At 64.9% G+C, this 56,741-nt stretch carries 54 protein-coding genes, 1 tRNA gene and 1 riboswitch (1 of these 56 cut by a window edge); of the genes, 29 read left to right on the forward strand and 26 right to left on the reverse strand.

Annotation, left to right across the window (positions count from 1 at the left end; all coding sequences use genetic code 11):
• Positions 1-84: 84 nt before the first annotated feature.
• From bamB to NMQ16_RS00330, 9 genes are all read left to right on the forward strand, one after another.
• The gene (gene bamB / locus NMQ16_RS00290; protein WP_257078464.1) at positions 85-1,236 is read left to right on the forward strand and encodes an outer membrane protein assembly factor BamB; all 1,152 of its coding nucleotides are present in this window, start codon (positions 85-87) and stop codon (positions 1,234-1,236) included.
• Between the two features lie 9 nt (positions 1,237-1,245).
• Entirely contained in the window at positions 1,246-2,574 is a 1,329-nt protein-coding gene (der, locus tag NMQ16_RS00295; RefSeq protein ID WP_257078465.1) for a ribosome biogenesis GTPase Der, read from the forward strand.
• A gap of 100 nt (positions 2,575-2,674) precedes the next feature.
• Complete coding sequence (gene hfq / locus NMQ16_RS00300) at positions 2,675-2,914, forward strand: RNA chaperone Hfq (RefSeq protein ID WP_257078466.1); 240 nt, start codon at positions 2,675-2,677, stop codon at positions 2,912-2,914.
• 36 nt (positions 2,915-2,950) lie between these two features.
• Positions 2,951-4,249, forward strand: coding sequence for a GTPase HflX (gene hflX / locus NMQ16_RS00305; RefSeq protein ID WP_257078467.1), 1,299 nt, complete (start codon positions 2,951-2,953; stop codon positions 4,247-4,249).
• Positions 4,236-5,453 (forward strand): FtsH protease activity modulator HflK, encoded by a 1,218-nt coding sequence (hflK, locus tag NMQ16_RS00310; protein ID WP_257078468.1) that lies wholly within the window; start codon positions 4,236-4,238, stop codon positions 5,451-5,453. The genes hflX and hflK overlap by 14 nt, the downstream gene beginning before the upstream one ends.
• A complete protein-coding gene (hflC, locus tag NMQ16_RS00315) occupies positions 5,453-6,334 on the forward strand; it encodes a protease modulator HflC (protein WP_257078469.1) in 882 nt (293 codons plus the stop codon). Before hflK ends, hflC begins: the two co-directional genes overlap by 1 nt.
• A gap of 107 nt (positions 6,335-6,441) precedes the next feature.
• Positions 6,442-6,627, forward strand: coding sequence for a DUF2065 domain-containing protein (locus NMQ16_RS00320; RefSeq protein WP_069037363.1), 186 nt, complete (start codon positions 6,442-6,444; stop codon positions 6,625-6,627).
• On the forward strand, positions 6,627-7,799 hold the full coding sequence (locus NMQ16_RS00325) for an ATP phosphoribosyltransferase regulatory subunit (protein WP_257078470.1): 1,173 nt from the start codon (positions 6,627-6,629) through the stop codon (positions 7,797-7,799). The genes NMQ16_RS00320 and NMQ16_RS00325 overlap by 1 nt, the downstream gene beginning before the upstream one ends.
• A gap of 2 nt (positions 7,800-7,801) precedes the next feature.
• Entirely contained in the window at positions 7,802-9,094 is a 1,293-nt protein-coding gene (locus NMQ16_RS00330; protein WP_257078471.1) for an adenylosuccinate synthase, read from the forward strand.
• Positions 9,095-9,243: 149 nt separating this feature from the next.
• On the opposite strand, the gene NMQ16_RS00335 is transcribed toward NMQ16_RS00330, so the two are convergent.
• A tRNA-Leu gene (locus NMQ16_RS00335) sits at positions 9,244-9,328 on the reverse strand.
• 33 nt (positions 9,329-9,361) lie between these two features.
• Between NMQ16_RS00335 and rnr the strand changes: the two genes are divergently transcribed.
• The 8 genes from rnr to NMQ16_RS00375 all read left to right on the forward strand — a co-directional run bounded on the left by rnr (position 9,362) and on the right by NMQ16_RS00375 (position 17,220).
• Positions 9,362-12,085, forward strand: coding sequence for a ribonuclease R (gene rnr, locus NMQ16_RS00340; RefSeq protein ID WP_257078472.1), 2,724 nt, complete (start codon positions 9,362-9,364; stop codon positions 12,083-12,085).
• Positions 12,082-12,837, forward strand: coding sequence for a 23S rRNA (guanosine(2251)-2'-O)-methyltransferase RlmB (gene rlmB / locus NMQ16_RS00345; RefSeq protein ID WP_257078473.1), 756 nt, complete (start codon positions 12,082-12,084; stop codon positions 12,835-12,837). The genes rnr and rlmB overlap by 4 nt, the downstream gene beginning before the upstream one ends.
• Positions 12,838-12,956: 119 nt before the next feature.
• Positions 12,957-13,358, forward strand: a complete 402-nt coding sequence (gene rpsF / locus NMQ16_RS00350) for a 30S ribosomal protein S6 (protein ID WP_069037358.1) — start codon at positions 12,957-12,959, stop codon at positions 13,356-13,358.
• Positions 13,355-13,708, forward strand: coding sequence for a primosomal replication protein N (gene priB / locus NMQ16_RS00355; protein WP_257078474.1), 354 nt, complete (start codon positions 13,355-13,357; stop codon positions 13,706-13,708). The genes rpsF and priB overlap by 4 nt, the downstream gene beginning before the upstream one ends.
• Positions 13,709-13,742: 34 nt before the next feature.
• Positions 13,743-14,015: a 30S ribosomal protein S18 gene (gene rpsR / locus NMQ16_RS00360; protein ID WP_069040341.1), complete on the forward strand. Its 273-nt coding sequence runs from the start codon at positions 13,743-13,745 to the stop codon at positions 14,013-14,015.
• A 14-nt stretch (positions 14,016-14,029) separates the two neighbouring features.
• On the forward strand, positions 14,030-14,479 hold the full coding sequence (rplI, locus tag NMQ16_RS00365) for a 50S ribosomal protein L9 (RefSeq protein ID WP_257078475.1): 450 nt from the start codon (positions 14,030-14,032) through the stop codon (positions 14,477-14,479).
• A gap of 208 nt (positions 14,480-14,687) precedes the next feature.
• The gene (gene dnaB / locus NMQ16_RS00370) at positions 14,688-16,103 is read left to right on the forward strand and encodes a replicative DNA helicase (RefSeq protein WP_257078476.1); all 1,416 of its coding nucleotides are present in this window, start codon (positions 14,688-14,690) and stop codon (positions 16,101-16,103) included.
• Positions 16,104-16,110: 7 nt separating this feature from the next.
• Positions 16,111-17,220: a DUF748 domain-containing protein gene (locus NMQ16_RS00375; RefSeq protein ID WP_257078477.1), complete on the forward strand. Its 1,110-nt coding sequence runs from the start codon at positions 16,111-16,113 to the stop codon at positions 17,218-17,220.
• A 26-nt stretch (positions 17,221-17,246) separates the two neighbouring features.
• Here NMQ16_RS00375 and NMQ16_RS00380 read toward each other — a convergent pair whose 3' ends face one another.
• Genes NMQ16_RS00380 through NMQ16_RS00395 form a run of 4 tightly spaced genes read right to left on the reverse strand, consistent with a single transcriptional unit; the run spans position 17,247 to position 20,097 of the window.
• Positions 17,247-17,702: a MarR family winged helix-turn-helix transcriptional regulator gene (locus NMQ16_RS00380; RefSeq protein WP_257078478.1), complete on the reverse strand. Its 456-nt coding sequence runs from the start codon at positions 17,700-17,702 to the stop codon at positions 17,247-17,249.
• A 34-nt stretch (positions 17,703-17,736) separates the two neighbouring features.
• Entirely contained in the window at positions 17,737-19,191 is a 1,455-nt protein-coding gene (locus tag NMQ16_RS00385; protein ID WP_257078479.1) for a PhoH family protein, read from the reverse strand.
• A gap of 32 nt (positions 19,192-19,223) precedes the next feature.
• Entirely contained in the window at positions 19,224-19,676 is a 453-nt protein-coding gene (locus NMQ16_RS00390; RefSeq protein ID WP_257078480.1) for a peroxiredoxin, read from the reverse strand.
• Between the two features lie 31 nt (positions 19,677-19,707).
• Positions 19,708-20,097, reverse strand: coding sequence for an Mth938-like domain-containing protein (locus NMQ16_RS00395; protein WP_257078481.1), 390 nt, complete (start codon positions 20,095-20,097; stop codon positions 19,708-19,710).
• A 159-nt stretch (positions 20,098-20,256) separates the two neighbouring features.
• Here NMQ16_RS00395 and NMQ16_RS00400 point away from each other — a divergent pair, with 159 nt between their 5' ends.
• From NMQ16_RS00400 to NMQ16_RS00410, 3 genes are read left to right on the forward strand one after another with little or no spacing between them, the layout of a single operon-like run.
• On the forward strand, positions 20,257-21,528 hold the full coding sequence (locus tag NMQ16_RS00400) for a pyridoxal phosphate-dependent aminotransferase (protein ID WP_257078482.1): 1,272 nt from the start codon (positions 20,257-20,259) through the stop codon (positions 21,526-21,528).
• Positions 21,518-22,003 carry a GNAT family N-acetyltransferase gene (locus tag NMQ16_RS00405; protein WP_257078483.1) on the forward strand — a complete coding sequence of 162 codons (486 nt, stop codon included), beginning with the start codon at positions 21,518-21,520 and terminating at the stop codon, positions 22,001-22,003. Before NMQ16_RS00400 ends, NMQ16_RS00405 begins: the two co-directional genes overlap by 11 nt.
• The gene (locus NMQ16_RS00410; protein WP_257078484.1) at positions 22,000-23,313 is read left to right on the forward strand and encodes a homoserine dehydrogenase; all 1,314 of its coding nucleotides are present in this window, start codon (positions 22,000-22,002) and stop codon (positions 23,311-23,313) included. Before NMQ16_RS00405 ends, NMQ16_RS00410 begins: the two co-directional genes overlap by 4 nt.
• Before the next feature lie 17 nt (positions 23,314-23,330).
• Here the strand turns inward: NMQ16_RS00410 and NMQ16_RS00415 are convergent, their stop codons facing one another.
• Entirely contained in the window at positions 23,331-24,533 is a 1,203-nt protein-coding gene (locus NMQ16_RS00415) for an HPP family protein (protein WP_257078485.1), read from the reverse strand.
• A gap of 192 nt (positions 24,534-24,725) precedes the next feature.
• Between NMQ16_RS00415 and thrC the strand changes: the two genes are divergently transcribed.
• From thrC to NMQ16_RS00430, 3 genes are all read left to right on the forward strand, one after another.
• Positions 24,726-26,159: a threonine synthase gene (gene thrC, locus NMQ16_RS00420; RefSeq protein WP_257078907.1), complete on the forward strand. Its 1,434-nt coding sequence runs from the start codon at positions 24,726-24,728 to the stop codon at positions 26,157-26,159.
• Between the two features lie 117 nt (positions 26,160-26,276).
• Complete coding sequence (locus NMQ16_RS00425; protein WP_257078486.1) at positions 26,277-27,134, forward strand: HDOD domain-containing protein; 858 nt, start codon at positions 26,277-26,279, stop codon at positions 27,132-27,134.
• Between the two features lie 121 nt (positions 27,135-27,255).
• A riboswitch (cyclic di-GMP riboswitch) is annotated at positions 27,256-27,345 on the forward strand.
• 87 nt (positions 27,346-27,432) lie between these two features.
• Positions 27,433-29,808 carry a DUF1631 domain-containing protein gene (locus tag NMQ16_RS00430; protein WP_257078487.1) on the forward strand — a complete coding sequence of 792 codons (2,376 nt, stop codon included), beginning with the start codon at positions 27,433-27,435 and terminating at the stop codon, positions 29,806-29,808.
• 18 nt (positions 29,809-29,826) lie between these two features.
• Here NMQ16_RS00430 and NMQ16_RS00435 read toward each other — a convergent pair whose 3' ends face one another.
• Positions 29,827-30,315: a hypothetical protein gene (locus tag NMQ16_RS00435; RefSeq protein ID WP_257078488.1), complete on the reverse strand. Its 489-nt coding sequence runs from the start codon at positions 30,313-30,315 to the stop codon at positions 29,827-29,829.
• Positions 30,316-30,344: 29 nt separating this feature from the next.
• Here NMQ16_RS00435 and NMQ16_RS00440 point away from each other — a divergent pair, with 29 nt between their 5' ends.
• The 4 genes from NMQ16_RS00440 to NMQ16_RS00455 all read left to right on the forward strand — a co-directional run bounded on the left by NMQ16_RS00440 (position 30,345) and on the right by NMQ16_RS00455 (position 32,350).
• Positions 30,345-30,830, forward strand: coding sequence for a DUF3106 domain-containing protein (locus NMQ16_RS00440; RefSeq protein WP_257078489.1), 486 nt, complete (start codon positions 30,345-30,347; stop codon positions 30,828-30,830).
• Between the two features lie 20 nt (positions 30,831-30,850).
• The gene (locus NMQ16_RS00445; RefSeq protein WP_257078490.1) at positions 30,851-31,444 is read left to right on the forward strand and encodes a sigma-70 family RNA polymerase sigma factor; all 594 of its coding nucleotides are present in this window, start codon (positions 30,851-30,853) and stop codon (positions 31,442-31,444) included.
• The gene (locus NMQ16_RS00450) at positions 31,437-31,739 is read left to right on the forward strand and encodes a hypothetical protein (RefSeq protein ID WP_257078491.1); all 303 of its coding nucleotides are present in this window, start codon (positions 31,437-31,439) and stop codon (positions 31,737-31,739) included. Before NMQ16_RS00445 ends, NMQ16_RS00450 begins: the two co-directional genes overlap by 8 nt.
• 68 nt (positions 31,740-31,807) lie before the next feature.
• A complete protein-coding gene (locus tag NMQ16_RS00455) occupies positions 31,808-32,350 on the forward strand; it encodes a hydrolase (RefSeq protein WP_257078492.1) in 543 nt (180 codons plus the stop codon).
• On the opposite strand, the gene NMQ16_RS00460 is transcribed toward NMQ16_RS00455, so the two are convergent.
• The 12 genes from NMQ16_RS00460 to NMQ16_RS00515 all read right to left on the reverse strand — a co-directional run bounded on the left by NMQ16_RS00460 (position 32,347) and on the right by NMQ16_RS00515 (position 48,806).
• Positions 32,347-33,387, reverse strand: a complete 1,041-nt coding sequence (locus NMQ16_RS00460) for an alpha-hydroxy acid oxidase (protein WP_257078493.1) — start codon at positions 33,385-33,387, stop codon at positions 32,347-32,349. The genes NMQ16_RS00455 and NMQ16_RS00460 overlap by 4 nt on opposite strands.
• A gap of 2 nt (positions 33,388-33,389) precedes the next feature.
• Positions 33,390-34,073, reverse strand: a complete 684-nt coding sequence (locus NMQ16_RS00465) for a Fe2+-dependent dioxygenase (protein ID WP_257078494.1) — start codon at positions 34,071-34,073, stop codon at positions 33,390-33,392.
• Between the two features lie 28 nt (positions 34,074-34,101).
• Positions 34,102-36,372 carry a TonB-dependent siderophore receptor gene (locus NMQ16_RS00470; protein WP_257078495.1) on the reverse strand — a complete coding sequence of 757 codons (2,271 nt, stop codon included), beginning with the start codon at positions 36,370-36,372 and terminating at the stop codon, positions 34,102-34,104.
• Positions 36,373-36,612: 240 nt separating this feature from the next.
• A complete protein-coding gene (locus NMQ16_RS00475; protein WP_190295037.1) occupies positions 36,613-36,750 on the reverse strand; it encodes a hypothetical protein in 138 nt (45 codons plus the stop codon).
• Between the two features lie 42 nt (positions 36,751-36,792).
• Entirely contained in the window at positions 36,793-37,641 is an 849-nt protein-coding gene (nadC, locus tag NMQ16_RS00480; protein WP_257078496.1) for a carboxylating nicotinate-nucleotide diphosphorylase, read from the reverse strand.
• A gap of 81 nt (positions 37,642-37,722) precedes the next feature.
• Positions 37,723-38,556 (reverse strand): DMT family transporter, encoded by an 834-nt coding sequence (locus NMQ16_RS00485; RefSeq protein WP_257078497.1) that lies wholly within the window; start codon positions 38,554-38,556, stop codon positions 37,723-37,725.
• A 25-nt stretch (positions 38,557-38,581) separates the two neighbouring features.
• Positions 38,582-40,126, reverse strand: coding sequence for an NAD(P)H-hydrate dehydratase (locus NMQ16_RS00490; protein WP_257078498.1), 1,545 nt, complete (start codon positions 40,124-40,126; stop codon positions 38,582-38,584).
• A 54-nt stretch (positions 40,127-40,180) separates the two neighbouring features.
• Positions 40,181-40,846 carry a ligase-associated DNA damage response endonuclease PdeM gene (gene pdeM / locus NMQ16_RS00495; protein ID WP_257078499.1) on the reverse strand — a complete coding sequence of 222 codons (666 nt, stop codon included), beginning with the start codon at positions 40,844-40,846 and terminating at the stop codon, positions 40,181-40,183.
• A gap of 4 nt (positions 40,847-40,850) precedes the next feature.
• Positions 40,851-43,541: a ligase-associated DNA damage response DEXH box helicase gene (locus tag NMQ16_RS00500; protein WP_257078500.1), complete on the reverse strand. Its 2,691-nt coding sequence runs from the start codon at positions 43,539-43,541 to the stop codon at positions 40,851-40,853.
• Positions 43,542-43,602: 61 nt separating this feature from the next.
• The gene (locus NMQ16_RS00505; RefSeq protein WP_257078501.1) at positions 43,603-44,187 is read right to left on the reverse strand and encodes a DNA-3-methyladenine glycosylase I; all 585 of its coding nucleotides are present in this window, start codon (positions 44,185-44,187) and stop codon (positions 43,603-43,605) included.
• The gene (locus tag NMQ16_RS00510) at positions 44,187-46,877 is read right to left on the reverse strand and encodes a bifunctional acetate--CoA ligase family protein/GNAT family N-acetyltransferase (protein ID WP_257078502.1); all 2,691 of its coding nucleotides are present in this window, start codon (positions 46,875-46,877) and stop codon (positions 44,187-44,189) included. The genes NMQ16_RS00505 and NMQ16_RS00510 overlap by 1 nt, the downstream gene beginning before the upstream one ends.
• Before the next feature lie 255 nt (positions 46,878-47,132).
• Positions 47,133-48,806 carry an ATP-binding protein gene (locus tag NMQ16_RS00515; protein ID WP_257078503.1) on the reverse strand — a complete coding sequence of 558 codons (1,674 nt, stop codon included), beginning with the start codon at positions 48,804-48,806 and terminating at the stop codon, positions 47,133-47,135.
• A 103-nt stretch (positions 48,807-48,909) separates the two neighbouring features.
• Between NMQ16_RS00515 and NMQ16_RS00520 the strand changes: the two genes are divergently transcribed.
• Entirely contained in the window at positions 48,910-49,461 is a 552-nt protein-coding gene (locus tag NMQ16_RS00520) for a bifunctional 2-polyprenyl-6-hydroxyphenol methylase/3-demethylubiquinol 3-O-methyltransferase UbiG (RefSeq protein ID WP_257078504.1), read from the forward strand.
• Here the strand turns inward: NMQ16_RS00520 and mnmH are convergent.
• Positions 49,413-50,531 (reverse strand): tRNA 2-selenouridine(34) synthase MnmH, encoded by a 1,119-nt coding sequence (mnmH, locus tag NMQ16_RS00525; protein WP_257078505.1) that lies wholly within the window; start codon positions 50,529-50,531, stop codon positions 49,413-49,415. The two genes, NMQ16_RS00520 and mnmH, sit on opposite strands and share 49 nt — an antisense overlap.
• A gap of 145 nt (positions 50,532-50,676) precedes the next feature.
• On the reverse strand, positions 50,677-51,318 hold the full coding sequence (locus tag NMQ16_RS00530; protein ID WP_257078506.1) for an arylesterase: 642 nt from the start codon (positions 51,316-51,318) through the stop codon (positions 50,677-50,679).
• Here NMQ16_RS00530 and NMQ16_RS00535 point away from each other — a divergent pair.
• Entirely contained in the window at positions 51,317-52,006 is a 690-nt protein-coding gene (locus NMQ16_RS00535; protein WP_257078507.1) for an ABC transporter ATP-binding protein, read from the forward strand. The genes NMQ16_RS00530 and NMQ16_RS00535 overlap by 2 nt on opposite strands.
• A gap of 73 nt (positions 52,007-52,079) precedes the next feature.
• On the opposite strand, the gene NMQ16_RS00540 is transcribed toward NMQ16_RS00535, so the two are convergent.
• The 5 genes in view from NMQ16_RS00540 to NMQ16_RS00560 are tightly spaced (each overlapping or abutting the next) and all read right to left on the reverse strand, a layout consistent with a single transcriptional unit that may run on beyond the window.
• The gene (locus NMQ16_RS00540) at positions 52,080-53,153 is read right to left on the reverse strand and encodes an FAD-dependent oxidoreductase (RefSeq protein WP_257078508.1); all 1,074 of its coding nucleotides are present in this window, start codon (positions 53,151-53,153) and stop codon (positions 52,080-52,082) included.
• The gene (locus tag NMQ16_RS00545) at positions 53,150-53,905 is read right to left on the reverse strand and encodes a DUF3047 domain-containing protein (protein ID WP_257078509.1); all 756 of its coding nucleotides are present in this window, start codon (positions 53,903-53,905) and stop codon (positions 53,150-53,152) included. The genes NMQ16_RS00540 and NMQ16_RS00545 overlap by 4 nt, the downstream gene beginning before the upstream one ends.
• A complete protein-coding gene (locus NMQ16_RS00550; RefSeq protein WP_257078510.1) occupies positions 53,899-54,531 on the reverse strand; it encodes a TIGR04282 family arsenosugar biosynthesis glycosyltransferase in 633 nt (210 codons plus the stop codon). Before NMQ16_RS00550 ends, NMQ16_RS00545 begins: the two co-directional genes overlap by 7 nt.
• The gene (locus NMQ16_RS00555) at positions 54,524-55,210 is read right to left on the reverse strand and encodes a TIGR04283 family arsenosugar biosynthesis glycosyltransferase (RefSeq protein ID WP_257078511.1); all 687 of its coding nucleotides are present in this window, start codon (positions 55,208-55,210) and stop codon (positions 54,524-54,526) included. The genes NMQ16_RS00550 and NMQ16_RS00555 overlap by 8 nt, the downstream gene beginning before the upstream one ends.
• Positions 55,207-56,741, reverse strand: the 3' portion of a protein-coding gene (locus NMQ16_RS00560) for an FAD-dependent oxidoreductase (protein ID WP_257078512.1). It continues 616 nt past the right edge of the window; only the last 1,535 of its 2,151 coding nucleotides appear in the window; its start codon lies beyond the right edge, outside the window; its stop codon occupies positions 55,207-55,209. Before NMQ16_RS00560 ends, NMQ16_RS00555 begins: the two co-directional genes overlap by 4 nt.

Here is a 56,741-nt window from a genome sequence, read left to right on the forward strand (position 1 = left end):
GGCGGGTGGCGCGCTGGCCAGCGCGGCACCGCAGGGCTATCGCAATGTGGTCGAGATCAAGCTCGATGCGGTCGGTGGCGCCCGGTGACGAGACTGATCGTTCTGCTGGTGGCCAGCGCACTGCTGGCGGGGTGTGGCTCGACGCTCGACAGCCTGGACAGCCTCAATCCGTTCAGCGGCCCGCCCAAGCCCAAGATGCCGCTACTCGAGCCGCTTGAAGCCAGTGTTCCGATGACCGAACTATGGCGCTACGAAGTCGGTCAGTCCGGCAATTCGGTTTTCGAACCGGCGGTGATCGGCAGCAGCATCTTTGTCGCCGCGCGCGATGGCACGATCGCTCGTCTGGACGACGGCAGGCAGGTCTGGAAGATCAACGCCGGCAAGCCCTTGTCGGGTGGCATCGGCGCCAATGAGCGGCAACTTGTCGTCGGCACTGAAAAGGGCGATGTACTGGCGTTCGACCTCGACGGCAAGCCGATGTGGGTAGGCCTTGTAAGTTCGGAAGTACTGAGCGCGCCGCTGGTGACCGATGACATGGTGTTCGTGCGAAGCGCCGACAGCCGTATCCAGGCTTTCACGGCGATCGACGGCGCGCGCAAGTGGAATTACCAGCGACCGAATCCGTCGCTCACGCTGCGCACTCACGCCGGCGTGATCAGCACACCGTCCTTGCTGATTGCAGGATTCCCCGGCGGCAAGCTCGTTGCGATCAATCGCAGCACCGGTGTCGCGGTGTGGGAATCGAACGTGGCGCTGTCGCGCGGTGCGACGGAGCTCGAACGCATCGCCGACGTATCCAGCCTGCCGGTCATCGTCGGTCGGGACGTGTGCGCCTCGGCCTTTCAGGGGCGTGTGGCGTGCTTCGAACTGAGTACCGGAAAGTCGATCTGGACGCGCGACATATCGAGTGCCGCCGGCATCGATATCGATGCCCAGAACCTCTACGTCAGCGACGACAATGGTTCCATTCACGCCCTGGATCGCGCGACCGGCGCCAGCGTCTGGAAGCAGGACAAGCTCAAGCGCCGCTATCCAGGGCGGCCACTTGCGCTCGAGGGCGCCGTGGCCGTCGCCGATGGCGAGGGACTGCTGCATCTGCTGAGCACCGAGAACGGCGCCTTCCTCGCCCGGGTCAAGGGTGACGGCAGCACGGTCAATGCGTCGCTGCGCCCTTATGGCACCGCTTTCGTGGCGCAGAGCCGCGCCGGCATCGTGCGGGCCCTGGCGGCCCGCTGAGGATATAGCTTGAAACCCGTCCTGGTACTTGTAGGTCGCCCCAACGTCGGCAAGTCGACACTGTTCAACCGGCTGACCAAAACCCGAGACGCGCTCGTCGCCGATTTTCCCGGTCTGACGCGCGACCGTCATTACGGCAACGGCCGCCTCGGCGACCGGCCGTTTCTTGTCGTGGACACCGGTGGATTCGAGCCGACCGCACGCGACGGAATCATGGTCGAGATGGCGGCGCAGGCCGAACAGGCGATTGCCGAAGCGGATGTACTGATTTTCCTCGTAGATGGTCGAGCCGGTCTGACCGCGCATGACCGGGAAATCGCCGCTCGTCTGCGCCGTGTCGGCAAGCCTCTGGTGGTTGCAGTGAACAAGGCAGAAGGCATGCGGCAGGAAATCGTCGCGGCCGAGTTTCACGAGCTCGGGCTGGGTGAGCTGCACGTGATTTCCTCCGCCCACGGCGAAGGCGTCCGCAACCTGCTTGATCATTGCCTGAGCGGGTTTGCCGACGACGAAGAAACGGAGCCGGATGATCGCGTCCCGAAGATTGCCGTGGCCGGTCGCCCGAACGTCGGGAAATCGACACTGATCAATGCGCTGCTGGGCGAAGAGCGTGTCATCGCCTTCGATCAGGCGGGTACGACGCGCGACGCGATCAGCATCCCTTTCGAACGCAACGGCAAGCGCTACACGCTGATCGATACGGCGGGGCTGCGCCGCAAGGGCCGGGTATTCGAAACGATCGAGAAGTTTTCGGTCATCAAGACGGTGCAGGCGATCGAGCAGGCGAATGTCTGTGTGCTGGTGCTTGATGCGACGCAGGAAGTGTCCGATCAGGACGCCCATATCGGTGGTTTCATCGTCGAAAGCGGCCGTGCCCTGGTGCTGGCGGTCAACAAGTGGGACGCCGTGGACAGTTACCGGCGCGAAATCTTCAAGCGTGAAATCGCGCGCAAGCTGGGTTTTCTGGGGTTCGCGCGTCACCTGTACATTTCGGCGCTCGAGGGACTGGGTGTGAGCGGCCTCTTTGGCGCGGTCGACGCCGCCTACGCAGCGGCGATGACCAAACTGCCCACGCCGAGGCTGACGCGCGCGCTGCAGGCGGCTGTCGAGAAACAGTCGCCTCCGAAGCACGGCCTGTTCAGGCCCAAGATGCGCTATGCCCACCAGGGTGGAATGAATCCACCGATCATCGTCATCCACGGCGCCGCACTCGAACATATTGCCGAAAGTTACCGGCGCTATCTCGAACACTATTTTCTGGAAATATTCCGGCTTCAGGGCACGCCGCTGAGGGTTGAATTCCGCACCGCGCACAACCCGTTCGTAGCATCGAAGAAATGATGACGCAATCGGGGATCAAAATGCGTGGCGGGGGGTCCGAAGCTGCGGTGCATCAAAAAATCCAGTAGAGTCCTATTTCAAATAAACAAGAGGTGTCCACATGAGCAACAAAGGGCAAATGCTACAAGACCCCTTCCTCAACACCCTGCGCCGTGAGCACGTACCGGTCGCGATCTACCTTGTTAATGGCATCAAGCTCCAGGGTCAGATCGAGTCGTTCGACCAGTACGTTGTACTGCTCAAGAACACGGTGACGCAGATGGTCTACAAGCACGCAATTTCAACTGTCGTGCCCGCGCGTCCGGTGAATATCCAGCACGACCAGGGCGACGGCGCTTGACCGGCGAAAGCGGTCAACGGCAGGTACTTCGTTCACATGATTGAGCGGCCGGAAACCGGCGAGCGTGCGGTCATCGTCCAGCTTGATCTCGGCAAAGGCGATTACGAAGACCGACTGGACGAATTCACGCTGCTCGCACTGAGCGCGGGTGCGGTGCCGGTAGCGCGAGCAGGCGGCAAGCGGCAAGCTCCCGATCCGGCGACCTTCGCCGGAAAGGGCAAGGTGGCCGAGATTCTCGACCTCGCCAATGCCAACGAAGCGGACATCGTCCTGTTCAATCACGAGTTGTCGGCCAGCCAGCAGCGCAATCTCGAGCGGGCGCTCTCGCGACGCGTAATCGATCGCAATGCGCTCATCCTCGATATCTTTGCGCTGCGCGCGCGCAGTCATGAGGGCAAGCTGCAGGTCGAACTGGCCCAACTCGAACATCTGTCGACCCGTCTGGTCCGCGGATGGACCCACCTGGAACGGCAGAAGGGCGGCATCGGCTTGCGTGGTCCGGGTGAAACGCAGCTTGAAACCGACCGCCGCCTGCTCGGCCACCGGGTGAAGGCGCTGAAGGAGCGGCTTGAAAAGGTCGAGCGCCAACGCGGCGTGCGTCGGAAGTCGCGCGAGCGGCAGTCGACGCCTGTGGTAGCGCTGGTCGGTTACACGAATGCGGGCAAGTCCACGTTGTTCAATGCGCTGACGAAGGCGGGCAGCTACGCCGCGGATCAGTTGTTCGCGACGCTGGATACGACTTCTCGACAGCTCTATCTAGGCGAATTCGGGCAGGTGGTGCTGTCGGACACGGTGGGTTTCATACGCGACCTGCCGCATACACTGGTTGCCGCGTTTCACGCGACGCTTGAAGAAACGGCCGGCGCAGACCTTCTGCTGCACGTCATCGACTCGTCGGCGCCGGATCGCGATGCGCAGATCGAAGCGGTTGATCGTGTGCTGGCCGAAATCGGCGCCGATGCAGTGCCGCAGATACGGGTGCTGAACAAGGTAGACCTGATGCCTGCGCTGCAGCCGGGAGCCGATCCGGCAGGCTGTGATAACATTTGCAAAGTGCGCGTGAGTGCTCGCACCGGTGCGGGTTTGGCTGATTTGCGGTCAGTCATCGCGGCGCGATTGCAGGCTGAGAGGATTGCCGCCGCGAAGCGGGTGCCTCCAAATGACGATCCCCGAGGCCTGAACCTGGAACCGCGGACGAATTCCGCACTCCGAGTGATCAGCTCAGCAGAGAGCGGTGACACGTCTTCCACGGAAGACGACAAGCGCTCCCCTCAACTTTCATCCTTACCTGTCCAATCCGAACGTGCTGAATGCGATCTTGATGTCGCTGAATGACCCCCGCTGGGGCAATCAGGGCGGCAATGGCAACAAAGGCGGCAACCAGGGACCTCCCGATCTGGAAGACCTGTGGCGCGATTTCAACAAGCGTCTGGCCGGGCTTTTCGGCGGCAAGTCGAACAATGGCGGTGGCGAAAGCCGTCCGCCGGTGACACCACGTCAGTTTGGCAGTGGCATCGGCGTGGTGCTCGGCCTGATCGTCATCGTCTGGCTGGCCAGCGGTCTTTACATCGTTGACGCAAGCCAGCGCGGCGTCGTGCTGCGTTTCGGCAAACTTGTCGAGACGACCGACCCGGGACTGCAGTGGCGCCTGCCGTATCCGATCGACTCGCACGAGCTGGTCAATCTGACCGGCGTGCGCACGGTCGAAGTGGGCTATCGCGGTGCGGAACGCAACAAGGTGCTCAAGGAAGCACTGATGCTCACCGACGACGAGAACATCATCAACATCCAGTTCGCGGTGCAGTACATTCTGAAGGATCCCGTGGCCTACCTGTTTCAGAACCGACTGCCCGAAGAGTCGGTCGTACATGCCGCTGAAACCGCAATGCGGGAGGTAGTCGGCAAGAGCAAGATGGACTTCGTTCTTTATGAAGGACGGGAACAGATCGCCGTCGATGCGCAGCGCATCATGCAGCAGATACTCGATCGCTATCAGACCGGCATCCAGATCAGTCGCCTGACGCTGCAGAACGCCCAGCCGCCCGAGCAGGTACAGGCCGCCTTCGACGACGCCGTCAAGGCCGGGCAGGATCTGGAACGGCAGAAGAACGAAGGTCAGGCGTACGCCAATGACGTCATTCCGAAGGCGCGCGGCACGGCATCGCGACTGCTCGAAGAGGCCAACGGCTACAAGGAACGGATCATCGCGACTTCGCAGGGTGATGCGAGTCGCTTCAAGCAGATTCTTGCCGAATACGTGAAAGCGCCGGAAGTCACACGCCAGCGTATGTATATCGACACGGTACAACAGGTCATGATGAATACGAGCAAGGTGCTGCTCGACGCGAAGGGCGGCAATAACCTGCTGTATCTCCCGCTCGACAAGCTGATGCAACAGGCAGGCGCCGCTGCGGTCGATGTTGCGGCGGGCAGCCGCAGCAACGACACGATGCCGCTTCCGTCGATGTCGGGTGATGCGGCAGCCGCCGACATGCGATCGCGCGATGCGCTGCGCGCCCGCGAGCGGGGAGAGCGTTGATGCGCGAAAAACTACCTCTCTTCTTCGGCGGCATCATCGTCGCCCTGATCGTGCTGTCCAGCTCGCTGTTCACGGTCGATCAACGCCAGTACGCCATCGTGTTCCAGCTCGGAGAAGTGCGCACCGTGATCGAGCAACCCGGCCTGCATTTCAAATGGCCGCTGGTGCAGAACGTGCGCCTGTTTGACCGCCGCATCCTGACGCTCGACAGCGCTGACCCCGAGCGCTACATCACGTCGGAAAAGAAGAACGTGCTGGTCGATCTGTTCATCAAATGGAGGATCACCGACGTCAAGCAGTACTACATCTCGGTCGGCGGCAACGAGCGACTTGCGGAAACGCGCCTGCTGCAGACAGTGAACGCAGGATTGCGCGAGGAGTTCGGTCGGCGCACGGTCAATGAGGTCGTGTCGGGCGAGCGCGAAAAGATCATGGAAGACATGCGCAGCAAGGCCAATGTCGATGCGGTCAAGATCGGTGTGGAGATCGTCGATGTGCGGTTGAAGCGCGTTGATCTGCCGACCGAGGTGTCGGAATCGGTGTACCGCCGGATGGAAGCGGAGCGCAAGCGGGTTGCCAACGAGCTGCGCTCATTGGGTTCGGCGGAAGCGGAGAAGATCCGTGCCGACGCCGACCGTCAGCGCGAAATCATCGTCGCGGAAGCCTATCGCGAAGCACAGAAGGTCAAGGGTGACGGCGACGCGCAGGCGGCGGCCATCTACTCCGACGCATTTGGCGCAAACCCTGAGTTCTATGCCTTCTACCGCAGCATGGACGCCTATCAGAAGAGCTTCCGCAACAAGAGCGACCTGATGGTCGTCGAGCCGACGTCCGACTTCTTCCGTTATCTCAACAACAGTGGCCGGCAGCCCGTGAAATGAGCGTCGGACCCCTTGGCGTCCGAGCTGCTGTATAGTCCACCGGTTATTTATTCGCCGTACGGAATGAAAAGTCACCAGCCCGCAATGCGGGCTGTGCTTTTTTCATGATGGATTCAATTCTGCTCATCGCCTTGGGTTTGATGCTCGTCATCGAGGGCGTTCTGCCTTTCGTGGCGCCGCGCCTGTGGCGCGAAACCTTCCGCAGAGCGACCGAGCTGGCCGACGGCCAGCTTCGTTTCGTCGGTCTGACCTCAATGATTATCGGTATTGCGCTGATTGCGCTGTTCAAGTGATGCGTCGCTGGTTATTGCCCGAATCAATCGAAGACCTGCTGCCCGACGAGGCACGTCAGGTCGAAAACCTGCGTCGGCGCTTGCTCGATGAGTGCTTGACCCAGGGCTACGAGCTGGTCGTCCCGCCGCTGGTCGAATACATCGAATCGTTGTTGACCGGCAGCGGGCGTGACATGGATCTGCGCACCTTCAAACTGGTGGATCAGCTGTCGGGCCGGACGATGGGACTGCGTGCCGACATCACGCCCCAGGTCGCGCGCATAGATTCCCATCTGCTGAATCGCAACGGCGTCGTCCGCCTGTGTTACTGCGGTTCGGTCGTCCATGCACTGCCGTCCGGATTCAACGCGACGCGAGAACCGATACAGCTCGGTGCAGAGCTATACGGCCACGCAGGGATCGAGGCAGACGTCGAACTGGTCACCTTGCTGCTGAGGGCGCTCGATGTTGCCCAGGTTGCGCTGGCACGCATCGATTTTGGCCATGTCGGCATCTTTCGAGCGCTGGCCGACCGCCTGGAGTCACCTCAGCTGCGAAGCGAAGACGGATTGCAGGACTTGTTTGCAGCGCTTCAGGCCAAGGACATGCCGTCGCTTCGGCAACTGCTGGTGGATGAACCCGCTATGCTCAAGGCTGCCTTCCTCGCACTGCCCGATCTTTACGGAAAGGCTGACACACTGGCGCGCGCGCGCGCAGCGCTGCCGGATTTCCCGGAAATCGCGACCGCGCTGGCGGAACTTGAACGCGTGGGTGCGACAGTCGATGCCGACGCGCTCGGTTTTGACCTCGCGGACCTGCGCGGCTATCACTACCACAGTGGAATCACGTTCGCCGCATACTGTGCCGGTCAGGCGCAGGCGATCGCGCTCGGCGGGCGCTACGATGAAGTGGGCAAGAGTTTCGGCCGGGCGCGTCCGGCGACCGGATTCAGCCTGGATCTGCGTCAGCTGGCGCGTCAGGCGCCGCAACTCGAACGGCGCTCGGGCATCCGCGCACCGTATGTCCATGATGCCGCGCTGATGCAGCGGATTCGCGCACTGCGTGACGCCGGCGAAATCGTGGTGGTGGACCTGCCGGGTCATCCGGACGATATCGCCGAACTGGGATGTGACCGCCAATTGGAATTCGTTGAAGGTGAGTGGCACATCGTGTCGCTCGATAGAAAGGTTTGAGCATGGCAAAGAACGTAGTGGTCGTCGGCAGTCAGTGGGGCGACGAGGGCAAGGGCAAGGTCGTCGACTGGCTGACCGATTCGGTACAGGGCGTGGTGCGCTTCCAGGGCGGTCACAACGCCGGCCATACGCTGGTGATCGGTGGCAAGAAGACCGTGTTGCACCTGATTCCGAGCGGCGTGCTGCGCGAAGGCGTGGCCTGCTACATCGGCAATGGTGTCGTGCTGTCACCCGAGGCGCTGTTGTCCGAGATGGACGAACTGGAGGCTGCCGGAGTCGATGTTGCGGCGCGCCTGCGCATTTCGGAAGCCTGTCCCCTGATCCTGCCGTACCACCAGGCGCTCGATCGTGCCCGCGAAACCGCCAAGGGCGAGAACAAGATCGGGACCACCGGTCGAGGCATCGGCCCGGCCTACGAGGACAAGGTGGCGCGCCGTGCGCTGCGCCTGCAGGACCTGCTGCGCCCGACGCGTTTTGCAGCCAAGCTGGCGGAGATACTGGATTATCACAACTTCGTGCTGACGCAGTATTTCGGCGCGCCCAAGGTCGACTTCCAGCAAACGCTCGACGGCGCTCTCGCGCTGGCGCCGCGCATCGAAAAACTGGTGGCCGACGTGCCGCGCGCCCTTTACGAAGCGAACAAGGCGGGCTCAAACCTGCTGTTCGAGGGTGCTCAAGGCACACTGCTCGACATTGACCACGGCACCTACCCCTTCGTCACGTCGAGCAATTGCGTCGCAGGTGCGGCGGCTGCGGGTGCCGGCGTCGGTCCGACGATGCTGCATTACGTGCTGGGCATCACCAAGGCCTACACGACGCGCGTCGGCGGCGGACCGTTCCCGACCGAACTGTTCGATGACACAGGACGCCATCTGGCCACCAAGGGCAATGAATTCGGTGCCACCACGGGTCGTCCGCGTCGCTGTGGCTGGTTCGATGCCGCCGCGCTGAAGCGCTCGATCCAGATCAACGGCATATCCGGCCTGTGCGTGACCAAGCTTGACGTGCTGGATGGCGTCGAGGAACTGAAGGTGTGTACCGGTTACCGCATCGAAGGAGAGTTGTCGGACATCCTACCGGTTGGCGCGGAGGAATTGTCGCGCTGCGAACCGGTGTATGAAACCCTGCCGGGGTGGAAGGACACCACCTTCGGCATCAAGGCGCTCGATGAACTGCCGGCGAATGCCCGCAGCTACCTCAAGCGCATCGAGGAAATCTGCGGCGTACCGGTCGACATGATTTCCACCGGGCCGGACCGTACCGAAACCATTCTGCTGCGCCATCCGTTCGAGTGAGTGATGGCGGGGCCGGGGACCGCATGTCCGTAAAGGCCATGCGGTTCATAATGGGTACAGTGACCGATGCAGTCAGGAACGTCGGCAGGAACAAAGCGGACAGGAAAAGAAAAAAGCCGACATCGCTGTCGGCTTTCGTCCTTGCTTCTTGGTGCCCAGGAGAGGACTCGAACCTCCACACCTTGCGGCACTAGTACCTGAAACTAGCGCGTCTACCAATTTCGCCACCTGGGCAAGAGGCTGCGCATTCTAAAGAAAGCATTCACGTTGTCAAGAGAAACAGAGAAGAAGAATTCACCGAGCAAGATTCGACGCGCCGACCCGTTCTTCGAACGCGAGTCGACGCGTTACGACAATCCCCTGCCGAGCCGCGAGTACATCGTGCAGATGCTCGAAGAGGCCGGAATGCCGATGAGCGCCGACGAGCTCGTGCAAGCGCTCGACATCCAGCCCGAGGAGCGCGAGCACTTCGTGCGCCGCCTTAGCGCGATGGAGCGCGAGGCACAACTGATGCGCAACCGGCGCGATGCCTACATCATTCCCGACAAGGCAGACCTCGTTGCAGGTCGGGTCGAAGGACACCCGGACGGGTTCGGCTTCGTCATCACCGGTGACGGCAAGGACAAGAAGGGCGAAAAAGGCGACAAGGGCGACATCTTCCTCAGCGCACAGGAAATGCGCAGCGTGCTGCATGGCGACCGTGTGCTGGTGCGCGTGACCGGGCTAGATCGGCGCGGCCGCCGTGAGGGCAGGGTGGTTGAGGTCACCGAGCGCGGCAATACGCGTCTGGTCGCACGCGTCGTCGAAGAGCACGGCGTGCAGTTCTGCATTGCAGAGAACCGCCGCATCCGCCAGCAGATCGTGCTGGCTGCACCCGAAAAGGGGAAGCGGGCACTGAAGGCCGCAGCCGGCAGCGTGGTCGAAGTCGAACTGATCGAACAGCCGACCCGCTACACGCCGCCGATCGGTCGCGTGGTCGAGGTCCTGGGCAATTTCGGCGATTCCGGCATGGAGATCGAAATCGCGCTGCGCAAGCACGACATGCCGCACGAATTTTCCGCCAAGGCACTGGCTGCGGCAAAACGCCTGCCCGACGAAGTGAGGCCGGAAGACATCGGCAAGCGCGAAGATCTGCGCGCGTTGCCGCTGGTCACCATCGACGGTGAAACCGCGCGCGACTTCGACGATGCGGTCTACGCCGAACGCCAGGGCAAGGGCTTCCGCCTGATCGTCGCCATCGCCGATGTCAGTCACTACGTGAAGCCCGACGCGCCGCTCGACATCGACGCCTTCGAACGCGGCAATTCGGTGTACTTCCCGCGCCGCGTCATTCCGATGCTGCCCGAGAAACTGTCGAATGGTCTGTGTTCGCTGAACCCCGAAGTCGATCGACTGTGCATGGTGTGCGACATGGACGTGTCGGCCACCGGCGCCATCCAGCACTACAGCTTTTACGCTGCAGTGATGAATTCGAAGGCACGGCTGACCTACACCGACGTGGCGGCGGCGATTTACGAAAAGGACCCTGCGACACGCGAACGCCTGAAGCCTTTGCTGCCGCGCCTCGAAGCGCTCGATGCGGTGTTCCGCGTGTTCGAGAAGGCGCGTGCCAAGCGCGGCGCAATCGACTTCGAAACCGTCGAAACGCTGATGCTGTTCAACGATGAAGGCAAGATCGACCGCATCGTTCCGTATGCCCGCAATGATGCGCACCGGCTGATCGAGGAATGCATGCTCGCGGCCAATGTGTGCGCGTCACGCTTTCTCGAAGACAGCAAGCAGGCGACGCTGTATCGCGTGCACGAAGGCCCGAGCGAGGACCGGTTGCAGAAGCTGCGCGCCTTCCTCGGCGAATTCGGCTTCCAGCTCGGCGGTGGCGACAAGCCGCACGCGAAGGACTATGCCGCACTGTTGACGCAGATCGGCGACCGCCCGGACCGTCAGTTGCTGCAGACCGTGATGCTGCGTTCACTGCGTCAGGCTGTTTACAGCCCCGACAACGTGGGCCACTTCGGTCTTGCCTACGAGGCCTACACCCACTTCACTTCGCCGATTCGCCGTTATCCCGATCTGCTGGTGCATCGCGCGATCAAGGCGGCGCTGGCGAAGAAGCGCTACGAGCCGGGTGACTGGTCGGACATCGGCCTGCACTGCTCGACCACCGAGCGGCGTGCCGACGAAGCCAGCCGCGACGTCCAGAACTGGCTCAAGTGCTATTTCATGCAGGATCGCGTCGGCGAAGAGTTCGAAGGCAGCGTATCGGCCGTCGTGCCGTTCGGTCTGTTCGTCGCGCTGGACAATGTCTTCATCGAAGGGCTTGTGCACATTTCCGAACTGGGCGCCGATTACTTTCACTACGAAGAGGGCAAGCATCGTCTGGTTGGGGAGCGAAGCGGACGCATGTATCGCCTCGCGGACCGGGTGCGCATTCAGGTCGTGCGGGTCGATCTGGACAACACCCGCATCGAATTCAGACTGGCGGGCGGTAGCGAAGATTTCGGCCGCGTGCCGCGCGCATCGCTGACGCCCAAGGCCGCGCCGACCGGTCCTTCATCGCGCAAGCGGGTCGCGGTTGAACCGGTCGAGCCGGCGCCGCCGCCGAAGACGGTGAAGACCGGTAGGGGTCGGGCAGCCAGGAAAGCGGCTCAGGCGTCTGCGGCAGCTGCATCCCCGTACGCTGCTCCGGACAAGCCGTCCGTTGGCAAAAAATCGAAAGCGGCATCGAAGCCAGCGCCTGACGCACCAGCCAAGCCAGCCAAAAGCGGCGCGAAAAAGGCTGCGAAGCCCAAGGCTGCAAAGCCGGAGCCCGCGAAGCGCGAAGCTGCAAAATCGCAGGCCACGAAGCCGGCTGCGAAAGCTGCCGGCAAGCCCGCGGCCTTGCTGCTGTCGAAGTCGCCCGCCAAATCTTCGAAGCCGGCCGCAGCAAACGGCGGCGGGACGAAGGACACCCCGCCTGAGCCGGCCGCACCGAAGCGTGGTGGCCGGAAATGAGTGGCGATACGCGTTATATCTTCGGCTTCCACGCGGTGACGGCAAAAATCCGTCACGCCGCGGACAGTGTGAAGGAGGTGTTCGTTTCGACGGCACGGACCGACGGCCGCATGCGCGACCTCGTCCGCGCGGCCGAAGCCGCCGGTGTGAAACTGGTGCAAACCGACCCGGCGCGCCTCGACGGGCTGGCAGGTGGGGCAGCCCGCCATCAGGGCGTAGTGGCGCGCGTGCTGGCGCAGATTCCCTACCGCTCGCTGGACGACGTGCTCGATGCGCTGTCCGAACCGCCGCTGCTGCTGGTACTCGACGGCATCCAGGATCCGCACAATCTCGGCGCCTGCCTGCGAGTCGCCGATGCGGCGGGTGCCCATGCCGTGGTCGCGCCGCGCGACCGTGCGGTCGGCCTGAACGCCACCGCGATCAAGGTGGCCAGCGGCGCGGCGGATACCGTGCCCTATGTGACCGTCACCAACCTCGCGCGCAGCCTGCGCGAGATGAAGGAGCGCGACATCCTGACCATCGGCGCGGCCGGCGAGGCGACGCAGTCGATGTATGCCGTCGACCAGTCGGGCGCGGTGGCCTGGGTGCTCGGCGCCGAAGGCGACGGCCTGCGCCGGCTGACGCGCGAAACCGCCGACGTGCTGGCGATGATTCCGATGCACGGCACCGTTGAAAGCCTGAACGTATCGGTCGCCAGCGGCATCTGCCTGTTCGAGGCCAGACGCCAGCGCAGCGCCCGGTCCGGCTTGTGAGGCCTTGATTTTCCGGGCTATAATGTTTGGCTTACCTTGCCTCACCGGACTCGCATGCCGGGAGGCTTAACCGCCAGGTCTGCCGCAGGGCAGGCGGGCAAAAACCGCAAGGAGATTACATGCGACATTACGAAGTGGTTTTCATCGTCCATCCGGACCAGAGCGAGCAGGTGCCCGCAATGGTCGAGCGCTACCGCACGCTCGTCACCGGTCGCAGTGGCAGCATTCACCGTCTGGAAGACTGGGGCCGCCGTCAGCTGGCCTATCCGATCCAGAAGGTACACAAGGCCCACTACGTGCTCATGAACATCGAGTGCGACAACGAAACGCTGGCCGAACTCGAGCACGCCTTCAAATTCAACGACGCCGTCCTGCGCCATCTGACGATCAAGATGCGCAAGGCTGTCGTGACGCCTTCGCCGATGATGAAGGAAGAGAAGTCGCGTTCGCTGCTGGCACCGTCCGCTGACTCGGCACCGGCTGCAGAAGCCGAGCCGGTCGCCGAACAGCCGGCCGCTTGATCGACGGCGGAACGGATACGGAGCGCAAGGCGAATCCGTCCGGTCAGGCGGTCAACAGTTTCACGTTGCACGCCACCCTGATCGAACGTGACTCGCTGAGGCACACACCGGCTGGCGTGCCGATCCTGAGGGGATGTCTCGAACACCACTCGCAGCAGATCGAAAACGGCGTGCCGCGCGAAGTCAGGCTTGAAACCGACTTCGTGCTGCTCGGAGACCAGGCCGGATTGCTTGCCGCCGCACCGCTCGGAACCGCGTTGATCGCACAGGGATTCATGGCTGCCCGCAGCGCACGAAGCAGGCAGGCAGTCATGCACATGAACAGCATTGAATTCGTGACGGAACGCTGACCCGCGAACCGTCGCAAAATTGGAAGGAACCACCATGGCTTTCAGACCGAAGAATGCAAAGAAGAAGGACGATCGCGGATCGCGCAGCATGTTCAAGCGCCGCAAGTTCTGCCGCTTCAGCGCCGAGAAGATCGAAGAAATCGACTACAAGGACGTCGAAATCCTGAAGGATTTCATCTCCGAGAACGGCAAGATCATGCCGGCCCGACTGACCGGCACCCGTGCCGGCTATCAGCGCCAGCTGTCCACGGCCATCAAGCGCGCACGCTTCCTTGCGCTGATGCCTTTCACTGACCTGCACCAGTAAGCGAGGAGACGACCATGCAAGTCATCCTGATGGATAAAGTGGCCAAGCTCGGCGATCTGGGCGATGTGGTGAAGGTGCGTGACGGTTACGCCCGCAATTTCCTGATTCCGACCGGCCGCGCCAAGCGCGTTACGCCGGAAAATCTGGCGGTGTTCGAAACACGTCGCGCCGAACTGGAAAAGGCGGCTGCCGAACGTCTGGCGAGCGCCAAGACCGTTGCCGAAAAGATGGAAGGCGTGACCGTCCAGGTCGTGCGCAAGGCCGGTGTCGATGGTCGCCTGTTCGGCTCGGTGTCGACGTCCGACATCGCCGAGGCACTCGTCGCCCAGTCCTTCCCGGTCGACAAGTCGATGGTCCGCATGCCCGACGGTCCGCTGAAGACGACCGGTGAAAACAAGTTCGAAATCGCGCTGCACTCGGATGTGCTGGTCAATGTGACGGTGGCAGTGGTCGGCGAAAGCTGATCATTACTTCCGGCCAGCCGGCCGGTTCGCAGCTGGAAAGCCACCCTCGGGTGGCTTTTTTCTTTTGCGATACGGCTTCCAGATGTCCTTCCAGAATATCCACATTGCTGCCCACAGCTTATCCACAGCTTGTGCCGTTGTGCCGCTTGCCCGGCGGGACTAGATTGCCGGATTGACGGCGCAGCTTCCAGGAAATGAAAACAACACAATGAGTATCGTCCGCAACGCAGGCAACCCCGACGCACAGGCGGCGCAGGCTTCGCAGGACAGACAGATCGCTGCCCTGAAACTGCCGCCACATTCTATCGAGGCAGAACAATCGCTGATCGGCGGACTGCTGCTCGACAACAGCACGTGGGACCGCGTCGGTGACCAGGTCGGCGAGTCCGATTTCTACCGCGACGACCATCGCCGCATCTTCCGCCACATCGCAAAACTCATCGAACAAGGCAAGCCGGCCGACGTCGTCACGGTGTACGAGTCGATCGAAAAGTCGGACGAGGGGCAGCAGACCGGCGGTCTTGCCTATCTGGGCGAAATCGCCAACAACACGCCGTCTGCAGCGAACATCCGCCGTTACGCGGAAATCGTCCGCGAGCGCGCCATTCTGCGCAAACTGGTCAGCGTGGGCGATGAAATCGCAGCGAGTGCACTGTCGCCCCGCGGGCGCGATGCAAAAACCTTGCTCGACGAAGCGGAATCGAAGATCTTCGAGATTGCGGAAGCCGGTGCCAGCAGCGGCTCAGGCTTCGTCGCCATCCAGCCCTTGCTGGTCCAGGTGGTGAACCGTATCCAGGAACTGTACGACCGCGATGATCCGTCCGACGTCACCGGTGTTCCGACCGGCTACATCGACCTCGACGCGAAGACGGCAGGCCTGCAACCGGGCGACATGATCATCGTCGCCGGCCGTCCGGCCATGGGCAAAACCTCGTTCGCGCTGAATATCGCCGAGCACATCGCCGTCGACATTGGTCTGCCGGTCGCCATCTTCTCGCTCGAAATGCCGGGCACCCAGCTGGCCATGCGTTTCGTGTCATCGGTCGCCAAGATCGATCAGGGCCGTCTGCGCACCGGACGGCTGACCGACGATGACTGGGGCCGGCTGACGATGGCACTGGGCAAGCTGCATGAAGCGCCCATCCACATCGATGAAACGGGCGGCATCAATCCGACCGACCTGCGCGCCCGTGCGCGGCGGCTGTACCGGCAGTGCGGCAAGCTCGGCCTGATCGTGGTCGATTACCTGCAGCTGATGTCAGGCACGCGCGATGGCGAGAACCGAACGGCGGAGATTTCCGAAATTTCCCGTTCCATCAAGTCGCTGGCCAAGGAACTGCACGTGCCCATCATCGCGCTATCGCAGCTGAACCGGGCACTGGAACAACGACCCAACAAGCGTCCGGTAATGAGCGACCTGCGCGAATCCGGCGCCATCGAACAGGACGCCGACATCATCATGTTCATCTACCGGGACGAGGTCTACAACCCGGACACACAGGACAAGGGACTGGCCGAAATCATCATCGGCAAGCACCGTAACGGCCCGACCGGCACGGTTACGCTCGGCTTTCAGGGCGAACACACCCGCTTCGTCAACGCGGCGCGGCCGGGTTCCTACTGACGCGCACATGCGTTCCGGGCTGCGTCGCGCCGTTCTGCTCCTGGTCCTGACGGGCGTGGCGTTGCTCGGCGCCTTCCTGCTTGCGCCGCTGCTGCTTCGCAATCAGATCGAGACGGCCCTCGGGCCGCGCGGCGAGGTTGCGAAGATCGATATCGGATTCGGGTCAGTCGTGCTGCACGACGTTCGCATTCGCGCCGTGCGCGATGGCAAGCAGGGATGGCCGACCGATGACGAGCTGCGTGCGCAACGCGTCGAAGTGCGTCCGCAGCTGCGCGACCTGCTGTCGGCACGCGTGCGCATCGAGCGCATCACCATCGATGGCGCCTATCTGTCGATGTTGCGCACACGTGACGGCGCACTGCGGGTGCTGCCGACGCTGCTCGAGAAGTCGCCTGTTCAGGAAGGCGCTCAGGACGCATCTCCCCAGAAGCCCGTTCCGGTTCATGTATCGCGCATCGAATTGCGTGACGCGGCGCTCGATTTCTACGACGCCAGTGTGCGCAGGACACCGCATCGGCTGACGCTGCAGGCGCTGAACGCCGAGATCGGGCCGCTGGATCTTCCTGCTCTGGATACCGCCTGCACGCTCAAGTTAGAAGGCGTCGTAAAAGGCGTGCGACAGGACGGCCGCCTGACGCTGCAGGGCGAAGTGGTGCCCGCGACTCGCGATGCAAGGCTGGAGCTGTCACTGCGCGGAGTCGATCTGGTGGCCTTCCAGCCCTACCTGATCCGCGCTGCGGAAACCGGCGTCAAGCGCGGCACGATGGATCTGGACATCCAGCCGGTCGTCGTCGCCCAGCGCCTGAAGGCCCCCGGCACGCTGACGCTGAAAGGACTGGAGCTTGCCTCCGGCGGCTCGTTCATGGGCTTGCCACGGGCGGCCGTGGTCGGGCTGATGAAGGACAGGGATGAGCGCATCAGCGTCGACTTCACGCTGGAAGGCCGCATCGATGATCCATCGTTCTCGCTGAACGAAGGGTTCGCCACCCGCGTCACCGGCGCTGTCGCCGAATCGGTCGGCATCAGTCTTGGCGGCCTGGTGCGCGGGGTAGGCAGCGCCGGAAGTTCGGTCGTGAAAGGCGTCGGCGACGCGGTGGGCAAACTGTTCGGGGACTGAGTGGCTGGCTGCGAGCGACGGCTTGTTCAGCCGGCGCCGTGGGCTGCCTGATCATGCTGCTTCAGGTGCGCGCTCAGCATGTGCAGTTCGGTGCGCATCCGCGCAAAGACGTCCGGCGGCAGACCGGACTGTTCGGCCACCCCGGCATGCACGGGCCGCGCCTGTTCCCGCAGTGCACGTCCGGCATCGGTCAGCCGGATTTCCAGCGCCCGCTCGTCGAGCCGGCTGCGCGCCCGCGTGATGTAGCCAGCGCCTTCAAGCCGCTTGAGCAGCGGCGTCAGCGTGGGCGAATCGAGATCCAGACGTTCGGCAAGCGCCTTTAGCGTCAGTGCGTCCTCCTGCCACAGAACCAGCATCACCAGATATTGCGGGTAGGTCAGGCCAAGGGCCTTGAGGCCTGGCGAGTAACAACGGGTGATGGCATGCGTCGCTGCATAGAGGGCGAAACACAACTGCTGGTCAAGAAGCATGGGATCAATCATGGTTGCGGCTCCTTCATCACTTCACACATGGCACTCATAGCACTTCGGCTGCATGGTCGGCAAGGCGCGAGCGCTCGCCGCGCTGCAAGGTCACATGACCACTGTGCGGCCAGCCCTTGAAACGGTCAACGACATAGGTCAAACCGGAACTGCCTTCGGTCAGGTAAGGCGTATCGATCTGCGCAATATTGCCCAGGCAGATCACCTTGGTACCGGGGCCGGCGCGGGTGATCAGCGTTTTCATCTGCTTGGGCGTCAGGTTCTGCGCCTCGTCGATGATCAGGAACTTGTTCAGGAAGGTGCGCCCGCGCATGAAATTGAGCGACTTGACCTTGATCCTGCTGCGGATCAGGTCGAGCGTGGCGGCGCGGCCCCACTCCCCGGAGGCATTCGGGTCGTCGGTCTTGTTCAGAACGTCGAGGTTGTCTTCGAGGGCACCCATCCACGGCGTCATCTTTTCTTCTTCTGTACCCGGCAGGAAACCGATGTCTTCGCCGACCGGCACGGTCACGCGCGTCATGATGATTTCGCTGTAGAGCTTGCTTTCCAGCACCTGGGTCAGTCCGGCAGCGAGCGTCAACAGCGTTTTTCCGGTCCCGGCCTGGCCGAGCAGGGTGACGAAATCGATGTCCGGATTCATCAGCAGGTTCAGAGCGAAGTTCTGTTCGCGGTTGCGCGCCAGAATGCCCCAGACCGAATTCTTGTGGTGTCCGTAGTCGACCAGCGTTTCCAGCACGGCGGTCTTGCCGCTGCGCTCCCGCACTGCAGCATGGAAGGGTTTGTCCTGCTTCGCACCCGCTTCCCTGTAAACGAACTCATTGATCAGCAGATCGGGGCACAGCGGCCCTCTGACCCGATAAAGCGTGCGACCGCTTTCCTTCCACGATTCAAGATTGCCGCCATGCTCGTCCCAGAATTTCTCCGGCAGCTCACGCGTGCCGGTGTAGAGCATGTCGGTGTCTTCGAGCACCTTGTCGTTGAAGTAATCCTGCGCATGCAGCCCGAGCGCGCGGGCCTTGATGCGCATGTTGATGTCCTTCGACACCAGGATGACCTGACGCGCCGGGTAGCGCTGCGACAGATGCATCACGACCGCGATGATCTGGTTGTCCGCCTTGGCGGTGGGCAGGCCGGCCGGCAGCACGCCGTCGATCGCCTCGGTCTGCAGCAGCAGGTGGCCACTTGCCAGGTCGCTCGACGCCGCCGCCAGCGGAATTCCCAGGGCGATGCGGTCTTCCGCGCCGCTGACGATCTCGTCCAGCAGCCGGCTGGCCTGGCGCGCGTTTCGCGCGACCTCGGTCATGCCCTTCTTGTTGTTGTCCAGCTCTTCGAGCGTCATGATAGGCACGAAGATGTCGTGCTCCTCGAAGCGGAACAGGCTGGTCGGGTCGTGCATCAGCACGTTGGTGTCGAGGATGAAAAGCTTGGTGGCGGGGGCGGACTTGCGAGTGCGCGGTGCGGGTGCTGCGGCGGGGCGTCGGGTGGCCATTGGATTTTTTTCTGCGTCGGTTGCGCCGGGTTTCAGAGTGTCTTGACGAAGTCGAGCACCTCGTCTGCGTGGCCCGGCACTTTCACACCGCGCCACTCGCGCAGGATCAGGTTGCCGGTGCCGATCACGAAAGTGCTCCGCTCCACGCCACGCACCTGCTTGCCGTACATGTTCTTCATCTTCATGACATCGAACAACGCGCAGGCGACTTCATCGGGATCGGATATCAGCTCGAACGGGAGCTCGAGCTTGCCTTTGAAATTCTGGTGCGACTTGATGCTGTCACGCGAAATGCCGATCACGCTGCAGCCGGCGGCAACCAACTGCGGATAAAGATCGCGAAAGGCTGCGCTTTCGGTGGTGCAGCCCGGTGTGCTGTCCTTCGGATAGAAGTAGATGACCAGCGGCTTGGCGGCAGCGGACAGGTTGAAGTCCTGTCCCGAGGTGGACGCGAGTGTGAAATCGTCGATCGGGGTGGTGCTCATCTGAGCCGTCTCTCCTTGAGTGGTTTCGGGGTCACGCTGACGGCACGGGTTCCGGCAGGATGAGTGCTGCGGCCACGGCACGGCCTTCCGCGACCAGGATGTTGTAGGTGCGCGCAGCGGCCAGCGTGTCCATGACTTCAACGCCGATGCCTGCATCGATCAACGGACGCAGCAGGGAAGGGGGCGGGAACTGCTGTGTCGGGCCGGTGCCGAGCAGGAGGATCTGTGCGTCGAGCGTGGTCAGTTGCGCAAAGTCGGCGGCATCGAGCTGGTCGATGCTGCCGGCGCCCCAGTCCTCGCGCAGCAATCCGGGGCCGAGCACCACGGTGCGCGTCAACTGGCGCTCGCCGATCTGCAGATAGCCGTCACCGAATCCGGTGACAAGGTAGGTGGTCGGGCGCGGGTTCTGGTGCAGCTTCACGGTGGTTCGGTCGGAGAGGATCCAAGGGGCCTTCGGGTGCCGCCGGCAACCGGCTTTTGCCCTGTCTTGCGGGCTCGCATACAATCATATCTTTTTTCGCCGACGGACAATGAAGTCCGCGCGACGGTAGTCATTCCGGTGACTGCCGCACTCTGCCCCATGCCCAGTCATCCAATCATCGCCTCTCCAGATCGCCCCATCGTGCATCCTCCGGTTTCGAAGTCTTCAAAGCTCGCCAACGTCTGTTACGACATCCGCGGCCCCGTGCTCGCCCGGGCCCGCCAGATGGAGGAAGAGGGGCAGCGCGTCATCAAGCTCAACATCGGCAACCTCGCGCCCTTCGGTTTCGAAGCGCCAGAGGAAATCGTGCAGGATGTGATCCGCAACCTGCCCGACGCATCCGGCTACACCGATTCGCGCGGCCTGTTCGCGCCGCGCAAGGCCATCATGCAGTACAGCCAGGAAAAGCGGATTCCGGGCGTGGGTGTGGACGACATCTTCATCGGCAACGGCGCGTCCGAGCTCATCGTGATGGCCATGCAGGGTCTGCTCAACAGCGGCGACGAAGTACTCGTGCCGGCGCCCGACTACCCGCTGTGGACCGCGGCAGTGACGCTGGCAGGCGGCACGGCGCGTCACTACATCTGCGACGAAGGCGCCGACTGGATGCCCGATCTGGCCGACATCCGCGCCAAGATCACGGCCAACACGCGCGCCATCGTCATCATCAACCCGAACAATCCGACCGGCGCGCTGTACTCCGACGCGCTGCTGCAGGATCTGGTGGAGATCGCGCGCCAGAACAACCTGATCGTGTTTGCCGACGAAATCTACGACAAGACGCTGTACGACGGCGCCACCCACACGTCGATCGCCTCGCTGGCCGACGACCTGCTGTTCGTCACCTTCAACGGCCTGTCGAAGAACTACCGCGCCTGCGGCTACCGCGCCGGCTGGATGGTCGTGTCGGGCGACAAGCGTCATGCGCGCGACTACATCGACGGGCTGAACATGCTGGCGTCGATGCGACTGTGCTCCAACGTGCCGGGCCAGTTCGCGATCCAGACCGCACTCGGCGGCTATCAGACGATCAACGATCTGGTTGCGCCGGGCGGACGACTGGCGCGACAGCGCGACACCGCGTGGGAGCTGCTGACGCAGATCCCGGGCGTCAGCTGCGTCAAGCCGCGCGCCTCGCTCTACCTTTTTCCGCGGCTTGACCCGAAGCTCTACCCGATCGAGGACGATCAGCGCTTCATTCTCGAACTGCTGGAAGAGCAGCGTGTGCTGCTGGTGCAGGGCACCGGCTTCAACTGGCCGCGGCCGGACCACTTCCGCGTCGTCTTCCTGCCGCACGAGGACGACCTGCGCGAAGCCATCGGACGCATCGCCCGCTTCCTCGACGGCTTCCGAAAGCGTCATGGCCGCTGAGGTCACCGTCGTGCGGGTGGCCGCCCGGCGCGCCGTTCTCGAACCATCCTGGCTGGCGCGCGCGGAAGCGGTGCATCGCGCACTCCGGCCCGATCTGCCTGCGGATTACGTCGGCACATTGCAGGGCATTTTCGACGACGGCGGCGAAATGGTCGTGGCCGTCCGCGATGACCAGGTGCTCGGCGTGGCGGTCTTCCGCTGTCACCGCAACACGTCGAGCGGTGTGCACTTCTATATAGATGACCTGGTCACCGCACCGGCGGCTCGCTCGCAGGGGGTCGGCAAGACCCTTCTCGACTGGCTTGCGCACGAGGCAACAGAACGCGGGGCCACGCGCCTCAGGCTTGACTCCGGCACACAGCGCGTCGATGCGCACCGCTTCTACCATCGCGAAGGCATGCACATCGCCTGTTTCCTTTTTTCGCGGGATCTGGATACGGTCCCGCAACGACATTCCACACGAGGCAAGGCATGAAACCCATCAATGTAGGTCTGCTCGGCATCGGCACCGTCGGTGGCGGAACCTGGACGGTCCTGACCCGCAACCAGGAAGAAATCACCCGTCGCGCCGGTCGGCCGATCCAGATCACCGCGGTAGCCGACCGCGATACCGCCCGCGCGCAGCAGCTGACCGGTGGCAAGGTGAAAGTGACCGGCGATGCCTTCGAGGTCGTGCGCGACCCGAACATCGACATCGTGGTCGAACTGATCGGTGGCTACACCATCGCGAAGGAACTGGTGCTCGAGGCGATCGCCCATGGCAAGCATGTGGTGACCGCCAACAAGGCGCTGCTGGCCACGCACGGGCAGGAAATATTCGCCGCGGCGCAGGCCAAGGGCGTCATGGTGGCGTTCGAGGCTGCGGTCGCCGGTGGCATCCCCATCATCAAGGCGGTGCGTGAAGGGCTGACGGCCAACCGCATCGAGTGGGTGGCCGGCATCATCAACGGAACCACCAACTACATCCTGTCGGAAATGCGCGACAAGGGCCTGACCTTCGCCGACGCGCTGGCCGACGCACAGCGGCTGGGCTACGCCGAAGCCGATCCGACCTTCGACATCGAAGGCGTCGATGCCGCACACAAGATCACCTTGCTGTCGTCGATCGCGTTCGGCATCCCGGTCCAGTTCGACCGCGCGCACATCGAAGGCATCACGAAACTGACCGCCGACGACATACGCTACGCCGAAGCGCTGGGCTATCGCATCAAGCTGCTGGGCATCACCAAGCGCAAGGCCGACGGTTTCGAACTGCGCGTGCACCCGACGCTGATCCCGTCGAAGCGCCTGATCGCCAATGTCGAGGGCGTGATGAACGCCGTGCTGGTGAAGGGCGACGCGGTCGGCGCCACGCTGTATTACGGTCGCGGCGCCGGCGCCGAGCCGACAGCGAGCTCGGTGATCGCCGACCTGGTCGACGTGACCCGTCTGCACACGGCTGACCCGGAACATCGCGTGCCGCATCTGGCATTCCGCGCCGATCAGCTGTCCGACACCCCCATCCTTCCGATCAGCGAAGTCGAGAGCGCCTACTATCTGCGCCTGCGCGTGCAGGACAGGCCGGGGGTGCTGGCCGACATCACGCGCATCCTCGCCGACCAGGAAATCAGCATCGACGCCATGCTGCAGAAAGAGCCGTCGGAAGGCGAACAGCAGGCGAACATCATCATGCTGACCCACGTGACGCGGGAGAAAAAGGTCGATGCCGCCATCGCGCGCATCGAAGCACTCGACAGCACGGTGGGCAGCGTGACGCGTCTGCGTCTCGAGGAGCTGAACGGCTGAACCGGCGGGGCCGGCATTCAGCCGGTCTGCGCCGGTGCGGCACTCGACGCTTCGCTTCTTGCGTCGATCAGTGCCATCCGGTGATACAGCGCCGCGACCAGACCGGTGCGGTCGAGCAGCCCGACCAGGCGGTCGGCACCGTTGATCACCGGCACCGCAGTCTGACGGCCGGCGGCAATCGCCTCGGCTGCCGCGGCCACGCTATCGTGCTGGCGCAACACCAGCACGCCGTCGCGCACGTCGCGCATCATCTGTCCGGCCACCTCCGCCTTGTCGGAATGCATCTGCGGCGAACGCGCGAGCAGGTGGCGTAACGCATCGCCCCTCGTGCGACTCCCCTCAGGCGACAGCTCGCGCAGAAAATCTTCCAGCGACATCAGACCAATCACGCGCCGGCTGCGGTCGACCACCGGCAGGGTGTCGACGCGCAGCGTACGCATCAATTGCCAGGCATCAGCGAGCGGTGTGGCGAACTCGAGCGCAGGCGCAGCCCTGTCCGAACGCTCGATCAGGTCGCTGCAGCGCATTTGATGGACGCGCATGAAGGCGTGTCGGAGCGTGCGTTCGTACAGTTCGACGAGGTCGTCGTCACGCACGTCGAGAAAACCGTCGATCTCGCCCAGCGCCGCCTCGAGATCGCGGTGTGCGATCACCGGCGGCGCCCGGTGCATCCGCTGCTGCGCGGCGGGTGGCGTACCCTGCGGATAGTGGCGGCCGGGAATCAGGTTATTCACCACCATGACCGCCACCATGATGGCAATCGTGTTCGCGACGGTCGCCATCAGCGCCGGCTCGATCGCAGCGCCCTGAGCGGCGGCCAGCGCCATGGTCAGCGCCATCGCGCCGGCCGGCGGATGGATGCAGCGTGCCCAGGCGGTAAGCCAGATCGATGCGGCCAGTGCCACCGCCATCACCCACGGCCCGCTCGGCAGCCAGTAACCGCAGGCGTAACCGAGCGGCGCGGATATCAGCAGACCGCCGATGACCGACCACGGCTGCGCCAGCGGGCTGTGCGGCAACGCGAACAGGATGACCGACGTCGCCCCCAGCGGTGCCAGGATGCGCTTCTCGTCCGCGCCGAGCGGCAGCACATGCAGCACGCCCTCAAACAACAGCAGGCCGAGAAAGCCCGCCAGCGTGCTGCGCCACCTTTCGGCGGGAGACAGCGGCGGGGCGTCGGACACCAGATGTCGGCGCAGCAGTTCGGACATGCCGATCATGGGGACTTTCCGGTCGAGACGCTGCAGTGTAGCGGTGCGCCCTAATTTGGTGCATTCATGTCGCCATAACACGGGGAAGGCATCGGCGCAGGCGGGGAGGGCGTGCTGTGCTAGATTAACGCCCCTTGTATTGACGCTCTCGAGCGCGCCGCGCCCTAACGCCTCCCGACCACGACTCCGATGCACGACGCGATGTATTACGTATCCACCCGCGGCCTCGCGCCGCAGAAGCGCTTCACCGACATCCTGCTGGGCGGACTGATGGAGGATGGCGGTCTCGCCATGCCTGTGCGCTACCCGACGTTCACGCCGGTCGAGCTCGGGTCCATGCGCGGCATGGATTACCGCCAACTGGCCTTTGCGGTGCTGTCGCGCTTCGCCGACGACCTGCCGGCCGATGACCTGCGCAATTTGATCGAACGCACCTATCGGCCCGAGGTTTACTGCAACACCGTGTCGGGCTCCGATGCCCGCGACATCACGCCGCTGTACACGCTGGAGCCGGACCTGCACCTGCTCGAACTGTCGAATGGCCCGACGCTGGCATTCAAGGACATGGCGATGCAGCTGCTCGGCAACCTGTTCGAGTATGCGCTGGCGAAAAATGGTGCCGAGCTGAACATCTTCGGTGCCACGTCGGGCGATACCGGTTCGAGCGCCGAATACGCAATGCGCGGCAAGCGCGGCATCCGCGTGTTCATGCTGAGTCCGCACGGCAAGATGAGCCGCTTCCAGAGCGCCCAGATGTTCAGCCTGCAGGACCCGAACATCTTCAACATCGCGGTGCGCGGTGTGTTCGACGACTGCCAGGACATGGTGAAGGCGGTATCGAACGACCTCGATTTCAAGGCGAAGTACCGCATCGGCACCGTCAACTCGATCAACTGGGCGCGCGTGTCGGCCCAGGTTGTCTACTATTTCAAGGCGTACTTCGCCGCGACGCAGCGCGATGACCAGCAGGTGAGCTTCACCGTGCCGTCCGGCAACTTCGGCAATGTGTGCGCCGGTCACATCGCCCGCATGATGGGCCTGCCGATCCGGCATCTGGTGGTGGCCACGAACGAAAACGACGTCCTCGACGAGTTTTTCCGTACCGGCGTCTATCGGCCGCGCGGCAATGCGGAAACGCTGCACACGACGAGCCCGTCGATGGATATTTCCAAGGCGAGCAATTTCGAGCGCTTCATCTTCGATCTCACCGGTCGCGACACCGAGCGGGTGAGGGCGATGTGGAGCGAAGTCGATCGCGGCCGCCCGTTCGATCTGTCGGGCACCGGACTGTTCGCCAAGGTCGCGTCCGAGTATGGCTTCCAGTCCGGTTCGAGCAACCATGCTCACCGTGTCGCCACCATGCGGCTGGCGCATCAGCGCTGGGGGCGCGCCATCGACACGCATACCGCCGACGGCCTGAAGGTGGCGCTTGAGCGGCGCGAAGCGGGCGTACCCATGGTTGTGCTCGAAACTGCACTGCCTGCCAAGTTCTCGGAAACCGTGGTCGAAGCACTGGGCTGCGAGCCGGTCCGCCCGCACGGGATGGAGCACCTCGAATCGCTGCCGCAGCGTTACGAAGTGATGGGTGCCGACGTGGCTGCCATGAAGGCCTTCATTGCCCGCAACACTGGATAATCGGCAGGCAGGCGGCAGCGGCGCGGGCTGAATCGGGGATCAAGTCGGACCCGCACGCTGCCGTATACACAGACATCGAACCACATGCGCACCTCGGTGCGTCACGGAGAACATGTCATGGGTGAGCCGGTGAATTCATCGCTTGAGGCACTGCAGCGGCTTTCAGCCGAACTTGAATCGGGCGACATCGTCTTCCCGACCAGCATCGATGTGTCGCTGCGCATCCGGCAGGCGCTTGAAAACCCCGACATCAACGTCAACGAGGTGTGCCGGCTGGTTGGCGCCGAGCCGGTGCTCAGCGCGAAGGCATTGCGCCTCGCCAATTCGGTCGCCTACAACCGCAGCGGCAACGAAATCACCGACGTCCGCACCGCGGTGACACGCGTCGGTACCGAGCCGATCCGCATGCTCACGATGTCGCTCATCGTCCGCCAGATGGTCGATGCGCGCGCCGACGAACGTCTGCGCGTACTGACGCACGACCTGTGGCGGCACACCATCCACGTTTCGGCGCTGAGTTACGTGATCGCGCGTCGCCTTTCGCGGCTCAACGCCGATACGGCCATGTTCGCCGGTCTGGTCCATGAGATCGGCCAGTTCTACCTGCTGGCCCGCGCATCGGCCTTTCCTGCGCTGCTGCAGCGGGAAGCTGAACTCGGCGGACTGATGTTCAGTTTCAGCCAGAGTGTCGGCCGCGCTGTACTCGAATCGCTCAAGGTACCGGAACAGGTCATCGCAGCCGTCGATGGACCGTCGTTCGAGGGTGCCGTCGTGCCGCCCCGTTCGCTGGGTGATGTGCTGTTCCTTGCGGAAAGCATGGCGGCCTTCCCGAACCCGTTCACCAACCTGTCGCCGGAAGAGGATGTTCTGCTTGCCGATGCAGCGACCTCTGAGATCGACAACGAAACGCTGGAGGCCGTGGTCGCGGAATCCAGGGAAGAGATCGATTCCATCATCGCCACTTTGCAGATATGAGCGCCCGGGGTCTGTTCACAATTGGTCCGTGCGCGGCCAGCGCATGATTTACGAATCGAATGCGAACAGGCCCTCAAGTCTTCCGCAGCGCAGTCGTTAAATGATGTGACGACATATTGAAGCTGAACCAGGGCAAACCCACCGAAAGGTGGCGACGCAAAGTTTCCGGTCTACCGGGTGCCCAGCGCCCCATGACAGCGGGGCCGCCGCGAAGCTGCACGCCGCCTCGCGTCCGGTCCTGACTTTGCGCCCCGTTTCAGCCTTTACCGACCGCCGTGTGCGGCCGCAAAGGTGAATCATGAGCGCTGTACCCCTGCCGAAACAGACCGCCGTACCGCCCGAACGAGGGCGGGTGATCAGCGACTGCCGGGATTTCACGATCCGGCGCCTGCGTGATTCGCTGCGCGGCATGCTCGAAAAGATCGAGGAAGATCTGGTCGCCCGGGCCGAGGCGGAACTCGACCGCGATCAACGCAATCTGTACATGTTCACCTGCGGCAAGGCCCGCCAGCAGTGGGCCGGCATCGAACAAACCTTCATCGATCACCTGACCCGCTATTTCGACGCGCGCGTACGTGGCGAACCGATCGAATCATCACGATCCGCAGTGCCGACGTCGCTGGACGAACTCAGTCTGGTCGGCGAAGACGACCTGACGCAGGATCTGGCCGTTCATGAACTGACCCGCAAGCTGAAGGAACACTGCGACGAGGAGCTGTTCGGCGTCGAACAGCGTCTGGGCTCGCTGCTCGGCAAGACGGATCCGACCGATCAGGACAACCCGCTGGGCACCGAAGGCGTCGCCAAGGCGCTGCGCGCGGCGTGCGAAGAAGTCGATGCCAGCGTGCAGATGCGTCTGGTGCTCCTGCAGTCGCTCGAATCGCAGATTTCACGCGAACTTTCAAAGCTGTACCAGGACCTGAACGTACGATTGCAGCGGCAGAATGTGCTGCCGGGCCTGCGTCGTGGTTTCCGTCGCCACGCCGGCTCGCGCTCCGGCGTGGCCGGCGTGGCGCATGGACAGGGCGTCAGCGCAGCCGGTGATCAGGCAGGTGTGGCCGGCAGCGGCTATGCACCGTCCACCAGCGGACAGGGCGGCTTTCCTGCAATAGGCGGTGCCCACGACGCGGGCCCCACCGCATCGATGCCCGGTTTCGGCATTTCGTCGGTGGATGGCGGCTTCGGCGAACAGGCTGCGTTTGGCGCCGCAGCGGAGGCTGACGGCGATATCTACGCCATGCTGTCGCAACTGGTCCAGGGCCAGATGGCGGCACAGGGCATTACGCTGCCGCCGATCGGCGCAGCCGGAGCAAACCCGGCCGGGCTGGCGTCGCCCTTCGTGTTCGAGGCGCTCAGCGCACTGCAGTCCGACGCCGACCTTTCTGTGCCGGCCGCTGCGTCCTTCAACCTCGGCATTCCGCCCAATCTGCTGCGCAATTTCCGTACCTCCGAACTGGGCCGCCATCTCGGGCAGTTCGATGCGATCACGGTCGACATCGTCGCCATGCTGTTCGATCTCATCTTCGACGACGCCGATATCGCCGATCCGATCAAGGCGCTGGTCGGCCGGCTGCAGATTCCGCTGGTCAAGGTGGCCATGCTGGACCGCAGCTTCTTCTCCAGCAAGGCGCATCCGGCGCGCCGACTGCTCGACCTGATTTCCAACTCGATGATGCGCTGGGGGCGCGACGTCGGTCACGAAGACCCCCTCTACATCAAGCTGGCGGAAATCGTCGACCGCATCCTGCGAGATTTCGATCGCGATCTGAGCCTGTTCGAGGCCTGCAGCGACGACCTGCGCGCCTTCGTCATCGAACTGGAAGCAGACGAGACGCAGCGCGCCGAAGCGGCAGCGCTGATCGCCAGCGCGCGCGAGCAGGAAAGACTGCGCCGCGAGGATGCGCGGCGAGTCGCCGACGACGAGATCGATGACCGGCTGCGCAAGCCGCTGCCCGGTGTGGTGCAAAGTCTGCTCGATGGCGTATGGCGGCGACTGCTGCGCAAGCATGTCGATACCGGTCCGGACGCGGCGGTCGATTACCAGCAGGCGCTCGCCACCATCGACGAATTGATCTGGAGCGTGCAGGCCAAGGCCGATGCGGATGAGCGCCGTGCCCTGGTCGTGGCGCTGCCCGGTTTGCTGCGCCGTCTCAACCAGGGCTTCGACCTGGCAGGCGCCCATCCGGCCGACAAGCTGATGCTGCTCAACGGCCTGTTCGATCTGCACGCGCAGTGGCTCAAACCTGGTGCAGCGACAGCGCCGCCGGCGGTTGAACAGTGGGTGCCCGAGGCATACTCCGCGAATGACGATGTGCCGGCACCGGAAGTGGTCAGCGAGCATGTCGAACAGGACGGCCTGGAACTCAATGACATTTCGTTGAATCTGCCGTCACCGCTCGACATCCAGGAGCAGGACCGCGTGTTCGAACTCAAGCGCGGCGACTGGATCGAGTTTCGCCAGGTTGACGGTAGTTTCGTGCGCATGCGCCTGAACTGGGTCAGCCCGCAACGCGGCATCTACCTGTTCACCAATCCCGGTTCGACGCGGGCCACCTCGATCGCACCCGACGCGCTGGCGCTGCAACTGGCGAACGGCGAAGCACGCGTGGTCAACAATGAGCCGATGTTCGACCGGGCGGTCAGCCAGGCGCTCGGCCAGCAGCGCGCACATTAAGGTAAGGGCGGCCGACCGTCAGCGACGCATCTGAGGGTCATGCTTCTGATGCCGGATGCTGGCATTGGCGCGATCCTGCATGCGTTCCATCCTGACCGCTTCCTTGCGATCGATCGCGCCATCGGCCAGTGCCCGGTTCTCCACGCGATCGATATGCGCCTGCTGATGTTCCAGCCGGGCGGCTTCGTGCGCGGTGACCGTCCCGTTCGCGATGCCGCGGTCGGTCCGCGTTTCCTGTCTGTCCTGCCGGTTGTCAATGCGGGTTTCCATGCGGTCGGACGGCGCGGGCTGAGCGTGTGCCGCGGTGCTGAAGGCAAGGGCGAGCAGGGCGGCGAGCGGCAGGGCTTTCATGGTGGTCTCCGGAAAATCAACGGCGTGCGAATGCAACGCCTGCATCGCTTGAACGCTGCGCGCCCGCCACTTCTTACGTCGCCCGCATGTAAGCGGATGTAAGGGTTTGCGGCGGCCCCGGATGTCGCGTAAGAATCCGGCGTCCCGCGCGTTCAATGGCGGTGACCGTGAAGCCTGGAACCGACGTGTTCGCACTTTCCTCCGATTACGCCATGTGCCAGCCGTACCGCCCGATCCCGATCCTGCTCCTGGTCGCGTGCATGCTCGCGTTCGGGCTCCGGTCGGGCGGCGCGCAGGCTGCGTTGCCCGAAGTACCCGACCCGCAGGCGTGGAGCACCCTGCCGGCCGCCGAACGCGATGCGCGTGCCGGCGCCTTGCGCGAGAAACTGCGCGCCGCCACGCCGGACGAGCGCCGGCAGTTTCGCGAACGTCTGCGCGAACGCCTGTCGGCGATTCCGCCGGAGCAGAGGCGCGAAATCGCTGACCGGCTGCGCGAAGACTGGAAAGCCATGAGTGATGCAGACCGGGATCGCCTGCGTGCCGAGCGGCGGGATTACATCCGCTCCCTGTCGGCGGAAGAACGCAAGGCCCTGCTGCGCGAGCGGCGCGAACTGCTCGACCGCATGACACCTGAAGAGCGTCGCCGCTGGCAGCGCGAGATCGGACGCTAGACCTGTGGCTGCAGACATCCGTGGCTGCTGAATTCGGCCTGCCGGCACTGGATGGGCTGCTGCCGCGCGCCTGGCGCAGTGACGCTGCGTTGCTGCAGCAGGCGCATGCGGGGATGCGGGCCGCCTCCGACGAACTGGTGCGACGCCTGCTGCCACGGGCCCACGCACTTGCGTGGCGGCTGACTGGCAACAGGGCGGACGCGGAGGATGTCGTGCAGGAAGCGTTCTGTCGTCTTTGGCAGCACGCGCCACGCTTCGAGCCCCGCGCATCGGTGACGACCTGGTTCCTGACCATCGTGCGCAATCTGTGCATGGACCGCTTCCGCCGCGAGGTGGAACGCGCTGACCCATCGGTGCTCGACGATCTGGTTGATCCGGCAGCCACACCGGAGCAGCACTGGCTGGCGGGCGTGCGCAGCGCGCGACTGCACGAGGCCCTCGAACGGTTGCCGGCGCGCCAGCGCAGCGCGCTGATGATGTGGGCGTGGGAAGAATGCGACATCGCGGCCATTGCACACGAACTGGGGCTGGCCGAAAATGCAGTCCACCAACTGTTGTTCCGGGCCCGGGCCCGGCTCAAGACCCTGCTGTCAGGAGGGGATGCACATGACTGAACCACTGTCTGGTGTCAAACCGGATGCCGCATCGGGCCCGTTCGCCGACGATGCGCTGCGCAGTGCGCTGCGCGAATTGCCTGAACCGCAGCCGTCGCCGGACCTGCAGCAACGGCTGCGGGCCGGTGCGCCGGATCGCCGCCCGCGCGTGCTGCGTGGCTGGATGACCGGCCTGGTGCTGTGTTCCCTGTTGGCTGCGGTCGCGTTCGGCGTGATCGAGTACCGTGCCTGGCAGACCACCGAAGAACTGGCCCGGCTGGACGAGCTGTCGGTGGCGTCCATGCTGCTGCTCTGAGCCGGGCGATGCCGGATGTCATCAACGGCTGTTAAGCTCATACGCAACAAGGATGGACGGAGTGTTCGATGCTGATTGACCGCCACGGATCGTCGCTGCTGCTGATCGATATGCAGGAGCGCCTGTTGCCCGCGATGGATGACGCAGGACGCCTGCTTGACAATGTCGTCTGGATGGTGCGCATCGCGCAACGTCTGTCGGTTCCGGTTTCGATCTGCGAGCAGAATCCGAAAGGTCTGGGCGCGACGGTGCAGGCGCTGCGTGACCTCGTACCGGTTCAGTCCATCGCGCCCAAGATGCGCTTTTCATGCGTCACCGATGGCTGTCTGGATACGATGACAGGGCTGCAGCGGCCGCAGGTCGTGATCTGCGGCATCGAAGCGCATATCTGCGTGCTGCAGAGTGCGCTGGACCTGCAGTCCAGCGGCAAGCAGGTGTTTGTCGCCGCCGATTGCATCGCGTCACGCGACCCGTCCAATCGCATGGTGGCCATCGACCGGATGCGTCAGCACGGCGTGATCGTGGTGTCGCGTGAAATGGTGGCATTCGAATGGCTCGGTGCGGCGGGCTCGGACGAATTCCGCGAAATCAGCCGGACTTTCCTGCGCTAGGGTCTGCCGGGGCGGATGGCCGCCACGCCGGCATGGCCGCACAGCGCCATGCTCTGTTCCAGTTCGTCGCGCAACAACCGAATGACGTGCGCAACACCGAACGCACCGTTGCCGGCAAGCCCCCAGATGCAAGGTCGCCCGATGAGTACCGCATGCGCGCCCTCCGCCAGTGCGCGATGCACGTCGATGCCACTGTCGATGCCGCTGTCGAGCAGCACCGGTACGCCGGGCCCGACGGCGCTCACGACGGCCGGCAGCGCCGCCAGGCTTGCCGGTGCCCCGGGCAGCACGCGTCCGCCGTGGTTGGACACGACAACGCCGTCACAGCCCCGACGCACCGCTTGCACCGCGTCGTCCGGGTGCAGCACGCCCTTGAGCAGCAGGGGCAGCGGCGTGAGGTCGCGCAGCCAGTCCAGATCGTCCCAGGTCGGTGCCTGCGCCATCCAGCCGTCGAACACCTGGCTCTGGCCGTCGGCGATTGCGACCGGGCGCGCAGGTGCATCGAGATTGACCGCACCGACCTGCGCCGGCAGCGCCAGCGCGGTCTGCTTCACAGGCGCATCGACCGTGAACACCACAGCGCGGACGCCGGCAGCGATGGCGCGATCGAGCAGCCGGCGTGTCGCTTCGCGGCTGCCTTGCCAGTAAAGCTGGAACCACGGCGCGCGCTCTGCGGCACGCGCGATGGCGTCGAATGGCTGACTGGCCAGCGAGCTGATGATCATCTGCCCGTCCTGCGCATTCGCTGCCATGGCACTCGCCTGTTCGCCGTCCGGGTGATACAGGCGCTGATAGGCGAGCGGGGCGAGCAGCATCGGGTGAGCGAGCCGTTCGCCGAACAGTTCGATGCGGGTATGACCGCCGCGTACATCGGTCAGCGGGCGCGGCGTCAGCGGCGCAGCGTCGAACGCTGCGCGGTTGGCGCGCCCGCACGGCGTTTCGCGGCCGTCGTCGAGGTAGTGCCAGAGGTCAGGGTGCAGGCGTGTGCGCGCCAGCTCGCGATAATCGGCGATCGAACGCGGCGCAGGGATGGTCACGTTCAGGTGTCACCCCAGCGGCGCAGCAGGTTGTGATAGACACCGGTCAATCTGACCATGGATGGCGTTTCACCCAGCTGCTGGCGCAGCGCCAGCAATTCCATGTCGAGATCGAACAGCAGGCGTCGCTGTTCGGCGTCCCGCACCAGACTCTGGATGAACATGAAGCAGCCGATGCGCTCACCGCGCGTCACCGGCCGCACCTGATGCACCGACGAAGACGGATAGATGACCAGACTGCCGGCCGGCAGCTTCACTTCGTGACGGCCGTAGGTGTCTTCGATCACCAGTTCGCCACCGTCGTAATCGGCCGGATCGGACAGGAACAATGTGGCCGACACGTCGGCGCGCACATAGCCGCTGCCATCGGGCAGTGCGCGCATCGAATTGTCGATGTGCGCACCATAGCGGTCGGCGTCGTCGGCGTAGCGGTTGAAGCAGGGCGGCACGATGCGGTGCGGCAGCACTGCGGTGAAAAACATCGGCGAGCGGTTCAGTGCCGCCAGAACGATGCGCCGCAACTCAGGCAGCAGAGGCGCATCGTCGGCGATCTGCCAGTTGTTCTTGACGGTGACGGCCTGCGTACCCGCGGTGGCCGCACCGCTCGACCACTCGGCACGATCGAGCAGCGCGCACACCAGGGCGACTTCATCATTCGACAGCAGATCTTCTATCGTCAGCAACATGGGCAGGGCAGTTCAGCAGGAATCGGGATCAGAACGAGTGGATGGCCGACAGCACAGCGGCGCGACCGGCACCCGGGATGCTCTGGCCTCCGGCCACTTCGAACAGGTATTTCTCATCCATCAGGTTGTACACATTGAGCCTGAGCTTGAGGTCCTTGCTGACCTGATAGAGCGCGACTGCATCGAACAGCCAGTAGTCGTCAACCACGACCACAAGGTCGGTGCTGGCACTGCTGGCGATGATGTTGTTCCGGGTATCGACATACTGCACGCCGCCACCGACGCTCAGTTCATTGGTCAGCTGGTAGGTGGCCCACGCATTGAAGGTGTGGCGTGGCGTGTTGTCAAGTTCCTGTCCGAGCTGCACCGCGTCGTTCGACTTCTTCACTTCGCTGTCCTGGAAAGTGTAGCCGGCAAACAGGTTCAGCCGCGACGTCACGCGGCCGGTGGCCGACAGTTCGATGCCCTGCACTTCCTGTACGCCATTGAGCACCGTCGCAATGTCTGCCGGACCGCGCGTGCGGCCGTTGAACCGTTCGGTGCGGAACAGGGCGCCATGGATCAACAGCGATTCGCCCAGCGCATTCCACCTGGCACCGACTTCATAGCTTCGGGTGCGCTCCGGCTTCAGGTTGAAGTCGGCCACGGTGACCGGAAGATTGTTGTTGCCGCCGGCCAGCTGCACGATTTCGGCGCGGCCTGACGGATCGAAGGAACTGCCGTAGCCGGCGTACAGGCTCAGCGTCGGGACGGGCCGGAAGATGAGGCCGACATTGCCCGACACCTCGGTATCGGTGCGCGACAGGTCCTGGCTGTAGCCCGGCACGCGGCCGTCGTTCAGCGCCCGCACCGTCGTCTTCACCCGGTCCCAGCGCAGACCGGCGTTGATGTCCCATTGCGGCGTCAGCGTGATGATGTCCGACACATAGAGCGCCGTGGTTTCCAGATCGAGCCGGGCGCGTGTGCCGTTGTAAGCAATCGGCGCGGCGGCACGCAACTGCGGATCCAGCAGATTGGTCGCCGGGCCGTTGGCATCGAGGCGGCGCTTGTTCTCACTGTCTTCGCGCGACAGTTCCAGACCGGTCACGAGGTGGTGACGAATGGCCCCGGTCATGAGCTTGAACGTCAGGTCGGTCTGGTTGATCAGCAGTTCGTTGTCCTGATCACGCGGCTTCTGGTTGCCGACCACCCGCGTATTCGCGTTGAAGGTGGTCAGGCCGCCGGGAGAAAAGCGCGGCGACGAGAAGATCGAATCATTGCTCGTGTGGCCGTAGCGCAGCTGGTTGCGGACACTGACCTTGTCGTTGAAGTCATGTTCGAACCTGAACGTGGCCTGATGGGTTTCCAGGTCCTGGTAGTCGGTGCTGTGACCGTAGTAATTCGAGTAGTTGACCGGCGCCACCTTGCCGCCGAACCCTGAATTTTGCAGGCTGGCGTTGCGCGCATTCGGCAGGCCCGCGTCCGGCCGGTTGTCCTGCCGCATGTACATGTAGCTGAGCGTGAAACGGGTGGGCGTACCCAGGCCGAAGGCGATCGACGGTGCGATGCCGAAGCGCTTGTTCTCGACCTCGTCACGACCGGGTTGGTCGTTCTGGTGCGACATCAGGTTCAGCCGGAAAGCACCGCGGATGCTTTCGAGCGGCTGATTGATGTCGGCGGAGACTCGATACAGGCTGTCGGTGCCGATGCCGGCCTCGATTTCGCGTTTCTGCTTCAGCGATGGCGCCTTCGACACCTGATTGATCGTGCCGCCGGACGAGCCGCGACCGGCAAAAGCCGATGCCGGGCCCTTGGTCACTTCGATGGTTTCGACGTTGAACGGATCGCGGAAGAACACGCCCGCGTCGCGCACACCATCGACCAGGATGTCGTCGCGCGCCGAGAAGCCGCGGATCTTCAACTGGTCGCCGGACGGCGGATTGCCTTCGCCGGCCTGGAAGCTGATGCCGGTCACGTTGCGCAGCGCATCGCGCAGGGTTTTCGTGCCCTGGATCTCCAGCATCTCTTCGGTCAACACCTGCACCGTCTGCGGAATGTCCTGAATCGCCTGCGGTCGCTTAGGCGACGACAGTAGCTCGGCCTTGTAGGGCGGGGGCGCCTGAGCTTCGACGCTCACTTCCGGCAGCACTTTGCCTTTCGGCGTCGCCTCGGCGGCCTGCGCAGCAAAACTGAAGCCTCCCGCCATCAGCGCCGCGCCCAGCGGCAGCACGGTACGGCCCCGCAGATCGACTGCCGCCCGGGTTTTTTCCCGATCTGCGCTGTTTCGGGCGGATGTGATGTCGTTCGATCGCTGCTTCATGCGTGCTCCTTGCGGGGATTGTTACCTTGGATGACCCGGGTAATTTGCGCACGAATAGTAACCGAAATGCAAATGCTTCTCACCCCGATTTAGAATTCTATATTCAGAGCGACGGCAGCCGATACCCGTGCGTGGCCGCACCGGTGAGTGTCAGACAGAAGTCAAGGAGGAGAAGCAGCTACCGACCGGGCAGCCACTGCAGGGGCAGTCAGGCCGGAAGGGCGCCGGCTGATCTGCTTTCTAGAGGTAGAGCACCGCAGGGAATACGGTCACGGCCAGCACGAACACCAGCCATTCGATGTTGTTGCGGGCGAGAAAACCGGTGAAATGCAGGATGAGAACAGTGATCGCAACGATGTAATACAGGATGAACCACATCAGCCCGGGTCTCCGCAGGTATCGGTCGAGTATGCCGGACGCTCAGCGTTCGACATGACGAAGAGAAAGGTCGATCGCGCGTACGTTCTTGGTCAGCACGCCGATCGAAATGCGGTCCACACCGGTTTCCGCAATGGCGCGCACCCGGTCCAGATCCACGCCACCGGACGCTTCGAGTTCTGCCCGGTCGTCATTGATCGCCACCGCCTCGCGCATCTGGTCGATGCTCATGTTGTCCAGCAGCACCATGGTGGCTCCGGCGTCCAGCGCCTCGCGCAGCTGCGCCAGCGTCTCCACCTCGATCTGGATGAAGGCGTTCGACGGTGCAATGCCGCGCGCCCGCGCCAGCACCGGGCGGATACCGCCAGCCGCCATGATGTGGTTTTCCTTGATCAGGATGCCGTCATACAGACCCATGCGGTGGTTCAGCCCGCCGCCGATGCGTACTGCGTACTTCTGCGCAAGTCGGAGCCCGGGCAGTGTCTTGCGCGTATCGACGATGCGCGCCGACGTACCTGAAATCGCATCGACGAAGCGCCGTGTCATCGTGGCGGTGGCCGACAGCAGCTGCACGAAATTCAGTGCAGCACGTTCGGCGGTCAGCAGCGCTCGCGTTTCCGACAGGATTTCGCACAGCTTCTGGTCCGGCGCCACCCATTCGCCTTCCGGTACATGCCAGGCGACCGTCGCTTTCGGATCAAGCGCGCGCAGGCAGGCTTCGAACCAGTCGCGACCGCACAGCACCGCTTCCTCGCGCGCCGTCACCAGGCCCTGTGCAGCACGCCCGGGCGGAATCAGGCGCGCCGTCAGGTCGCCGGTGCCGACATCCTCGGCAAGCGCCTGCGACACATTGCGCTGGATTTCGATGGACAGCTGTTCATTTTCCCGCATGGCAGTGACCGGTAGATCGAAGCGGCGGATTCTAGCATCGCGCCCGTGCGCGCCATGCGGCGGCAGTCACACCGGACACGCTCAGCGTCGGTGCGCCAGCCAGGCACTCAGCAATCCGCTGGCCACGATGATGACTGCACCACCAATGGCACTGGCGCCGGGCAGGTCACCGAACACCAGCCAGCCCATCAGCGTCGCCCAGACCAGTTGTACATAGATGAGTGGGCTCAGCGTCGACGCCGGCGCGAAGGCCATCGCGCGGATCAGCAGGAAGTGACCGGCCATGCCGGACACGCCCAGCGACAGCACGAGCAGGGTGTCCTGCCAGCTCGGGATGTCACTGTCTGCAGCCGCCGGCAGCGCAACGGAGGAGACCCCGGCGCCGATCAGCGCGGTGTAGAACAGGGTGGTCAAAGGTCGCTCGGTCGGCGCCAGCGTGCGCGTCGCCAGCTGGTACAGCGCGTACAGCAGCGAGCCGGCCAGCAGCATCAGCACCGGCACCAGGGGCAGGTCGCCGTCCGGGCGGGCGATCAGCAACACGCCGGAAAAGCCGAACAGCGCGAGCAACCAGTGCGCCCCGGTCACCCGCTCGCCCAGCACCGGACCGGCCAGCAGCGTGACGATGAGCGGCGTGATGAAGAACAGCGACGTGCCTTCGGCCATCGGAATCGTGCGCAGGCCGCCCATGATCAGGAAGGACACACCGGCCAGCAGCGCGGCACGCACGATCTGCAGCCGCCAGCGAGCGGTGACCACGAGGGTGCGTCCCATGCGCGGGTAAAGCACGGCGCCCAGCACGATGGCCGGTACGAGATAGCGCGCCCACACCAATACGCCGACCGGATAACGCTGCGACAGGTATTTACCGGTCGTGTCCAGCACGGCGAAGCAGAACAGGGCCGCCAGCATCAGCATCACGCCGATCAGCGGCTGCGAGCGGTCAGAGCGGGATATGGCTGACTTCCTGCAGATCGGTGCCGGCGATCAGCGCATTGAAGGCAGCGCGCGCCGATTCGATCACTTCGCCGGCGGTCAGGCCATTCGGTCCCTTGCCCAGCGCGACCAGCCGGTCGCCGGCCAGCCCGTGCAGATGCACGCCGCCGATCAGCGCCAGATCGGCCGGCCAGCCCTGCGCCAGCAGACCGGCGATCAGCCCGGTCAGCACATCGCCCATGCCGGCCGACGCCATGCCCGGATTGCCGGTGGTGTTGATGAACCAGCGTCCGTCGGCCAATGCGATCACGCTGCCGCAGCCCTTTAGCACGGTCGCGGCGTGGTAGCGGCGCGCGATGGCGCAGGCCGAGGCGATGCGGTCTTCCTGCACCTGCGGCGTCGTGCTGCCGAGCAGACGCGCCGCTTCGGTGGGGTGTGGCGTGAGCAGTGTCGGCGCGCTGCGGTCGTGCACCGCCTGTGCCAGATCCGGATGTTGCGACAACAGATTCAGCGCGTCGGCGTCGAGCACCAGCGTGGCGGTGGTGGTAATCGCCTCGCGCATCAGTTCAAGCGCCGCCGGGCTCTGACCCAGACCCGGGCCGATGGCGACGCAGGTCGCCAGGTCGCCGGTCAGGATTTCACCCGGCGAGCGGATCATCAACTCGGGCTGTTCGGGATCGAGCGGCAGGGCGGCGTGGTCGAGCATGCCGACATAGACACGGCCGGCCCCCACCTTCAAGGCGGCGCGCCCGGCCAGCAGCGCGGCACCGGCCATGCCGCGCGCGCCGCCGATCAGCACCGCATTGCCGTTGGTGCCCTTGTGACTGTTGCGTGCGCGCGGGCGCAGCAGGTGGTCGAACAGCGCTCGGCCGACCTGCCAGCCGGACGGCCGCGCGACCAGCGCGCAGTCAAGTCCCAGATCGTGCAGCGACAGCTCGCCGCAGTGGTCAGGCCCGTCCAGCGTCAGCAGGCCGGGTTTCAGCGCGATCATCGTCGCCGTGTGCGACGCACGGATGGCGCGACCCAGCACGCGGCCGGTGTCGGCGTTCAATCCGCTCGGCACGTCGATGGCCAGCACCGGGCAGGTCATGTCATTGACCGCATCGATCCAGGCCGCGTGCTCGCCTTCGACCGGTCGGGTCAGGCCGATGCCGTACAGCGCATCGACCACCAGCGAGTACTCGCCCTGCGGCAGACGCGGCAGGGTGACACCGCCAATGGCACGCCAGGACGCCCAGGCCGATACTGCGTCGGTGGCTTGCGCATGCTCGTCGCCGATGTAGGCCACGATCACGTCGAAGCCGGTCTGACGCAGCTGACGGGCGATGACGAAGCCATCGCCGCCGTTGTTGCCCGGCCCGCACATCACGAGCACGCGGCCGTGCCGGCCACCCATGATTTCCATCGCCTTGGCCGCCCCGGTCGCGCCGGCACGCTCCATCAGGCGCGGCGAGCTGCGCGGTGCATAGTGCCGCTCGATGCGCCGCAGCGCCTCTGCGCTGTAGAGCGCAGGCAGCGAAGCGGTGTTCAGGGCGTTCGGGCTGATTGGCATTCGGATTCCGGAAAACGGGTGTCGCCGCGCGACGGATCATGCAAGCGCTGCATTTTAGGCCTTGCCGCGCCGGCGTGCCGAGGCATGCGGCACTTCCAGCACGCGGTCGGCGGCAGCGACGAAGCAGCGCATGCCGGCCTCGGGTTCCAGCGTCATGTGTCCGGTGAAGCTGCCGAAGGCCGGCAGCAGGCCGACATCCGGGCCGAAGGCGAAGCAAGGGAGGCGCAGCCGGTCGCCTCCCGCCTCGACGCGCAACGCCGGATGGATGTGGCCGGCCAGCACGTAATGGCCCGGTCGCGCATCCGGGTGATGGCACAGCGCGAACGGCGCCATCAGCATGGGCTCGTCGACCACGGTCAGCCCCAGTTCGGTCGGCACCCCTGCGTGCATGTCGTGGTTGCCGCGCACCAACACCCACTCGACGCCCGGTGTGCGCAGCCCGGCCAGCGACGTCATCAACGCCGGCTGGCGTGCTTCGCGGGCGTGCAGCAGGTCGCCGAGAAACACGACGCGGGCCGCCCCCGTGCGGGCGAGCAGTGCCGCCAGCCGGTCCATCGTGTCGTCGCTGGTACCCGAAGGCACGGCCACGCCGCGCGCGCGGAAGGTCAGACCCTTGCCGAAATGCGCATCGGCGATCAGCAGGGTGGATTGCGCCGGCCACCACAGCGCACGTTCGGCGAGCAGCGTCAGCGATTCGCCGGCAAGGTCGATCTGCAGCATGACTTCAGGGCCCGGCCGCTTTTTCCAGCAGCGCCACCATGCGTGCCACCCGCTCGGACAGCTGTTCGCTCGACAGCCGCTCGCGGAGCCGCGCCACCAGAAGCGGAAACGCGAAGGGCGTCATCGACGGCGGGCGGGTGATGCAGTGGCGGGCGGCGCGCATCGCAGCCAGCGTGCCGGCGATGCGGTCGGCATCCAGTTCGTCCTGCAGGGCTTCCAGCTTTGCCTGGTGCAGAAGCAGGTTGTCCGGGTCGTGGCGCGAAAACACGTCGAACAGCAATTCGCTGCTGACCTGCAGCTGGCGTGCGGTCTTGCCCTGTCCCGGATAGCCCTGGAAGGTCAGGCCGGCCACCCGGGCGACTTCGCGAAAGCGGCGGCGCGCGAGCTGGGCGGCGTTCAGGCAATGTTCGATGTCGGCATCCAGCGCGTTGCCGGACAGCAGACCGGCCGAGAATTCCTGCGCCCAGTCAACCGGAGAGGCCGACAGCAGCTCGAAGCCGTAGTCGTTGAACGACAGCGAAAAGGTGATCGGCCGGCTGCGCGAAATGCGCCCGGCGAGCAATGCGGCCAGCCCGGCATGCACCGGCCGGCCGGCGAACGGGAAGAAAAAGGCGTGATGCCCTTCGCGCGACTGCATGACTTCGATCAGCAGTTCGTCTTCGCGCGGCAGCGCCGACCAGCCGCGCTGCACGTCGAGCAGCGGGCGCAGCGCCTGCATTTCCGGCTCCGGGTAGTCGCCTTGCGCGGCGAGTGCGATCAGCGTACGGATTTCCTGCGCCAGTTCGCTGGACAGCGGCATGCGTCCGCCAGCCCAGCGCGGCACCGTGCCGCGCGCCGCGTTGCCGGCGCGCACCAGCGCCTGCATGTCACGCACCGCGACCAGTTCGAGCACCCGGCCGGCGAACAGGAAACAGTCGCCCGGCTTCAGACGGCCGATGAAGGATTCCTCGACCTGACCGAGCCGGCCACCGGCCAATGCCGCAGCGCCGGACGCGGGGGCGCTCTGACCGCCGCTCTTTCCATTGCTCTTTCCACCCCTCGCCCAGCGCACATCGACAGCCGAATCGGCGGTGATGGTGCCGATCTGCATGCGGTGGCGGCGGGCGATGTCCGTGCGCGGCACGCAGTGACGACCGCCAGCATCGCGTTCGACCTTGCGGTAATCCGGATAGGCAGACAGCGACGCGCCGCCGCGGCTGACGAAATCCATCGCCCAGTCCCAGGTGCCGTCGTCCAGCGCGCGGTAGGCATGAGTGGTCCGGATTTCCGCCTTCAGCGCGTCAGCATCGAAACCGCCGGCCAGCGCCAGCGTCACCAGGTGCTGCACCAGCACGTCCACCGGTGCCTCCGGGCTGTGGCGCGGTTCGATGCGCCCGGCTGCGACTGCGCGGCGCGCGGCGGCCGAATCGATCAGTTCCAGGCCATGGCCGGGCACGCAGGTGGCGTGCGGTATGCGGCCGGGTGCGTGGCCCGAGCGGCCGGCGCGCTGCATCAGTCGCGCCACACCCTTCGGCGAGCCCAGCTGCAGCACGCGCTCCACCGGCAGGAAGTCCACGCCCAGGTCCAGGCTGGAGGTGCATACCACGGCGCGCAGCGTGCCGTTCTTCAGCCCGGCTTCGACCCACTCGCGCACCTCTCGCGACAGCGAGCCGTGGTGCAGCGCGATCAGTCCGGCCCAGTCCGGGCGCGCCGCCAGCAACGCCTGGTACCACAGCTCGGCTTGCGACCGCGTGTTGGTGAACAGCAAGGTCGACGGACTGGCGTCCAGTTCGGTCAGCACGGCGTCAAGCAGCTTCACACCCAGATGGCCGGCCCACGGAAAGCGTTCGGTGCGCGCCGGAATCAGGCTGTCCAGCTTGACCGGCCGGTCGACTTCGCCGGCGACCCGTGCGCCCCCCGGACCGCACAGCACCTGCATCGCATGGTCCGGATTACCCAATGTGGCGGATAGGCCCCATACCGGCAGCGCAGGATTCCACTGCCGCAGCCGGGCCAGCGCGAGTTGCGTCTGCACGCCGCGCTTGTTGGCGATCAGTTCATGCCACTCATCGACCACTACGGCACACAGCCCGCCCAGCTGATCGCGCGCGGTGTCGTGCGACAGCATCAGCGTGAGGCTTTCCGGCGTGGTGACCAGCGCCTGCGGCCACGCGCGTGCCTGGCGGGCGCGCTCGGCCGAACCGGTGTCGCCGGTGCGCAGGCCGACATCCCAGTCCAGACCGAGCGCGCGCGCCGACTCGCCCAGCGTCAGCGCGGTGTCCGCAGCGAGTGCGCGCATAGGGGTGATCCACAGCACACGCAGCCCCGGGGCGGGCTGGGCCGCGGCCCGCAGCAGCGCCCCGAGCCACACCGCCAGGGTCTTGCCCGATCCGGTGCCGGCGTGCAGCAGGCCGCTGCGGCCCTGCTGCAGATATGCCCACACCGCGCGCTGGAACTCGAACACACGCCAACCCCGCTCGGCGTAAAGCCCTTCGATGCGCAGCTGCAACGCGGCGAAGTCGGGCAGCGAACCACCGGCACGCCGGGCACGTCGGGCCGGCCGGGGCGGCACGCGCTCGCCTGTCTGCCCGGCCGCCTGCTCGCGCTGCTGCTTCGCCCGCGCGGCGCGCAGCTGCCGGCCGAGCGAAGACGACGCGACAATGCGCCGGACGTCGGCACGCGTGGGTTCGTCGGACGGTATTTCCGGATCGGACATCAGGGGTGGGTGGCTGGCAGACGGTGCACAGACTATCCGTCCGCCGCGCGGTTCGTGCGCGTCAGGCCAGCGGACGCACCAGTTCGCGGTGACGGAAGCAGTCGACAATATGGTCATTCACGACGCCAACCGACTGCATCCAGGCATAGACGATGGTGCTGCCGACGAAGCGGAAGCCGCGCTGGGCAAGCCGCTTCGACAGCTGGTCCGACAGGTCCGTCGTCGCCGGGCAATCGGCCGGGCGGCGCCAGTGGTTGATCAGCGGTTGTCCGTCCACGAGCTCCCACAGCAGTCCGGCGAGTGTTTCGCCGCGCTCGTGCAGCGCCAGCAGCGCGCGCGCATTGCCGATGGTGGCGTCGATCTTCAGCCGATTGCGCACAATGCCGGCGTCGGCCATCAGTCGCGCACGATCTTCGTCACCGTAGCGCGCGATGCGTGCGGCGTCGAAACCCTCGAAGGCGCGCCGATAGGCTTCGCGCTTGCGTAGTATCGTGATCCACGCCAGACCGGCCTGCGCACCTTCGAGAATGAGCCGTTCGAACAGCGCCGCCTCATCGCGCACCGGCACGCCCCATTCGGTGTCGTGATAGGCGACGTACAGCGGGTCCTGTCCGCACCAGCTGCAGCGGGCAGACAGTGCGCTCACTACGGACGCAGTTCCAGTTCGCCGTTGAACAGCGAACTGTCTTCCGGGTCGCGGTTGATGTGGAAACCCAGGCTCTGCACGAAGCGCAGCATGCGTTCATTGTTGGCGAGAAACACGCCTTCCATCACCTTGAGCCCGCGTTCGCGCGCGGCTTCGATCAGCAAACCCATCATCGTGCGGGCGAGTCCCTGACGCTGCCACGCATCCGCAATCACAATGGCGAATTCGCACGATTCACCATCCGGATTGACGACATAGCGACAGACGCCGATCTGCTCTTCGCTGTCGCCATCACCGGTAATGGCCACCAGCGCCATTTCGCGGTCGTAGTCAATCTGCGTCAGGCGGGCCAGCAAAGGGCCCGGCAACTCCTTGATCGTGCTCATGAATCTAAGATAGCGTGTTTCCGGCGACAGGGCGCGCACAAAGTCGGCTTCGCGGTCGGAATCTTCCGGCCGGATCGGGCGGATGATGGCGCGTGCGCCATTGGGCAGATTCACCACGTGTTCCAGTCGCGCCGGATACGGGTGGATCGCCATGTGCGAGTAGGGCGTCGCGGTCGGCAACACGTCGGCAAGAATGATGCGCGCATCCACCGCCACGCAGCCGCGCTCGTCGACAAGCAGCGGGTTGATGTCCATCTCGCGTATCCAGGGCAGCTCGCACACCATTTCGGACACGCGGATCAGCACCCGCTCGAGCGCGTCCATGTCGATCGCCGGCATGCCGCGGAACTGGCCCAGCATGGCCGATACGCGGGTACGCTGGATGGCATCGCGCGCCAGTTCGACATTGATCGGCGGCAGCGTGACCGCGCGGTCGCGCAGCACCTCGATGCGGGTGCCGCCATGGCCGAAGCTGATGACCGGCCCGAACACATCGTCGTGCACCACGCCGACGAAAAGCTCGCGTGCATTGGGCTTGGTCACCATGGGTTCGATCGATACGCCGGTCAGCCGGGCATCGGGCTTGCGCCGGCCGACTTCCGCCATCAGTTCCTGCCAGCAGTCACGAACTGCGCGCAGGTTGTCGACATGCAGCCGCACGCCGCCGACATCGCTCTTGTGCGTGATGTCGGGCGAATCGATCTTCATGGCGACCGGCAGGCCCATTTCTTCAGCGTACACCATGGCTTCGGTCGCGCTGCGCGCGACCACGGTCTGTGCGATCGGAATACGGAAAGCGGCCAGCAGCGCCTTCGATTCCATTTCGGTCAGCACGGTGCGCCGCTCCGACAGCGCCGTCTCGATCACCAGACGGGCCGATTCGACCGACGGCGGATCGAGGTCCTGCGCCAGCGAGGCGGGTGCATGGCGCAACAGCTGCTGGTTCTGGTAATAGGACGAAATATGATGGAACAGCTCGACCGCCGGCTCAGGCGAGCGGAAGGTCGGCAAATGCGCCGCCTCGAACAGCGCACGCGCGGCGCGTACCTGTTCGCCCCCCATCCAGCAGGTCATCAGCGGCTTGTGCGCGGTGGCGGCGATGGCGATGACGGTTTCAGCCACGGCAGTCGGCTGCGTCATGGCTTGCGGTGTCAGCAGCGTCAGCACGCCGTCGACACCCGGATCCGCCAGCACAGCCTTGAGTGCGGCGCCGTAACGTGCCGCATCGGCATCGCCGATCAGGTCGATCGGATTGGCATGCGACCAGGTCGGCGGCAGCGCACCATTCAGCGCAGCCATCGTTTCCGGCGACAGCGCGGCCAGTTCGATGCCCAGATCGGCGGCGCGGTCGGCCGCCATGACGCCCGGCCCGCCGCCGTTGGTCACCACGGCGAGCCGCTTGCCCGAAGGCTTGAAGCCAGTAAACAGCGCGTTGGCCGCCGAGAACATCTGACCCATGTTCGCCAGGCGCACCACGCCGGCACGGCACAGCGCCGCGTCAAACACATCGTCCGAGCCCACCATGGCGCCGGTGTGCGACGCCACCGCCCTGTTGCCCGCCGGATGACGTCCGACCTTGATCGCCAGCACCGGCTTGACCCGAGCGGCGGCGCGTAGCGCACTCATGAAGCGGCGGGCATCGCGAATGCCCTCGATGTACATGAAGATGCTTTCGGTACGCGGGTCGGCAATCATGTAGTCGAGGATTTCCCCGAAATCGACATCGATCGATGCACCCAGCGACACCACGGTCGAGAAGCCGACACCATTCGTCTGCGCCCAGTCGAGCAGGGCCGTGCAGATGGCGCCGGACTGAGAAATGAGACCGATGCTGCCGGAGATGCCGGCGGCGTGCGCAAAGGTGGCATTCAGGCCGATCGCCGGTCGCATCAGGCCGAGGCAGTTGGGGCCGATGATGCGCACGCCACCGCGCTTGGCCGCGATACGGGTGCGCCGCTCCAGTTCGGCACCTGCCGGACCGCTTTCGGCGAAGCCGGCGCTGATGACGATCGCCGACTTGATACCGGCGCGGCCGCATTCCTCGATCAGTCCGGGCACCGTGGCCGCCGGCGTGCAGATCACCGCCAGATCGGGCCGCTTGCGCAGGTCATCGAGACGCGCCATGCAGGGCACACCCAGAACCGCATCATGTTTTGGATTGATCGCATGCAGCGCGCCGCTGTAGCGCGCGTCGAGCATATTGCGGATCAGCACCGCGCCGATCGAGTCGTGCCGCTCGCTGGCGCCGACGATGGCGACCGACTGCGGTTCGAACATGGATTTCAGATAGTGCTCGTACTGCATGGGGACTCCCTTGGCGCGGCGATGTCGTCAGCGGTGGCGGCGGTGATTGCCAGCCTTGCTGCTGCCGTACGCGGTGATGCCTGGCACCTTGACCTCAGTATATTGCATCGCAACACAAGTTCCGCCTGTGGAAATCCACAATCTTTATAAAGCTGAAATTAAATATATTAAATTAATTACTTGAGCAGTATTTCTAAGGTTGAATCTCGAAATAAATAAATGTGCAACTGCAATATCAACACATTGACACCGAACTCAGCCAGCCGGGTCGGGCAAGGTGAAGTAGAAGCTTGCGCCTTTGCCGGGTGCGCCTTCGGCCCAGATGCGACCGCCATGACGGTGCACGATACGCTGCACGGTCGCCAGTCCGATACCGGTGCCGCTGTTGTCGGCCTGATCGTGCAGTCGGTTGAAGGGGCGGAACAGCTGTGACACGTGTGCCATGTCGAAGCCGGCACCGTTGTCGCGCACGTGGAACACGACTTCGCGATTGCGCAGCCGGGCATCGAATTCGATCTCGGCCGGTGCGCAGGCGGCAGTGAAGGCCCACGCATTGCGCAGCAGGTGTTCGAGCATGACGCGCGCAAGCATCGGGTCGACGCGCGCCATCAGGTGCAGGCCGATCGACACGCGGGCTTCGCGTTCGGGCGCCTCCGCATGCAACTCGCGCGCGATGGTGCGTGCAATCGCCGACAGGTCGACCACCACCCGGCTGATCGGCGCCCGCGTCAGCCGCCCCAGTTCGATCAGGTCGTCGATCAGGGTCGACAGCTTCTGCGACGCGGCCCGTATGCGTGCGAGATGGCTGTGCGCCATCTTGTCGAGCTGATCGCCGTAGTCCTCGATGATGATCTGCGAAAAGCCGTCGATCGCGCGCAGCGGGTTGCGCAGGTCATGCGACACCGAGTAGGAAAAGGCCTCCAGTTCGCGATTCGACGCTTCAAGTTCAGCGGTACGACGCTTCACGCGCCGTTCGAGTTCGGCATTCATGTCATACAGCGTCGATTCGGCCTGCTTGCGCTGCGTGATGTCCTCAATGCTTCCGGACAGGCTCTCCAGGCCGCCGCTGCCGTCGAAGCGGGCACTGATCGCGATTTCGAGCCAGCGCGCCGGCTGACCGGCAGTGTGGGTGCGCACCTCCACCTGCATCGAATCGCGGCGACCGTCGAGCAGCGGTTCCAGCCGTGCCAGCAGATAGCGCGCTTCGTCCTTCGACAGCCAGCGCAGAACACGCTGGCCGATGGCCTGCGAAACCGGCTGACCGGTCAGGTCTTCCCAGGCGCGGTTCAGGTAAGTGAAGCGGCCCCGGGCATCGATGCGGAAAATGACTTCGCGCAGGTGATTCACCATTTCGCGGTGGCGCGTCTCCAGCTCACGCAGCGCGCGCGTGGACTGCACGAATGCACTTTCGTCGCGCCCGGTGCCGCGATAGCCGCAGAACTCGCCTTGCGCATCGGTCACCGGTCTGCCGCGCAGATCGATGTGGCGCACGCTGCTGTCAGGGAGCCGCAGCACCAGATGCAGTTGCATGGGCTGACGCGCCTGGATCATGCGATGGCACTCCTCCCAGTCACCGTGCACCGGGGACAGCGCGTCGATCTTCCAGAACTGAAGGCCGTTGACCACAACGATGTCCAGCGCATTGCCGAGCACCGGACGGGTCTGCGACACGCGAAGCCTCATGCCGGAATCGGTTTCCCAGTGCCAGTCTGCCGCGAGGTCGGCAAAGTCCTGCTGGCGCAGGTTTTCGTTGTCCTGGACGGCCAGGCGCTCGGCGGCAAGGGTCAGCTGCCGTGCAGCCGCCGCACCGATGCCGCTGGCAATGAGGAAAACGGCAAGGCCGATCGGTACGGACACGCTGGCCGCAACAACGCCGGCAAGAATGGCCAGTGGCAGCGCCCGCCACAGGAAGAAACCGCGGGCGGTCATGGGGGAGGCCGGCATATCGGCAGTGCGAAACATTGTTTTCCTTGAAGTGCCTCGGATGATAATGCCGCCCTGACTGCTCGCATCCCCGAATAAAGGCCTGCCGATGCCCTCTCATTCCCACTTTTCCGGTCAGACGCCATCGCAATGGGTCACCCGTTTCTCTGCGCTCTGTGCGCCGGGCTCGGAAATCCTCGATTTCGCCAGCGGCGCCGGGCGGAATGCCCGTTGGCTCGCCGGCCACGGATTCAGCGTGCTGGCGGCCGATCGTGATCCGGCAGCGCTGGCCGAACTGGCCGATGTGCAAGGCGTGCGCACTCTGTGCACCGATCTCGAAAAGGAGCCGTGGCCCTGGGTCGCAGACAGCTTCGATGCGGTGGTGGTGGCGCGCTACCTGTTCCGGCCGCGACTGGCGGAGCTGGCCGCGTTGCTGCGACCGGGCGGCGTGCTGATCTACGAAACCTTCATGCTGGGCAACGAGCGCTTCGGCAAGCCGACGAACCCGGATTTCCTGCTGCGGCCGGACGAACTGTTCGACTGGGCGCGCAGTTGGGGACGCGTTCTGGCCTTCGAACAGGGCGAACTGAGCGCGCCGGCGCCGGCGATGATTCAGCGCATCTGCGCGGTGCGCGCCGACACGTCGTCGAGAGTGCCCTGAGCGGTTTGCAGGATGATCCGTGCCGCCAACGCATCTATACCTGCTGCGTCCAGCCTGTCGGCCTCGAAGGTGGGCGCATCGGGGTGGCGTGCAAAGTTGTACTGCTGTGATCGTCGGTACAGCGGGTCATAGTGCTGTTCCAGCAGTGCCGCGACGAGGGTGCGCCAGTCGCCGGCGCGCGCCAGCGCCGACCAGGCGTCTATCGTTTCATGTCCGCGCAGATCGGTCAGCCGTTCAAGCTCGGCAATCAGCGCCTCGGCATCGCTCGTGAGGTAGTCGTAGTCGCGCAGCAGGAAGTCCGTACGGGCGGCCACCGAAGCATCGATGCGCAGGCAGGGCGCCGCCCTCATGCGCTCGATCAACTCGTTCGGCAGCGAAACCCGGCCGATGCGCCGGCTTTCCGCTTCGGTGAACACCGGACGCGCCGGATCAAAGGTCGCCAGCACCGCATGCAGCTGAGATTCGAACCAGCGTTGCGGCGGTTGCGGCTGGCCCGGCTGTCTGCCCAGTACCGAACCCTTGTGCACGGCCAGCGCCTCCAGATCGAGCACCTGTTCGCCACGTGCGGCCAGCCTTTCGAGCACCCGGCTCTTGGCGCTGCCGGTCGGTCCGCTCAGCACGCGGAAATCAAGCTGGGCGGGGGCTGCGGCGAGCCGGTCGAGCACATCGCGACGGTAGCGCTTGTAGCCACCTTCGAGCTGGTGCGCGTCCCAGCCGACCTGGCGAAGTACGGTGACGAAGGCGCCGCTGCGCTTGCCGCCCCGCCAGCAATAGATCAGCGGACGCCAGTCCGGCCCCTTGTCGTGGAAGGTTTCCTGCAGGTGGCGGCCGATGTTCAGGGCAACCAGCGCCGCACCGCGCCGCTTGGCGACGAAGGGCGACACCTGCTTGTAAAGCGTGCCGATTTCGGCGCGCTGCGCGTCGTCGAGTGCCGGGCAGTTGATCGCGCCCGGCACATGGTCGAGCGCAAACTCGGCTGGCGAACGGGTATCGATGAGGGCGTCGAAGTCGTGCAACTGAAGGATCGACGCCATTCCCGCCGGTCGCCGCAGAATGGGAGCGTCGCTCATTGCCGGTTGTTCCTGTGCATGACAGCCTTGTCAGGGAGAACTGCGGCCGGCGATGGTAGCGTGCCGGACGATGGTCGAGTGATGGGTTGCCGCGTTACGACATCTATGTATGCAGCGCCTGTTCGACCCGCAGGCCGGACCGCAATCACCGCTGGCGCGTGGCCGAAGCCGTGTCGGCCACCTTGCCGAGCAGAGGCTTGAGCGGCGTCCAGATGTTGTCGACGATGCGCGACTGTGCGCTGGCAACCGGATGAATGCCGTCCGGCAGGAAGCTGCGCGGATCGGTGGCGAAACCATCGAGCAGGAAAGGCAGCAGCGCCGAGCGGGTCGTTGTGGCCACCTCGCTGAAGGCAGCGGAGAACTTTTGCGTGTAGTCGGGGCCGTAGTTCGGCGGCAGCTGCATGCCGGCGATCAGCACCCGGGCGCCGGCCGCCTGTGCCTTGCGCGTCATGGATTCGATGTTGTCGCGCATGCTTTTGACGGGCAGGCCGCGCAGGCCGTCGTTGGCGCCGAGCGCGAGAATGACGATGGCCGGCTTGTGCGCCGCAAGCGCTGCGTCTATGCGCGACAGGCCGTTGGCCGTCGTGTCACCGCTGGTGCTTGCATTGACGACCGAATGGGCGTAACCCGCCTGCGCCAGCTTCTGCCCGAGCAACACAGGCCATGCCTCATGCTGGCGCAGACCGTAGCCGGCTGACAGACTGTCGCCGACCACCAGCAGTGTCTGCGCCTGCAACGGCAGCGCAGCGAACACCATGCACAACATCGAGAACAACACTTTTTTCATGCCTACAGACACTCCGGAAACTCGCCCGACCGTCCTTGAAGTCATCGGGCTGGGCAAGCAGGTGAGCAGCGGGAACGCGCCGCTGCAGATTCTTCAGGATATCGCCTTCACGGTTCGTGCCGGCGAAGCTTTGGCCATTGTCGGCGCCAGCGGTTCAGGAAAATCGACCTTGCTCGGTCTTCTGGCCGGGCTCGACCTGCCATCTGCCGGCTCGGTCAGCATCGCCGGGCAGGACATCTTTGCGCTCGACGAAGACGCCCGCGCCCAGCTGCGCGGCGAAAAGGTCGGCTTCGTATTCCAGTCCTTCCAGCTTCTGCCGGCGCTGACCGCGCTCGAAAACGTCATGCTGCCGCTGGAACTCGCAGGCGTCGACCGGGTGCGCGAGCGCTCGGTGGCACTGCTGGAACGGGTCGGCCTGGGCGGGCGGATGACGCACTACCCGCGCCAGCTGTCGGGTGGCGAGCAGCAGCGGGTCGCGCTGGCGCGCGCCTTTGCGCCCGAACCCGGACTGCTGCTGGCAGACGAACCTACCGGCAATCTCGACGCCGCGACCGGCGCATCGGTCATTGACCTTATGTTCGACATGAATGCCGAACAAGGCACCACGCTCATCCTGGTGACGCACGACGAAGCGCTGGCGTCGCGCTGCACACGCCGCATCCGCCTCGCCGCCGGCAGGATGACCTGAGATGCAAGATTCAAGATGAAAGATGCAAGTAGGTCGTTCCTTGAATCTTGAATCTTGCAACTTGAATCTGCCGCTAGCCGCCGAAACGGCGCATGAATGCGCGGTCAATGCGGTCCTTCCAGCGCCATACCCAATCTCCCTGCAGCGACCAGCCGCCGCGTGAGGCGATGGCGTGGCGACGGCCGCAGGCAAGCAGCAGCAGGGCCTGTGTCTGGGGTGTCCAGAGCTGCAGCGTGTCGCCCCGCGCGGCGCGCAGCAGGTTGGCGGCCAGTGGCGGACCGGCGCGCACGGCAAAAACGCCCGACTTCGGGCGAGGCGAATCGATCATCGTCGCCACGTCGCCGGCGGCGAACACTTCAGGGTGTGACAGTGATTGCAGCGTCGGGCCGGTCGCGATGAAACCGCGTTCGTCGTTTGCCAGACCGCTGCCGCGCAGCCAGGCCGGCGGGGCGGCGCCGGTGGCCCACACGGTGAACTGGCTCGGAATGCTGCGACCGTCTCCGAGATTCAGCGCGTCGCCATCGACTCCGGACACGCGCGCATCGGTCACCACGTCTATCCGCTGACGCGCCAGTTCGATCATCACCCGCCGCTGCAGGCGCACTGACAGTCCGTCGAGTATGTGGGGCGCGCGGTCGATCAGGGTGCAGCGCATCCGTGGTTGGCGGTGATGCAGCGCCATGATGATTTCGACGCCGGCCGCCCCGGCGCCGACGACTGCAGCAGAACGAGCGGCGCGGGCGGTGTGCCAGCTTTCGAGCAGTTGACCGATCGGCTTCACCGGGTGCGCGCAGGTGTCGGCACCCGGCAGATCGGGGATGCGCGGCGTCGAACCGGTGTCGATCGACAGCATGTCGTAGTCGATCACCTCGCCGCTGGCCAGCCGGATCTGCCGCTGCCCGGCATCCAGTGACACCGCGGCATCCAGCCTGAGCGCGCAGCCCGCCCGCGCTGCCAGCGGGGCGAGATCGATGCAGGCCTGCCGGTAGTCGTAATGGCCGGCGATGACGCCCGGCATCATGCCGGAGTACGGCGTCAGCGCATCGGGCGTGATCAGGCTGACCACCGCGTCGGGCTGTTCGCGCGCAAAAGCTTCCAGCACGAACAGGTGGGCGTGACCGCCGCCGAGCAGGACGAGACGTTTCATGGGGGTGGCTGCAGCGGTGACCGGGCGGTGACCGACAGGTCTCCGAAATAACCGAGGGTCTGTCCGCCGGTGTTGTCGCTGTCGCTCGCCACGACGATGCCGGTCACGGCCGGCGGGTCTTCGCCGAAAGCTTCCCGGAAATCCTCGACCAGATTGCGGGTCACGTCGCGCCAGCTGCCGGTCGGCGAACCGGCGCCGTCGACGGCGATCATGCGTACCCGGTCGGTGTAGGCGCTCCATGCGCGCGAGCCCGGCGCGGCGCGCGTGTCCCACACGTAGCACAGCACGGCGGTTGGAATCTGCTCGCCGTAGAAGGTGCGCGCCAGCCGGATTTTCGTGCGCGTGCCGAAAGACAGCTTCGACAGATCGAGATCGAACAGCACATAGACGCGCAGCGCGTAGTCGTCGCCGTCCCGCGTCGCGAAGCGCCCGGCGGCTGGCAGTACATCGGCGCGCCAGCGCCAGTTCAGCCAGGGCGTGGCGAGCGGATCGAAGCGGCGGGTGTGGATCAGCGCCGAGGCGGCATTCGACGCCTCGACACGAAGCACGGTCAGGCCATCCAGTTCGGCCAGCCGGAAATCGGCCGGCGCTGCCTTGCCGCCCAGCGTGTAGGCGGTCCAGCCCGACACGGTCGATCCGGCGGGCTGAGTCGAAAAGGCGGGCAGCGACAACGAGTCTGCCGCGGCCGCCGACACTTCGCAGGTCAGCGCCAGCGCGATGGCCAGCAGCAGCGCGCGCAGGCGGGTCAGCACGGTTCGGGCACCAGCAGACCTTCGGCCACGGCGCGTCGATAGTCATCCGGCCGGTCGAGGTCGTAACCGGTCGCGAGCACATGCGTGAGCAGGCCGAGCCGCTCGATCACCGCAAGGGTTTGCGACCACACCCCGGCGCTGCCCCACGCGATGCCTTCGAACAGGGTGGCTTGCCGTACGCGCAGCCCCACCAGCAGATAGCCGCCATCCTCTGCCGGAGCGAACACCGCATCGTGGCGGCGCAACGCAACACCCGCTGCGCGCAGGTCGGTCGACTGCAGCGACACGGCGTCGGCGCCGATCAGCAGCGCACCTGCATGGCGACGAAGGGCGTCGTCGAAGGCCTGCGTCATGCGCGTGCCGATGTCGCCGTCGCTCTGGGCGTGCAGCGACACGCCGTACCGGTCGCGACAGCGTTCGAAGAAGTCATGGCTGCAGTCCGGTGCACACCACAGTTCGACCGGTCCGATGGCCGCGTCGGCGGCCACCTGCAGCGCACGTTCGGTCAGCTGCGCACCGATACGCGCCGCGCCGTCGGCGCCCAGCAGGGGCATCAGCCGCGTCTTGCTGCGGCCGGATTCGGGCGCCCGCGCAAACACCAGTACCGCCGTTCCGGATTCACTCATGATGCGGCCGGTAGTCGCGCGCCAGATCGACCGGATCGGCACCGAAGAAATAACGCAGGCGCAGGCGCCACATCAGCAAGATGGTGCGCAGTACCCCCTGGCGCTCCCAGCGGCGGCCCGACGTGATGACGCGCGCGCGCAGACAGGCCGGTCGCGACCTCGCCCTCGCACGGGTGGAAAAGTCGATGTCTTCCATCAGCGCGATCGGCGCGTAGCCATCCAGTGCATCGAACAGTGTGCGCGTGCAGAAGATCGCCTGATCGCCAGTGGCGATGCCGGTCAGGCGGGAACGCAGGTTCATCATGGCGGCGACGACCGCGAGCAGCGGGTGGCGACCTTCGATGCGCACATCGAACCGCCCCCACTGCGCACCGGCTGCGATCGCTCGATCGATGCGTGCGAGCGCGTCGGGCGGCAGCTGCGTGTCGGCGTGCAGGAACAGCAGCACGTCGCCGGTCGCCTCCTGCGCACCGGCGTTCATCTGCAGCGCACGACCGCGCGGCGCGCGTACGACGCGGGCGCCATGCGCGGCGGCGATCGATGCGGTGGCGTCGAGACTGCCGCCGTCGGCGACAATGAGTTGCATGCCGCAGACGTCGGTTGCCGGCACGCGCGACAACGCATCGCCGATGGTCGCGGCTTCGTTCAGCACCGGCAGCACGACGGACAGTCGACTCATCCGCGCATCCAGGCGTGATAGCGCGCGACCCACGCGAGCAGCGTCTGTGGCGCATGCGCCTTCTTCCAGACGCCGGCGGCAAACTTGTTCGCCTCATTCATCGTCGGGTAGATGTGGATGGTGCCCAGCAGTTTGTTGAGCCCGAGGCCGTGCTTCATCGCCAGCACGTATTCGGCGATCAGTTCGCCCGCGTGTTCGCCTACGATAGTCACGCCCAGGATGCGGTCGCGCCCGGGTACGGTGAGCACCTTGACGAAGCCGTGCGCCACCTCGTCGGTGATCGCGCGGTCGAGGTCATCCAGTTCGTAGATCGTCACTTCGTGCGGAATGTTGCGCGCCTTCGCGTCGGTTTCGTTCAGACCGACGCGCGCCACCTCGGGTTCGGTGAAGGTGGCCCACGGAATGACCGAGTAGTCGACCGCAAAGCGTCTGAAGCGGCCGAACAGGGCATTGACTGCGGCATACCACGCCTGGTGCGCCGCGGTGTGCGTGAACTGGAAAGGGCCGGTCACGTCGCCGCAGGCGAAGATGTTGGGGTAGAGCGTTTCCAGGTAGTCGTTGGTATCGACCGTCCGGTTGGCCCGCAGCGTGATGCCCAGTTCTTCCAGACCATAGCCGCTGACGTTGGGCGTGCGTCCGACGGCGCACAGCAGCGTGTCGAATTCGATGCGTACTTCACCCTCAGGGCCTTCGGCGTACAGTACTTTCGCATCGCCTTCCCGCGCAAAGCGCACCGCCTTGTGGCCGGTCAGCGCACGCACGCCTTCTTCCGCAAAACGCGCTTCGACCAGCGCCGACACGTCAGGGTCTTCCCGTCCCATCAGTCGCGGTGCCATTTCGACCTGGGTGACCGCCGCGCCGAAGCGCGCAAATGCCTGCGACAGTTCGCAGCCGATCGGGCCGCCACCGAGCACCAGCAGACGGCCGGGCAGGGTGCGCAGCGACCACAGCGTGTCCGAGGTGAGCAGATCCATCGTCTCGATGCCGGGTATCGGTGGCACGAAGGGGCGGGCGCCGGCTGCGATGACGATGTTGCGCGTGCTCAGCGTGCGCGTGCTGCCGTCGTGCTGCGTCACCTCGACCGTCCACGGCGAGGTGATGCGCGCCCTGGCGTCGAAGCAATCGACACCCAGCGCGGTATAGCGGTCCACCGAATCATGCGGTTCGATTGCACGCACCACGCGCGCGACGCGCTCCATCACATCGGCGAAATCGAACTGAGCGCTCGCTTCGCGCACGCCGAGCGATTTCGAGTGCGCGATCTGTGACAGCAGCCGCGCCGAGCGGATCAGCGCCTTCGACGGCACGCAGCCGGTGTTCAGGCAGTCGCCGCCCATGCTGTGCTGCTCGACCAGCGCCACCTTCGCCTTCACTGCGGCGCCGATGTAGGCGGTGACCAGACCGGCACTGCCGCCGCCGATCACCAGCAGGTTGTAGTCAAAGTGCGCCGGCTTCGGCCAGCGGCTGAACACGGCACGACTGCGTACCGCATCGATCACCTTGCGGGCGATCAGCGGAAACACGCCCAGCA

The organism is Methyloversatilis sp. XJ19-49, assembly GCF_024580145.1.
Lineage (GTDB): Bacteria > Pseudomonadota > Gammaproteobacteria > Burkholderiales > Rhodocyclaceae > Methyloversatilis.

Coding starts and splice junctions, on each gene's coding strand:
- hfq (WP_257078466.1), top strand. CDS start 2,675: ATGAGCAACAAAGGGCAAATGCTACAAGACCCCTTCCTCAACACCCTG.
- hflX (WP_257078467.1), top strand. CDS start 2,951: ATGATTGAGCGGCCGGAAACCGGCGAGCGTGCGGTCATCGTCCAGCTT.
- hflK (WP_257078468.1), top strand. CDS start 4,236: ATGTCGCTGAATGACCCCCGCTGGGGCAATCAGGGCGGCAATGGCAAC.
- hflC (WP_257078469.1), top strand. CDS start 5,453: ATGCGCGAAAAACTACCTCTCTTCTTCGGCGGCATCATCGTCGCCCTG.
- NMQ16_RS00320 (WP_069037363.1), top strand. CDS start 6,442: ATGGATTCAATTCTGCTCATCGCCTTGGGTTTGATGCTCGTCATCGAG.
- NMQ16_RS00325 (WP_257078470.1), top strand. CDS start 6,627: ATGCGTCGCTGGTTATTGCCCGAATCAATCGAAGACCTGCTGCCCGAC.
- NMQ16_RS00330 (WP_257078471.1), top strand. CDS start 7,802: ATGGCAAAGAACGTAGTGGTCGTCGGCAGTCAGTGGGGCGACGAGGGC.
- rlmB (WP_257078473.1), top strand. CDS start 12,082: ATGAGTGGCGATACGCGTTATATCTTCGGCTTCCACGCGGTGACGGCA.
- rpsF (WP_069037358.1), top strand. CDS start 12,957: ATGCGACATTACGAAGTGGTTTTCATCGTCCATCCGGACCAGAGCGAG.
- rpsR (WP_069040341.1), top strand. CDS start 13,743: ATGGCTTTCAGACCGAAGAATGCAAAGAAGAAGGACGATCGCGGATCG.
- rplI (WP_257078475.1), top strand. CDS start 14,030: ATGCAAGTCATCCTGATGGATAAAGTGGCCAAGCTCGGCGATCTGGGC.
- dnaB (WP_257078476.1), top strand. CDS start 14,688: ATGAGTATCGTCCGCAACGCAGGCAACCCCGACGCACAGGCGGCGCAG.
- NMQ16_RS00375 (WP_257078477.1), top strand. CDS start 16,111: ATGCGTTCCGGGCTGCGTCGCGCCGTTCTGCTCCTGGTCCTGACGGGC.
- NMQ16_RS00380 (WP_257078478.1), bottom strand. CDS start 17,702: ATGATTGATCCCATGCTTCTTGACCAGCAGTTGTGTTTCGCCCTCTAT.
- NMQ16_RS00385 (WP_257078479.1), bottom strand. CDS start 19,191: ATGGCCACCCGACGCCCCGCCGCAGCACCCGCACCGCGCACTCGCAAG.
- NMQ16_RS00390 (WP_257078480.1), bottom strand. CDS start 19,676: ATGAGCACCACCCCGATCGACGATTTCACACTCGCGTCCACCTCGGGA.
- NMQ16_RS00400 (WP_257078482.1), top strand. CDS start 20,257: ATGCCCAGTCATCCAATCATCGCCTCTCCAGATCGCCCCATCGTGCAT.
- NMQ16_RS00405 (WP_257078483.1), top strand. CDS start 21,518: ATGGCCGCTGAGGTCACCGTCGTGCGGGTGGCCGCCCGGCGCGCCGTT.
- NMQ16_RS00410 (WP_257078484.1), top strand. CDS start 22,000: ATGAAACCCATCAATGTAGGTCTGCTCGGCATCGGCACCGTCGGTGGC.
- NMQ16_RS00415 (WP_257078485.1), bottom strand. CDS start 24,533: ATGATCGGCATGTCCGAACTGCTGCGCCGACATCTGGTGTCCGACGCC.
- thrC (WP_257078907.1), top strand. CDS start 24,726: ATGTATTACGTATCCACCCGCGGCCTCGCGCCGCAGAAGCGCTTCACC.
- NMQ16_RS00425 (WP_257078486.1), top strand. CDS start 26,277: ATGGGTGAGCCGGTGAATTCATCGCTTGAGGCACTGCAGCGGCTTTCA.
- NMQ16_RS00430 (WP_257078487.1), top strand. CDS start 27,433: ATGAGCGCTGTACCCCTGCCGAAACAGACCGCCGTACCGCCCGAACGA.
- NMQ16_RS00450 (WP_257078491.1), top strand. CDS start 31,437: ATGACTGAACCACTGTCTGGTGTCAAACCGGATGCCGCATCGGGCCCG.
- NMQ16_RS00455 (WP_257078492.1), top strand. CDS start 31,808: ATGCTGATTGACCGCCACGGATCGTCGCTGCTGCTGATCGATATGCAG.
- NMQ16_RS00465 (WP_257078494.1), bottom strand. CDS start 34,073: ATGTTGCTGACGATAGAAGATCTGCTGTCGAATGATGAAGTCGCCCTG.
- NMQ16_RS00470 (WP_257078495.1), bottom strand. CDS start 36,372: ATGAAGCAGCGATCGAACGACATCACATCCGCCCGAAACAGCGCAGAT.
- NMQ16_RS00475 (WP_190295037.1), bottom strand. CDS start 36,750: ATGTGGTTCATCCTGTATTACATCGTTGCGATCACTGTTCTCATCCTG.
- nadC (WP_257078496.1), bottom strand. CDS start 37,641: ATGCGGGAAAATGAACAGCTGTCCATCGAAATCCAGCGCAATGTGTCG.
- NMQ16_RS00485 (WP_257078497.1), bottom strand. CDS start 38,556: ATGCTGATGCTGGCGGCCCTGTTCTGCTTCGCCGTGCTGGACACGACC.
- NMQ16_RS00490 (WP_257078498.1), bottom strand. CDS start 40,126: ATGCCAATCAGCCCGAACGCCCTGAACACCGCTTCGCTGCCTGCGCTC.
- pdeM (WP_257078499.1), bottom strand. CDS start 40,846: ATGCTGCAGATCGACCTTGCCGGCGAATCGCTGACGCTGCTCGCCGAA.
- NMQ16_RS00500 (WP_257078500.1), bottom strand. CDS start 43,541: ATGTCCGATCCGGAAATACCGTCCGACGAACCCACGCGTGCCGACGTC.
- NMQ16_RS00510 (WP_257078502.1), bottom strand. CDS start 46,877: ATGCAGTACGAGCACTATCTGAAATCCATGTTCGAACCGCAGTCGGTC.
- NMQ16_RS00515 (WP_257078503.1), bottom strand. CDS start 48,806: ATGACCGCCCGCGGTTTCTTCCTGTGGCGGGCGCTGCCACTGGCCATT.
- NMQ16_RS00520 (WP_257078504.1), top strand. CDS start 48,910: ATGCCCTCTCATTCCCACTTTTCCGGTCAGACGCCATCGCAATGGGTC.
- mnmH (WP_257078505.1), bottom strand. CDS start 50,531: ATGAGCGACGCTCCCATTCTGCGGCGACCGGCGGGAATGGCGTCGATC.
- NMQ16_RS00535 (WP_257078507.1), top strand. CDS start 51,317: ATGCCTACAGACACTCCGGAAACTCGCCCGACCGTCCTTGAAGTCATC.
- NMQ16_RS00530 (WP_257078506.1), bottom strand. CDS start 51,318: ATGAAAAAAGTGTTGTTCTCGATGTTGTGCATGGTGTTCGCTGCGCTG.
- NMQ16_RS00540 (WP_257078508.1), bottom strand. CDS start 53,153: ATGAAACGTCTCGTCCTGCTCGGCGGCGGTCACGCCCACCTGTTCGTG.
- NMQ16_RS00550 (WP_257078510.1), bottom strand. CDS start 54,531: ATGAGTGAATCCGGAACGGCGGTACTGGTGTTTGCGCGGGCGCCCGAA.
- NMQ16_RS00555 (WP_257078511.1), bottom strand. CDS start 55,210: ATGAGTCGACTGTCCGTCGTGCTGCCGGTGCTGAACGAAGCCGCGACC.